The sequence below is a fragment of the Paenibacillus sp. FSL K6-1558 genome (assembly GCF_038002565.1).
GTDB classification, from domain to species: Bacteria; Bacillota; Bacilli; order Paenibacillales; family Paenibacillaceae; genus Paenibacillus; species Paenibacillus polysaccharolyticus.
This window is the reverse complement of the sequence record NZ_JBBOCV010000001.1, coordinates 2,710,561-2,768,231: the sequence shown is the minus strand read 5'-3', so window position 1 is coordinate 2,768,231 and position 57,671 is coordinate 2,710,561. Positions and strand designations below refer to the sequence as shown.

Annotated in this window: 61 protein-coding genes (1 of these 61 running past the window's edge); 49 read left to right on the top strand and 12 right to left on the bottom strand. The window is 46.3% G+C overall.

The features are described 5' to 3' along the window. Positions 1–85: 85 nt before the first annotated feature. From MHI38_RS12080 to MHI38_RS12070, 3 genes are all read left to right on the top strand, one after another. Positions 86–925, top strand: coding sequence for an AraC family transcriptional regulator (locus tag MHI38_RS12080; protein ID WP_090924328.1), 840 nt, complete (start codon positions 86–88; stop codon positions 923–925). Positions 926–1,057: 132 nt separating this feature from the next. After that, entirely contained in the window at positions 1,058–1,465 is a 408-nt protein-coding gene (locus tag MHI38_RS12075; RefSeq protein ID WP_090924327.1) for an RrF2 family transcriptional regulator, read from the top strand. Positions 1,466–1,643: 178 nt separating this feature from the next. After that, complete coding sequence (locus MHI38_RS12070) at positions 1,644–2,096, top strand: nuclear transport factor 2 family protein (RefSeq protein ID WP_090924326.1); 453 nt, start codon at positions 1,644–1,646, stop codon at positions 2,094–2,096. Between the two features lie 131 nt (positions 2,097–2,227). Here MHI38_RS12070 and MHI38_RS12065 read toward each other — a convergent pair whose 3' ends face one another. After that, positions 2,228–3,595 (bottom strand): MFS transporter, encoded by a 1,368-nt coding sequence (locus MHI38_RS12065; protein WP_090924325.1) that lies wholly within the window; start codon positions 3,593–3,595, stop codon positions 2,228–2,230. A 206-nt stretch (positions 3,596–3,801) separates the two neighbouring features. Between MHI38_RS12065 and MHI38_RS12060 the strand changes: the two genes are divergently transcribed. From MHI38_RS12060 to MHI38_RS12035, 6 genes are all read left to right on the top strand, one after another. After that, the gene (locus MHI38_RS12060; RefSeq protein WP_090924324.1) at positions 3,802–4,128 is read left to right on the top strand and encodes an ArsR/SmtB family transcription factor; all 327 of its coding nucleotides are present in this window, start codon (positions 3,802–3,804) and stop codon (positions 4,126–4,128) included. 152 nt (positions 4,129–4,280) lie between these two features. Continuing rightward, on the top strand, positions 4,281–4,475 hold the full coding sequence (locus tag MHI38_RS12055; RefSeq protein ID WP_090924323.1) for a hypothetical protein: 195 nt from the start codon (positions 4,281–4,283) through the stop codon (positions 4,473–4,475). Positions 4,476–4,612: 137 nt separating this feature from the next. Continuing rightward, positions 4,613–5,527 (top strand): helix-turn-helix transcriptional regulator, encoded by a 915-nt coding sequence (locus tag MHI38_RS12050; protein WP_261769637.1) that lies wholly within the window; start codon positions 4,613–4,615, stop codon positions 5,525–5,527. Then, a complete protein-coding gene (locus MHI38_RS12045) occupies positions 5,520–6,518 on the top strand; it encodes a hypothetical protein (RefSeq protein WP_341181278.1) in 999 nt (332 codons plus the stop codon). The genes MHI38_RS12050 and MHI38_RS12045 overlap by 8 nt, the downstream gene beginning before the upstream one ends. A 106-nt stretch (positions 6,519–6,624) precedes the next feature. After that, on the top strand, positions 6,625–7,620 hold the full coding sequence (locus MHI38_RS12040) for a hypothetical protein (protein ID WP_341181277.1): 996 nt from the start codon (positions 6,625–6,627) through the stop codon (positions 7,618–7,620). Positions 7,621–7,869: 249 nt separating this feature from the next. After that, the gene (locus MHI38_RS12035) at positions 7,870–8,058 is read left to right on the top strand and encodes an aspartyl-phosphate phosphatase Spo0E family protein (RefSeq protein WP_090924319.1); all 189 of its coding nucleotides are present in this window, start codon (positions 7,870–7,872) and stop codon (positions 8,056–8,058) included. Here the strand turns inward: MHI38_RS12035 and MHI38_RS12030 are convergent. Continuing rightward, complete coding sequence (locus MHI38_RS12030) at positions 8,030–8,308, bottom strand: hypothetical protein (RefSeq protein ID WP_090924318.1); 279 nt, start codon at positions 8,306–8,308, stop codon at positions 8,030–8,032. The genes MHI38_RS12035 and MHI38_RS12030 overlap by 29 nt on opposite strands. Before the next feature lie 482 nt (positions 8,309–8,790). Here MHI38_RS12030 and MHI38_RS12025 point away from each other — a divergent pair, with 482 nt between their 5' ends. From MHI38_RS12025 to MHI38_RS12000, 6 genes are all read left to right on the top strand, one after another. Beyond that, positions 8,791–10,458, top strand: a complete 1,668-nt coding sequence (locus tag MHI38_RS12025; RefSeq protein WP_341181276.1) for a DUF6138 family protein — start codon at positions 8,791–8,793, stop codon at positions 10,456–10,458. A gap of 89 nt (positions 10,459–10,547) precedes the next feature. Further along, positions 10,548–11,591 (top strand): hypothetical protein, encoded by a 1,044-nt coding sequence (locus tag MHI38_RS12020; protein WP_341181275.1) that lies wholly within the window; start codon positions 10,548–10,550, stop codon positions 11,589–11,591. Positions 11,592–11,832: 241 nt separating this feature from the next. Further along, positions 11,833–12,669, top strand: a complete 837-nt coding sequence (locus tag MHI38_RS12015; protein ID WP_336121841.1) for a hypothetical protein — start codon at positions 11,833–11,835, stop codon at positions 12,667–12,669. Between the two features lie 41 nt (positions 12,670–12,710). Beyond that, positions 12,711–13,673 (top strand): hypothetical protein, encoded by a 963-nt coding sequence (locus tag MHI38_RS12010; RefSeq protein ID WP_260511191.1) that lies wholly within the window; start codon positions 12,711–12,713, stop codon positions 13,671–13,673. Next, a complete protein-coding gene (locus tag MHI38_RS12005; RefSeq protein WP_260511190.1) occupies positions 13,674–14,399 on the top strand; it encodes a hypothetical protein in 726 nt (241 codons plus the stop codon). A 56-nt stretch (positions 14,400–14,455) separates the two neighbouring features. Continuing rightward, positions 14,456–14,725, top strand: coding sequence for a DUF4176 domain-containing protein (locus MHI38_RS12000; protein ID WP_260511189.1), 270 nt, complete (start codon positions 14,456–14,458; stop codon positions 14,723–14,725). A 66-nt stretch (positions 14,726–14,791) separates the two neighbouring features. Here MHI38_RS12000 and MHI38_RS11995 read toward each other — a convergent pair whose 3' ends face one another. Next, complete coding sequence (locus MHI38_RS11995; RefSeq protein WP_090924313.1) at positions 14,792–15,067, bottom strand: WXG100 family type VII secretion target; 276 nt, start codon at positions 15,065–15,067, stop codon at positions 14,792–14,794. A gap of 269 nt (positions 15,068–15,336) precedes the next feature. Then, positions 15,337–16,440: a stalk domain-containing protein gene (locus MHI38_RS11990; protein ID WP_341181274.1), complete on the bottom strand. Its 1,104-nt coding sequence runs from the start codon at positions 16,438–16,440 to the stop codon at positions 15,337–15,339. Between the two features lie 206 nt (positions 16,441–16,646). On the opposite strand from MHI38_RS11990, the gene MHI38_RS11985 reads away from it, so the two are divergent. Continuing rightward, positions 16,647–17,531 carry a phosphotransferase gene (locus MHI38_RS11985; protein ID WP_341181273.1) on the top strand — a complete coding sequence of 295 codons (885 nt, stop codon included), beginning with the start codon at positions 16,647–16,649 and terminating at the stop codon, positions 17,529–17,531. A gap of 17 nt (positions 17,532–17,548) precedes the next feature. Here the strand turns inward: MHI38_RS11985 and MHI38_RS11980 are convergent, their stop codons facing one another. Then, the gene (locus MHI38_RS11980) at positions 17,549–17,755 is read right to left on the bottom strand and encodes a hypothetical protein (protein WP_090924310.1); all 207 of its coding nucleotides are present in this window, start codon (positions 17,753–17,755) and stop codon (positions 17,549–17,551) included. A 406-nt stretch (positions 17,756–18,161) separates the two neighbouring features. On the opposite strand from MHI38_RS11980, the gene MHI38_RS11975 reads away from it, so the two are divergent. The 8 genes from MHI38_RS11975 to MHI38_RS11940 all read left to right on the top strand — a co-directional run bounded on the left by MHI38_RS11975 (position 18,162) and on the right by MHI38_RS11940 (position 24,225). After that, positions 18,162–19,802, top strand: a complete 1,641-nt coding sequence (locus MHI38_RS11975; protein ID WP_441342907.1) for a copper amine oxidase N-terminal domain-containing protein — start codon at positions 18,162–18,164, stop codon at positions 19,800–19,802. A 238-nt stretch (positions 19,803–20,040) separates the two neighbouring features. Beyond that, complete coding sequence (locus MHI38_RS11970) at positions 20,041–20,490, top strand: disulfide oxidoreductase (protein ID WP_154891811.1); 450 nt, start codon at positions 20,041–20,043, stop codon at positions 20,488–20,490. A gap of 5 nt (positions 20,491–20,495) precedes the next feature. Further along, a complete protein-coding gene (locus MHI38_RS11965; RefSeq protein ID WP_154891812.1) occupies positions 20,496–20,939 on the top strand; it encodes a FixH family protein in 444 nt (147 codons plus the stop codon). Positions 20,940–21,026: 87 nt separating this feature from the next. Further along, the gene (locus tag MHI38_RS11960) at positions 21,027–22,523 is read left to right on the top strand and encodes an alpha/beta hydrolase (protein WP_341181272.1); all 1,497 of its coding nucleotides are present in this window, start codon (positions 21,027–21,029) and stop codon (positions 22,521–22,523) included. Between the two features lie 33 nt (positions 22,524–22,556). Further along, positions 22,557–22,949, top strand: coding sequence for a MerR family transcriptional regulator (locus tag MHI38_RS11955; protein ID WP_341181921.1), 393 nt, complete (start codon positions 22,557–22,559; stop codon positions 22,947–22,949). Between the two features lie 171 nt (positions 22,950–23,120). Then, positions 23,121–23,270, top strand: coding sequence for a hypothetical protein (locus MHI38_RS11950; protein ID WP_186809842.1), 150 nt, complete (start codon positions 23,121–23,123; stop codon positions 23,268–23,270). Between the two features lie 58 nt (positions 23,271–23,328). Then, a complete protein-coding gene (locus tag MHI38_RS11945; RefSeq protein ID WP_154891815.1) occupies positions 23,329–23,658 on the top strand; it encodes a hypothetical protein in 330 nt (109 codons plus the stop codon). A 63-nt stretch (positions 23,659–23,721) separates the two neighbouring features. Next, positions 23,722–24,225, top strand: a complete 504-nt coding sequence (locus MHI38_RS11940) for an SMI1/KNR4 family protein (protein ID WP_154891760.1) — start codon at positions 23,722–23,724, stop codon at positions 24,223–24,225. Positions 24,226–24,351: 126 nt separating this feature from the next. Here MHI38_RS11940 and MHI38_RS11935 read toward each other — a convergent pair whose 3' ends face one another. From MHI38_RS11935 to MHI38_RS11920, 4 genes are all read right to left on the bottom strand, one after another. Then, the gene (locus MHI38_RS11935) at positions 24,352–25,029 is read right to left on the bottom strand and encodes a succinylglutamate desuccinylase/aspartoacylase domain-containing protein (RefSeq protein WP_154891759.1); all 678 of its coding nucleotides are present in this window, start codon (positions 25,027–25,029) and stop codon (positions 24,352–24,354) included. 106 nt (positions 25,030–25,135) lie between these two features. After that, complete coding sequence (locus MHI38_RS11930) at positions 25,136–26,104, bottom strand: ABC transporter ATP-binding protein (protein WP_154891775.1); 969 nt, start codon at positions 26,102–26,104, stop codon at positions 25,136–25,138. A 266-nt stretch (positions 26,105–26,370) separates the two neighbouring features. Further along, positions 26,371–27,171, bottom strand: a complete 801-nt coding sequence (locus MHI38_RS11925) for an ABC transporter permease (RefSeq protein ID WP_154891758.1) — start codon at positions 27,169–27,171, stop codon at positions 26,371–26,373. Continuing rightward, complete coding sequence (locus MHI38_RS11920) at positions 27,168–27,944, bottom strand: ABC transporter permease (RefSeq protein ID WP_090924301.1); 777 nt, start codon at positions 27,942–27,944, stop codon at positions 27,168–27,170. The genes MHI38_RS11925 and MHI38_RS11920 overlap by 4 nt, the downstream gene beginning before the upstream one ends. 268 nt (positions 27,945–28,212) lie before the next feature. On the opposite strand from MHI38_RS11920, the gene MHI38_RS11915 reads away from it, so the two are divergent. The 10 genes from MHI38_RS11915 (at position 28,213) to MHI38_RS11870 (ending at position 37,523) form a co-directional block, all read left to right on the top strand. After that, the gene (locus MHI38_RS11915) at positions 28,213–29,097 is read left to right on the top strand and encodes a DegV family protein (protein ID WP_308723205.1); all 885 of its coding nucleotides are present in this window, start codon (positions 28,213–28,215) and stop codon (positions 29,095–29,097) included. Between the two features lie 220 nt (positions 29,098–29,317). Continuing rightward, positions 29,318–30,034 carry a response regulator transcription factor gene (locus MHI38_RS11910; RefSeq protein WP_154891757.1) on the top strand — a complete coding sequence of 239 codons (717 nt, stop codon included), beginning with the start codon at positions 29,318–29,320 and terminating at the stop codon, positions 30,032–30,034. Then, complete coding sequence (locus MHI38_RS11905) at positions 30,031–30,969, top strand: sensor histidine kinase (protein ID WP_261769630.1); 939 nt, start codon at positions 30,031–30,033, stop codon at positions 30,967–30,969. Before MHI38_RS11910 ends, MHI38_RS11905 begins: the two co-directional genes overlap by 4 nt. A gap of 195 nt (positions 30,970–31,164) precedes the next feature. Beyond that, a complete protein-coding gene (locus MHI38_RS11900) occupies positions 31,165–32,088 on the top strand; it encodes an ABC transporter ATP-binding protein (RefSeq protein ID WP_154891756.1) in 924 nt (307 codons plus the stop codon). Continuing rightward, positions 32,081–32,788, top strand: coding sequence for an ABC transporter permease (locus tag MHI38_RS11895; protein ID WP_186809837.1), 708 nt, complete (start codon positions 32,081–32,083; stop codon positions 32,786–32,788). Before MHI38_RS11900 ends, MHI38_RS11895 begins: the two co-directional genes overlap by 8 nt. A 119-nt stretch (positions 32,789–32,907) precedes the next feature. Then, the gene (gene thiD / locus MHI38_RS11890) at positions 32,908–33,720 is read left to right on the top strand and encodes a bifunctional hydroxymethylpyrimidine kinase/phosphomethylpyrimidine kinase (RefSeq protein ID WP_090924296.1); all 813 of its coding nucleotides are present in this window, start codon (positions 32,908–32,910) and stop codon (positions 33,718–33,720) included. 294 nt (positions 33,721–34,014) lie between these two features. Further along, positions 34,015–34,695 carry a response regulator transcription factor gene (locus tag MHI38_RS11885; protein ID WP_090924295.1) on the top strand — a complete coding sequence of 227 codons (681 nt, stop codon included), beginning with the start codon at positions 34,015–34,017 and terminating at the stop codon, positions 34,693–34,695. Then, positions 34,692–36,455 (top strand): sensor histidine kinase, encoded by a 1,764-nt coding sequence (locus MHI38_RS11880; RefSeq protein WP_090924294.1) that lies wholly within the window; start codon positions 34,692–34,694, stop codon positions 36,453–36,455. The genes MHI38_RS11885 and MHI38_RS11880 overlap by 4 nt, the downstream gene beginning before the upstream one ends. 21 nt (positions 36,456–36,476) lie before the next feature. Next, positions 36,477–37,022 carry a CDP-diacylglycerol--serine O-phosphatidyltransferase gene (gene pssA / locus MHI38_RS11875; RefSeq protein WP_090924293.1) on the top strand — a complete coding sequence of 182 codons (546 nt, stop codon included), beginning with the start codon at positions 36,477–36,479 and terminating at the stop codon, positions 37,020–37,022. 15 nt (positions 37,023–37,037) lie between these two features. Next, a complete protein-coding gene (locus MHI38_RS11870; protein ID WP_090924292.1) occupies positions 37,038–37,523 on the top strand; it encodes a DedA family protein in 486 nt (161 codons plus the stop codon). Positions 37,524–38,469: 946 nt separating this feature from the next. Here the strand turns inward: MHI38_RS11870 and MHI38_RS11865 are convergent. Both MHI38_RS11865 and MHI38_RS11860 read right to left on the bottom strand, forming a co-directional pair. Next, entirely contained in the window at positions 38,470–39,132 is a 663-nt protein-coding gene (locus tag MHI38_RS11865; protein WP_154891753.1) for a transcriptional regulator, read from the bottom strand. Between the two features lie 380 nt (positions 39,133–39,512). Further along, positions 39,513–40,703 carry a cation:proton antiporter gene (locus MHI38_RS11860; protein ID WP_154891752.1) on the bottom strand — a complete coding sequence of 397 codons (1,191 nt, stop codon included), beginning with the start codon at positions 40,701–40,703 and terminating at the stop codon, positions 39,513–39,515. Between the two features lie 333 nt (positions 40,704–41,036). Here MHI38_RS11860 and MHI38_RS11855 point away from each other — a divergent pair, with 333 nt between their 5' ends. The 6 genes from MHI38_RS11855 to MHI38_RS11830 all read left to right on the top strand — a co-directional run bounded on the left by MHI38_RS11855 (position 41,037) and on the right by MHI38_RS11830 (position 45,026). Continuing rightward, on the top strand, positions 41,037–41,621 hold the full coding sequence (locus tag MHI38_RS11855; RefSeq protein WP_373323292.1) for a DUF420 domain-containing protein: 585 nt from the start codon (positions 41,037–41,039) through the stop codon (positions 41,619–41,621). A 103-nt stretch (positions 41,622–41,724) separates the two neighbouring features. After that, positions 41,725–42,468, top strand: a complete 744-nt coding sequence (gene gpmA, locus MHI38_RS11850; RefSeq protein WP_154891751.1) for a 2,3-diphosphoglycerate-dependent phosphoglycerate mutase — start codon at positions 41,725–41,727, stop codon at positions 42,466–42,468. Positions 42,469–42,818: 350 nt separating this feature from the next. Continuing rightward, entirely contained in the window at positions 42,819–42,998 is a 180-nt protein-coding gene (locus MHI38_RS11845) for a hypothetical protein (RefSeq protein WP_090924938.1), read from the top strand. A 298-nt stretch (positions 42,999–43,296) separates the two neighbouring features. Then, positions 43,297–44,205, top strand: coding sequence for an aldo/keto reductase (locus tag MHI38_RS11840; RefSeq protein WP_341181920.1), 909 nt, complete (start codon positions 43,297–43,299; stop codon positions 44,203–44,205). A gap of 107 nt (positions 44,206–44,312) precedes the next feature. Then, positions 44,313–44,639 carry a thioredoxin family protein gene (locus tag MHI38_RS11835; RefSeq protein ID WP_123065907.1) on the top strand — a complete coding sequence of 109 codons (327 nt, stop codon included), beginning with the start codon at positions 44,313–44,315 and terminating at the stop codon, positions 44,637–44,639. Between the two features lie 204 nt (positions 44,640–44,843). Then, positions 44,844–45,026 carry a hypothetical protein gene (locus MHI38_RS11830; protein ID WP_090924942.1) on the top strand — a complete coding sequence of 61 codons (183 nt, stop codon included), beginning with the start codon at positions 44,844–44,846 and terminating at the stop codon, positions 45,024–45,026. 175 nt (positions 45,027–45,201) lie between these two features. Here the strand turns inward: MHI38_RS11830 and MHI38_RS11825 are convergent, their stop codons facing one another. After that, positions 45,202–45,990 carry an undecaprenyl-diphosphate phosphatase gene (locus MHI38_RS11825; protein ID WP_240037061.1) on the bottom strand — a complete coding sequence of 263 codons (789 nt, stop codon included), beginning with the start codon at positions 45,988–45,990 and terminating at the stop codon, positions 45,202–45,204. A gap of 243 nt (positions 45,991–46,233) precedes the next feature. Here MHI38_RS11825 and MHI38_RS11820 point away from each other — a divergent pair, with 243 nt between their 5' ends. From MHI38_RS11820 to MHI38_RS11780, 9 genes are all read left to right on the top strand, one after another. Next, the gene (locus MHI38_RS11820; protein ID WP_154891750.1) at positions 46,234–46,866 is read left to right on the top strand and encodes a TetR/AcrR family transcriptional regulator; all 633 of its coding nucleotides are present in this window, start codon (positions 46,234–46,236) and stop codon (positions 46,864–46,866) included. 146 nt (positions 46,867–47,012) lie between these two features. Further along, positions 47,013–47,873: a transporter substrate-binding domain-containing protein gene (locus MHI38_RS11815; RefSeq protein ID WP_090924945.1), complete on the top strand. Its 861-nt coding sequence runs from the start codon at positions 47,013–47,015 to the stop codon at positions 47,871–47,873. Between the two features lie 31 nt (positions 47,874–47,904). Continuing rightward, a complete protein-coding gene (locus MHI38_RS11810) occupies positions 47,905–48,549 on the top strand; it encodes an amino acid ABC transporter permease (RefSeq protein WP_123065900.1) in 645 nt (214 codons plus the stop codon). Between the two features lie 16 nt (positions 48,550–48,565). Next, entirely contained in the window at positions 48,566–49,312 is a 747-nt protein-coding gene (locus MHI38_RS11805) for an amino acid ABC transporter ATP-binding protein (protein ID WP_145405987.1), read from the top strand. Positions 49,313–49,387: 75 nt separating this feature from the next. Then, a complete protein-coding gene (locus MHI38_RS11800) occupies positions 49,388–49,810 on the top strand; it encodes an OsmC family protein (protein WP_154891749.1) in 423 nt (140 codons plus the stop codon). A 290-nt stretch (positions 49,811–50,100) separates the two neighbouring features. Further along, entirely contained in the window at positions 50,101–51,891 is a 1,791-nt protein-coding gene (locus MHI38_RS11795; protein ID WP_154891770.1) for a cache domain-containing sensor histidine kinase, read from the top strand. Beyond that, a complete protein-coding gene (locus MHI38_RS11790) occupies positions 51,884–53,473 on the top strand; it encodes a response regulator transcription factor (protein ID WP_186809836.1) in 1,590 nt (529 codons plus the stop codon). Before MHI38_RS11795 ends, MHI38_RS11790 begins: the two co-directional genes overlap by 8 nt. Positions 53,474–53,622: 149 nt before the next feature. Beyond that, complete coding sequence (locus MHI38_RS11785; protein WP_186809835.1) at positions 53,623–56,619, top strand: sugar-binding domain-containing protein; 2,997 nt, start codon at positions 53,623–53,625, stop codon at positions 56,617–56,619. Positions 56,620–56,917: 298 nt separating this feature from the next. Further along, positions 56,918–57,671, top strand: the 5' portion of a protein-coding gene (locus MHI38_RS11780; protein ID WP_145334795.1) for an ABC transporter permease. The gene runs 230 nt beyond the window's last position; 754 of the gene's 984 nt are visible here — the first part of the coding sequence; its start codon is at positions 56,918–56,920; its stop codon lies off the right edge, out of view.

Genomic DNA, 57,671 nt, shown 5'->3' with positions numbered 1-57,671 from the left:
TGATTATAAAGAATAGATGAATGAATTAAAATGATAATATATTGAATTGAATTAACACAATATTGCTTAATGGGGTGAACCAACCATGATGAGACAAACCGTATTGCTGACCCTGCAGGATATCCCCTATTTCTGTTACCCGGAGTCCGTTGGACATTATACGGATCATACCCAGCACGCTGTATTACGTGAGGCAGGGGTGCTTAATAATTTCAACATTCACTATGTTGCGGCAGGTAAAGGATATGTGGAGGCCGATGGGATAGTGCACGAGCTTAGGGCAGGTCAAGCGGTGCTCTATTTTCCGCATCAACGGCAACATTACTATAGTAGCGAAGATGAGCCGTGGGACGTACGCTGGGTTCATTTTTACGGAGAACGGCTGCATGATTATATGCTGGAACGGGGATTGCACCGCAACCTTTTATGGACGCTGAGACAGCGTACTTCCTGGGAGGACGCTCATCTGGCGTTGCTTGAAGAGGTGGAACAGAACCGGATGCTTCGTCCAGCCCAGTTGTCCACGTTGACCTATGCTCTGCTGGCGGAATTTGTACAGCATGCGGTACCCCTCAAGAACACACGTACCACGAGCAAAACGGAGAGCCGAGTGCTGTCGTTATTGCCGCAGATGCAGCAGGAGGCTTGTGAGCCTTTTCTGTTACAAGACTGGGCAGATCGCGCAGGAGTGAGTACGTATTATTTTTGCAAAATGTTCAAGAATGCCGTAGAGATGACGCCAATGGAGTTTATCACACGTTCACGGCTACAGATGGCCAAGCAGTGGCTACTTGAACGCCCGTCGGCCAACATTGGGCAGATTGCCGAGGAAGCGGGATATCCTAATGCGAGTTATTTTAACCGTCAGTTTATGGCGCATGAGGGCATGACACCTACTGATTACCGTGGGCTTTACCATAAATAAAAAAGAAAAATGGATGAATCAAACCTTCAGCAAAGCCATCTACCTTGGGACTCTCATGTGGATTCGTTTGACAGGGCCTTCAATCAGGTCTATTATGGATAAATTAAATCCGTATATATGAGGTGTCCTCTCATGAAATATTCCAAAGCGACCAACTATGCGCTCCACACAATGTTATATCTGGTTAGCACTGCGCCTGAGCAACTGATTAGCGTGCATCAACTGGCTGAATTTCAAAAAGTCTCCCCAACGTACCTGTCCAAAATACTAACCAAACTGGTCAAAGCGGGCATGATCGAATCCACATCCGGTGCCAATGGCGGTTATCGACTTAGTCGCAAGAACCCTGATCCTTCTTTTCTGGAAATCATTCATGCCATCGAAGGCAAGGCTTCCTTGTTTGAATGCTCACAGAATCATAATGCAGCGTGTTTGATCCAGCAGGTTATGGTTCAGGCGGAGGAAGAGATGGAAAGTTTCCTGCAACATAAAAAAATGTCTGAGCTCGCATCCCAGATGAGGGAAGCTCATTCGCTGTAGCATTTATCGCTCTAGTGTGGCTCATGTATGTTTCTATTCCAGTAAGATTGGGTAATGTTTCTAGATTTCTCACTTGGTGCGGCGTTGTGCCTGACAGAAGGGCAATGCTACAATAAGGAAGAGGAAGATACTATAAATACATACTTAATCACATCTTACACCTCTGGAGGGAAAACACATGAGCCAAACGACGACGATGACGGAACTGGAGCAACTGCTTGCACTCGAAAATATTAGAAATACCAAGGCGCGTTATTGCCGCTATATTGATACAAAAGCATGGGATGAACTCGGTGACGTGTTTGCTCCCGATGCCGTTGCCGATTTCAGTACGGAAGGCAATCCGATTCCGGTTTTGACTGGACGTGACACGATTGTACAGGTATTCCGTGACCTTGTAGACCCGGCGGTGACTGTGCATCACGTACATAGTGCGGAGGTGGAGTTTGTATCTGCCACTGAAGCGAAGGTTATTTCTCCGATGGAGGACTGGGTAACGTTTCCTGAAGGTAACGAGAACAAATCTTTCCACGGATTCGGGCATTATCACGAAACATTTGTCAAGATCGATGGACAGTGGCGCATTAAGCACACCAGCTTGAAACGTCTGCGCCTGGATCTGTTTGAATAACGAAATGTAAATATAGTGAGATCGGAAAAGAACCTGAACAATTTCAGGTAAAACAAAGGAAGAAGCCGTTAATTTTATTGGCTTCTTCCTTTGTTTTATTGAAGTATTTTTAAATTAGTTAGAGGTTAATATTACGCCACCTTATCTTTCCGTGGTTGCATCCTCAGATAGATTTGCGAAAAGATAACCGATGCGAGGCCGACTGCAGTCATTCCCCAGAAGATAAAGCTATACGCTGAAGATAGTTGCATGTTCTGCATCGCGGTCAAAGCAACCCCGGTTACAGCTACGCTGAATGCACCGCTGAAAAATTGACTGAGTTGGAACAATCCCATGCCTGCGCCCACTTGATCCATGGACAGATTGCCCGACAATTCGTTGGATACGCTGGTCGTCAAGGAAGAGAAACCAACGCTGAGCAGCATGTACACAACCATGATGGCATAGATGCTTTGATCTGCAAACAGAGCAAACAGTCCAGCAGCCGCCAGGAGTAGCCAAGGTGCAAACTTCAGTAGCAATGTATTACCATGACGATCAATCATACGCCCGATGCGGTTGGACAGTAGCATGGACACAAGCGCACCCGGGAAAATCACCAGTCCTGATTGTGCGGGTGTCAGTCCATAGAGATGAGCCAGAACCTGTGGCAACAGGAACAGGGTGGCGAAGTTATTAATATACGATACAATTCCTAGTGAGCTGAGGATCATATATTTTTTGTCTTTGAACAATGCGGGTTGCACAAACGGATCAGTTGCACGGCGAATGCGGAACCAGAACAGCAACAGTGCGCTTACCCCGATAATAAGTGTAATGACCTGACGAGAAGTCAGGAATAATAGAATCCCGGTTGTACCGATGGCAAGCAAGACCGCACCGAGCATGTCGAAGGAACCCTTTTGCGGCGTTTCTCGCGGTAACAGTTTATAAAAAACAGGAATTAAAAATAGCGCTAAACCGGTAACGATAAACAGATCATGCCATCCCAAAAACTGTGTAATGCTACCGCCAAGTACCGGACCGAGTCCCAGACCTAGCGAACTGGCGGACATGATGACGGCCATCGATTTACCCCGGCGGTCATTCGGAATGTAGCGTGTAATTAGCACAATCGCTAGTCCCGGAACGGATGCTGCACCTGCAGCCTGAACCAGACGGGCAATGAGCAGAACAATGAAATGGTCACTGAAGAAACCCAGAACAGAGGCGGCTCCAAGTAGCGTAAGCCCGGTTGTAAACAAGGTGCGTATCGGTACAAAATCGGACAAACGTGAGAATGTAATCGAGGAAATCGCAAATACGATGGAATAACCCGTAACAATCCAGGATGAAGCGACAGAGGTCAGCTTGAATTCGGCTGCAATTTTGGGCAGAGCCAGATTAAACATCATTGTGTTCATTACGACGAGCACAACGGTGAATCCAAGCAACGCCACAATTAATCCTTCTTGTATGCTAGTCCGTTCCATCGGAGTTGCCGTAGCCGTGTTGTTCATAAAAACCTCCTATCATGATGTGTATTTCGCAACATTTCAGAAACGGTGTGTAACATTTGCAAAATGGTGTATAATGTCAGCCCCTGTGTTTCACAACAAGGGATGCATGCGAAATGATATAAGTTCGATTGGTATCGAACATTAGAAATATATCATGGATGTATGTTAGAATACAATGCATAGTCTTAAAAAAAGGAGACTGCCGTATGAAAATTTTACATCATCCACAAGTGGCGGATATTGTGCTTTCTTCCGTGCTTTATGCGCTCAGCGACCCGACACGGCTAGGAATAGTGGCCGAAGCCGCTAGAAGCGGGGAGCAACCGTGTAGTCATTTTCATGCTCGTGTTGTGAAATCAACGATGTCGCACCATATTCGCACCTTACGGGAATCGGGTGTCATTCGAGTCCGAGTACAGGGCACACAGCATTTTATTACACTACGGTCTGAGGATCTGGAAGAGCGGTTTCCAGGGTTGCTACAACCTCTTCTCCAAGCCGCCGCAGAGACAAGTGCAGAAACGGCTGAGTGAATGTCCTTTCTTCTTTATGAAGAAGGGGCATTTTTTATTTTTTTGAACTCGATAAAAGATTACTCCTGATACGACATTCTATGTCGTCCCAATGCCTCTATACTGATGGTGAACAAAACACATAAACCCTATTGAAAAGAGGTTCACAATCATTGGCTAAAACGAAAAGAGGTCGCGTTCTGTGGAGTCTTCCGTCCAGAGGACGGGGAACATGTCCAATATGCAAGAGTACACGAATCAAATTGTTGTATACGCAAACGAAAACAGATGGTACGAGTCTGAAAGTGTGTAAAAAATGCTCCAAAGCTGTGCAGTCCAGAGTAGATCTGGCAGAGGTAAATGTGTAGAGCTGAAAGACAAATCACGTAAGGAAATGTAGACGGATACCCTGTCATAGCCTGTTCTTCGGAACAGGCTACATCCTTTTGATATAATACAGGAATAAACGTTGGAATGATTCAGGGGGTGAAATCGCTTGAGTAGCATGCATCGGATTCATTGGTTTGATGAACAGATTCGAAGCGGGCGTTTTCCGAACAGCGGTGGTCTGGCACAACAATTCGAGATATCTCGGCGTCAGGCGCAGCGTGATATTGAATATATGCTAAATACTCTCAGAGCCCCATTGGTGTATGTAGCCAAGTATCGAGGGTACTGTTACGAGGATCAGACCTTTCGTTTGCCGCATTTATATATGACGGATGAGGAACAAGGCGTTCTCAAATATCTGGCTCATCGATATCGGCATTATGACTATGAGCGTGCGGATACGGTGAAACGGGTGGCACACTTATTGGAACGTTTTACGATGGAGGATCACCTGCCCAAAGAGCAGTATCCGGTGTTTGCAGCACCGCCCAGGCACCTTCAATGGTTTAAATTGTTGTCCCATGCGATAGAGGATGCACGAAAAGTGCATATCTATTACAAGGATCATGAGGGGGAGCACCAGATCACCTTTTGTCCAGTGAAGCTAACCGCTCAATTTAATGCAGACTATGTAGTCGGTTACGAGACTGACCCGCTGCAACAGACACCGATTCGGCTGGAAAGCATCGTGCAGCTGACGCTGCTGGAGGAACGCTTTGAATGCAACCAGGATACATGGATGAGCACCTGGGGAGATGCATTGCCTGTTCGAAAACCGTTTGTGGCCGAGATTCGTTTCCGTGAGATGCAGCAATCGGAGCTGTGGCGAGGGTACCGGATTCGGGAGCAAAAGGGGCAGGTCTGCTTGATTGAATTTCACGATGCGGACGTATTTTTGCAACATCTGTACGCCGCGGAGTGGGAGGAACTACTCTCCCCAGGATGGCTCAGAAGCAAGCTGATGAAGCAGGTAGAAGAAATGACAGAGCGGCTCAGCAGGGGACAGAAAGGGAGAGAACAGGATGGCTGAGAACATGCTGGAGCATCTGGTGATGACAAGGGAATCAAAGTCATTTGTGGACAGCCTACATGCGATTTTGCGGCATACAGGTCAATTCCAGGGTGAGAAGTATATGCTTGCAGGGTACACCGGCATGGCCTTTAAATTGTCCGTCCATAAGAGATTACTGCCGATGTCGGTAACGGCATATGGCCAGTGGGGAGTGTCTCATCAAGGCGGTATCGACAATCTTGGCCTATTTACCATATATGACGGGGGACGCAGTCGCCATCCGACATTTGCATATTATCAACAAGATGCTGTGAATTGGGTCAAGCGTAGCCTGGATGAGGGTAAAGGCGTCATCTACTGGATGCCCGAATTTGGTGTCATTTATGGATATGATGATGCAGATCGGGTCTTTTATGTGCAGGATGGCTGGAACAAAGAGCCGCATATTTTGCTGTATGATAATTTCGGATTGAATTTCACCGGTTTCTGGTACTGTCAGATCTTTGGTGATCAGGTGCAACGTACAGAGCAGGAGATGGTGCTGGAATCTTTACGCCTGGCAATGGAGGATTGGGATATTCCGTACCGTTTGTTACCTGATCAAAATATAGCTTCCGGCCGGCTGGCATATAATGTTTGGATTGAAGCACTTCGCTCTGGAGATTACGATGGTGCAGGAGCAGCTTACCTTCTGGATTCGTACTGCCAATCGCGTACCGAGATTCGAATGTATTTGCATGATGTTCGCGGCTTATGGACTGAACTGGAGCAAGCCTGGATGTGTTATAACCGGATTGCTGAACGGATCCAGCAGATGAGAGCACTTCTGGTACGGGAAAAACATGGGCTTGCGCTGCGGGAGGATGCCAATGAGCAACTTGCGCAGTTTCTTGGACAGGCGAAGTTACTCGAAGAGCAGGCGGTAGATTCTTTTCGTACCGTATCAGCGCAGTATGCCGATCGTAAACGATCTACGGTACCCCGCTGGGGCACACATTCCGCACGGTAGAACTGGGGATGCAGAGGTACGATGAACAAAAGGAAGGCAGAATGGATACAGGAACGGGGCTCAAAGAATGAAGAGAATGAGGTTATTGACTGATTTAGCTGATTTAATGCAACGACTACCTCAGACCAATGCGGGTACCACGAACACGGATACATGGCGATACGGAGCAGGCACCTATGCAGATGCGTTATATCCTATTTTATTATACAAAAAGTGGACACATCTTCCGCGATATATGATTGCAGGCATGACAGCAAGTCTTTTTCGTTTCGTGGTGGACCGTCGTCTGACGAAAGAATCCATCTCGGCATATAACTGGATGGCAGAAAACTTTGTTGCTGCCGATTTCATCGGAGTGACAGCGAGTCAAGCTGCCGGGTTTTCCTTTGAACCGACGTTTCCGCTCTATCAGAAGCATGCATTACTGAATATCAAAAATTCGATCGACCGGGGAACCGGGGCGGTGTTATGGCATGATCAATTTGTGGTGGCTGTCGGATACGATGATGACGAGGAAGTCCTATTTTTCTGCACAGGAGATGAGTCTGAGATTCGTCGTTTACCCTATACGTTAGTCGGCCGGAATAACTCGCCCTATTGGTATTATCAAGTGTTGGAAGCTCAACAGTCCATCGATATGTGGGAAGTGTGCAAGGAGTCGTTAATACAGGCTGTATACAAATGGGAAACGCACGACTATATGCTGCCAGCGCAAGATTACGCTTGCGGTTCTGCCGCATACACCGCGGTTGCGGATGTGCTGCAGTCCGGAAACTATGAGAGCAATCAGGCGGCAGCGGTGCTTCGCTATTATGCTTATACAAGAGGGGACATCGCCTCATATGTCAGAGCGCTTGAACATTTATCGCCGCATATGGATCAAGTCATTGTAAAATATACACAGCTCGCTGATCTCCATGCATCTATTGTTGAAGTACTGGATGATTCCGCGGCATGGGATGCAAGGGAACCGGAAAGTGTACAGCAAGTTATTGAACTGATTCGAAACGCAGGGGGTACGGAACAGGCTGCCATTGATGCAATTAAACATGCTTTTCCTGAAACGATCAACAATCGCTTCTCGGATATTGGGCTCAGATAACAATGCGACACTTTAACATCGAATAAGCTGTACATCTAGACATGTTAGACACCAGAAAGGCGATAAGCCAATCTGGTGTCTTTTTTGCATATCATTCGAGTTTCGAACTCAATAAGGATAAACGCTGCTTTTAGAAAAATAATATATAAAATTTGAAATAAAGGTAATCTGAATCCTGCTTCATTCCGAATATTATAATATATGGTCTTATTTGGATGATGAATTCAAGGAATGAATGGGGGCAGAACGATGGTACGGAACCCGGAAACCCTTCAGGAATGTATCGAAAACGCAAGGCAGAGACTTTACCAGATGGCAAACCAATATACGAGTCTGCAACATCCAGAAGTCATTCGTCAGTCGATGGTGCTGGATGAATTAATTAATGAATATAACGATGCTAAACGCTTCATTTCACATACGAACCATCGTAGCTAGGGTCAAGTGTACGAACGGCTGACTGAACCTCCGAAACAAGTCGTTCGCGTTCTTCGTAAAGCGGGTACTCTTCTTTGTCAAACTGAAAGTGAATCGTTCGGACATCGCCTTCAGAGAATGTTATTTTTTGTGACTCTAATTCAATGAAAAATGAGTCATCAAACCTAAATCCGTCTCGATCCCGGTAGCAGTACATATAGTCAATATCCTTTTCTTCAAGCACTAACACACCTTGTTCTGTCAACTTCATCATTGTATCCTCCTTCATAAGTGTGGTATGCAATATCTATTTACATTATATAGTGTCTGTTAAAATTTGGGGATATCTATATCATACATGACCTGAATATTTTATAACCTAAATGATTTCTGTTTTGCTCAGTTGTAGGAGTTTAGTCTTCAAGTAATCGTACGAAAGTCCGATGAGGATATAGGCAATTTCATAAATACACTGAAATAGGACAGATGATGTCTACATTCAGTGTTTTTTTTGTGCTTCCTCCGAAGTTTCACGCCGGAGAAGAGACTTGCTACTTCAGCATTGATAGGGAACAACCGTGCGTAAGACTTATTGTTGCGAGTATAGTTGAACGTGTAAAATATAGGTGGATTGCGAACGGAAATACGTATTTAACATTGAATAGACAGGTTGCCGGTCTGGTTGATATAGAATCATTAGGGTTGCAGAACAAGAGTACATACAACATGTTTTACGGAAAGGCAGGAGATAGAATGACAGCAGCAGTGGAACAAGCTTTGGAAGAGATGATTCAGGCTATTCATGAATGGTTTGATGAGCAAACGGCACGTAAGGATTTAGAGCAGACGATCCAAAGAACGAAACTGCAGATGGGCATATTTGATGATATCTTTGTTTTGTACAAGCCGGGAAGAACGATTGTAGATAGCCTGGACATGGGTTGGGATGAAGGCTCATTATCCACGCAGACGATCCGGTTTACAGAAGAACTGGTACGCACCGAGATACAGCCGCGGCTGGTCGAGGTGGTTCAGGAGAAGTTAGCCGAATGGGCAGATACACCGCTGATTGATTACCGGTTTACGTTTAGAGGAAAGTTTCCTACAAGCAACGGGATGCTGAAGCTGACGTTGCTGGAATACATCAATGAAGAGAAAAGACAGAAGCTGCTCGAACGGATTCGGACGTATACGGATCAAAAACTGGAGAATGGTGTATACCCGACCAAGCCGCTCGAAACGACTTTTTTGGCAAAACATCTGCTCGATCCCGTGTTGTTTCCATCGATGGATGCAACATGGATCATTAGACAATATGAACAGATTCAAACGTTAAATCGGGAGCGAAAGGATGCTCTCGCCGAGCACCGTCATACGATCATTTATGCCTTGACGCTATGGGCGGAGAAGCAGTTTTTACCACAGTATTTCGACGTACAGATTTCAGAATATTGTGAAAATGAATACTCGTTGAAGCCAGATCAGAAGCTGGACGGGCAGGTTAAGAGTTCACACTCTATAGATCTGCTACTCTATGCAGCGGTGATGATTTTGCGTTTCGAACCTAGCTACAGCAAGCCAAGAGGGCTTAGGTTTCTGGAACTGGCCAAGCAGCTCGGTAGTGAGCAGGCAGATCGGATGTTGACTGAGGGCAGCGGTACATATAAGCCGGAAGATACTTATGTTAAGACGGAGCAGGTGGAATGCCAGGCCAATGATGTTTTTGCGAGGATAGCGATTCAAATACATCAGGAAGAACCGGGAGCATATCAACAGGCGATAGCCTTTATTATTCGTTTGCTGGAGCAGGGGTTCCCCAAGAGTTATCACATCAAACTGAAATCCAAAGTAAAACAGTACCTGCCGGTCAAAGGACTTGCCAAATCGGATACACACCGATTCTTTGCGAATGCTCTAGAATATCCTGAGCTGCGTTCACTTCTGGAACAATACGCACGAGCAGCCATCCAGGAATTTGAGTTTTATGCAGATACAGAAGGGGAGAAGAGTGGGATGCCGGGAAGTTATGCCGCCTTTGGGCTTGGACTTACGAGCGAGCAGTATTTTCCTCTGATTTACGAATATATGGCGCAGGTCGATGACGAACATCAGATGATTCAGGACAAATTTATTGCTGCCTTTGCCGATAAGTATGGTGTGACAGCAGACTCAGTATCGGTTCTCGTTCAGAGTTTGCGCCGTTCAACGGACGGATTGAAACTCAAATTGTTGCCGGAGTTCGAGCAGGACGAGAAGCTTGAGTGGTTGCTGGAACAGGTTCAGGAGTTGGAATCATATGAAGTTCAGCGAGTGCTCTACCCGATTTTTGGCAAGGTAGAGAAACTGGCTGCACTGGTCCGTAAGGCGGAGGGCAAACGAAAAGAATTGTTACTGAGGCTGTCGCATGCCGCAGGCAAATAAACGAGCTGTCACCAATTGAAATAAACGGGTCTGGTGACTCATTAACTAAAGTATTAGACGCCAAAAGTTGCAGTGAGAGGTGGATGGAGATGGAAGCTTTAACGAAAAGCGTCTGGCAGGGGCTGTCTGAACAGGACAAGCAGGAATGGATGCAACGTGTTGCGCTTCAGTTGCCTGAAGGGATGCAGTATGAGGGATTGCAGACGTTTGAACGATATGGACAGCGGACTCAGACCGGAGTGTTTACACAGGATGAACAGCGATTCGTATTTGTTCCAGGTGATCAGGTAACATTAGGCTGGGAAAAGTGGCATCACGGGATGGATGAGGAAACGACTGCTGATCTGCACGAAACTGCAAGCAGTTACGGGATTGAGGACGTACAATCCTTTCTGGCAGGCCGGATGTCACCTGTGAGAGAGGTCAATATTGGCCCGATGCTTGTGGAGTGTGAGACCATCTCCCTGGGGTGGATTGAGGTAACCGAGGAAGAAGCATTTGCCCAGGAACATGCTGATTTTCCTAAAGCCTTAGCCGAATTCAAGGAATCGGGGCTGAATGAATATGAACTTCATCTGGAATTCAAACTGATTCAAGACCAAGGAGAGGTTCGAATTCTCTGGTTTAATGAAGGAATCGAACTGGAGGACATTGTAACGGAAGAAACAACGGCGGGATTCAGTTTGTTGACGGAAGACGAGTGGGAGTATATCTATGGTGGAGGTTGTCGCACGTTATTTCCTTGGGGAGACAGCTTTGATTATACGATGAGATTAAGACATCTGGGGAAGCCGGAGAGTCCGGTTCAGTCTGAGCAGGCGTCGGCTGATACAGAAACAGATGGAGAACATCATCACCCTTATGATCTGGAGTTGCCGAACTTCTTCGGTGTACAGTTTGCCGGAGATCCATATAAGTACGAGCTTACACTGGGTGCAGATGGAGAAGTGATGCCAAAAGGTGGAGATGGCGGGGCTCTGATCTGTGGAGGAACCGGGCCATTACTTAGCTTCCTTCCTTCTGCTTCAGTATTTTTCCGGGACGTGAATGTGGATGAGCTGGATTGGGAGGAATTGATGGATGCGTTGTATTACAGAAGAGTGATCCGAGTAACAGATATGAAGATGAACTAAGGCAAAAAAATAGGGGGACAGCATATTTGCTGTGCCTTTTATATTTATAATTGGGTATATATAATCAGGCCTGACTGCTTAACTTCAGGAATGGGGGCACATTGAGCAGCGCCCGCGTTCCTTTTACAATAAAAGAATGAGTGCTTTTTAAGGGTATTCATTTTTGAAAAGGGGAATACACGTGTCATTTTATACATCCTTTCAGTGTAACGGTTCGGAGACGCTCTTTCTATTTGATATCTTGAATATACCAGAGGCAAAACAGCTTCGGGCAGAATTGCATGCTGCTGCAGGCCGGGGAGAGGCTGCACCTTCGTACACGCAGATTCTCAAAGGCTTGGTACAGGATCATGTAATAAACATTAGCGATCAGGAAATTACGTTAGAACCTCAGGTACATACGCTGCTTACGGCTTGCAAACTGAGCAGTGCGGTAACTCGTCTGGAGTTATTCAACACGGATCAGGGCAGATCCGTAACGTATGGTTTTTTATCAAGTAATCTGTTGGTCGAATGGATCTGGAAGCCTATGCATCACCAGTCCGTATTCACTTCATATCCCTCCTTACAGGATATGTTTCAAGTTCTCGGTAACCGACTGGATATGAATGATACTCCGCCAGAAGCTGTTCCTGATCTGGGACAAGAGAGTATGCGCACGTCCATCGGGGCCGACACATTGCGCCGCTTGTTTGAATTGGAGATAAGTCCAGCGGGACATGGTGATGAACAAGCGGGGATAAGCGAAAGAACCGAAGATGCTAAAGAAACCGAAGCAACCGATAAAATGCAGGTCATATTGGAAGAAGATAAACATCTGGATCAGGGCTGGGTGCAGCCCTTGTGCTGCAGTTTTGCTGCTCTAGAGCAGCAGAGCCGATTTGAAGTATATACCCGGGGTGCAGATGAGAGATCACAAGTCATTTATTTTATCGGCAGTACGAGTGGAAACTGGCTCTTTCTTGAAGGGGAGACAGAGGATGTGTTTACTGCATTCATCGTAACGGAGGAAGAGCTGGTACAGAGTCTCTTTCTGCTGACAACACGTTCCATATCCGTTCTTCCCTATGTGCGCTGAACGGGAGGGACATTACGTCCGAAAAGTTAGGGGGATTGAACATGACAAAGATTGTTATGAAAGCAGAATATCTGAATGCTCTTGCCCAGCAGATTGAACAAGTCACTGCACAGCTACAGCAGGTTGATGGTATGTTGCAGCATGCGATCCAAGGAGCCGCATGGCAATCGGGTAACCGGCAGACGATTATTGGGCTGTATCAGGCGCATCAGCAACGTTTCCAAAGTGCAGGGCAAAGCATGCAGCAGCTGGCCGCTTATGTGAAAACAACCCGGCAGACGATGGAGCAGAAGGATAACTCTGGTGGCCAATTTGGAGTGACGGGCATTAATCTGCTTGCTCCGTTTGATGGGCTGGGCAGCACGGTCGGTACATTAACTGCAGCTATGGCGGTTGCCCGTTTGGGATATCGAGTGAAGAACGGTTACATGGTGAAAGCTCAGCTGGATCGAAATACACCTCGGGTTCTGGTTCGTGAGAGTCATGATGCAGTCAAAGGAAATAAGGCTCCAAATGGGCGGCCAAGAGACTATAAAATCCATTATGTACGTGACATTGAGGCCAAAATTGCCAACGGAACGGCCACCCCGCAGATGAAAGAAGTTGCCGCCATGATCAAACCAGGTTATGCCGTCAAATCAGCGTTGACGGACAAGCTGGGTTGGGCCAGTGTGGGTATAGATGTATTCAACGATACGAAAGAGAATATTAGTCAGAATGCAGGTACCGACAAGATCGCGGGTGACATTATCGGGAATGTTGTCGTAGGAGGAGCCACCACTGTAGGAGCGACTCTTCTAACTGCGGCCGTTCTGCCAGCAGCAGCACCTGTACTGGCAGTAGGTGCCGTTGGCCTGGGGGTTTCGGTCGGTCTAACCTATCTTGCGGAAGGGATAAAGCTGGATATGGACCTGGACGGTGACGGAAAGGATGATTCGGTGAAGGATGTTGTCAAGCATGGCGCGAAGAAGGCCTGGTCTACCGTGGCGGGGTGGTTTAAGTAGATGGCGAATAAACAGCGTTCAAAACCTTCAGTGCATAAGGGAAATACGGCTGCTGGTCCCGTGATGTATGAAGGGACATCGTATCCCAAGGAAACGTTCGAGAATTATCTGGTCATCTATGCGCTGGATGGTATTCGGCTCAGCGCAGGCACACTGGTTCTGTTTTTTCTCAATGTATTTCTTGTGATACCTATATTCAGTGTTCCGTTTCAAGCTCTGTATGCCTATCTGCTACTTCCGCCGCTAGCTGTTATGAATCTATGGGCCATTGCCCTGATTGCATTCCCGCGCAGGCTACAGCTCAATTATGTCTTGTTTCGAGGCGTATTCGGACTGGTGTGTTCAGCTTCATTTATGGTAGTTATACAGAAATTCGCCTATGAAGCACTGGGACTGACTACGCCATGGTATGCGATTGGATCTTTTGCAGTATACTTCTTTGCCTTATCTCAGTATGTAAGGTTTCGTTTACAAAAATTAAAGCAGCCGTCCCAGCGTAAAAAGGGGGAGAAAAGTAATGGTATGCCCATTGCTACCTTAACCGCAATTACAGGAGGGGCATACTTGCTGGCCAACATTTCATTGGCCTTCGTAACACAGCAGACAGTGGCTGTTGTTCTGATATGTGTATACATCCTGCTGGCTTTTGTTGTCTTTCATTTTGTTATGGATCTGCATCGATATTACTGGCTTCGCCGAGTCATGAACAGACCAAAATCGGTTTAATTCAGCGAAAAGCAGACCTAATTACAAGGTCACTAGATATGAGGAGGATGAAAAGTTTGGAAAATAATATACCTGCACTGTTGCCCAACGGGTCTGTAATTCGTTTGAAAGAGGGTACAAAAAAACTCGTCATCTATGGAAGGAAACAAATGTTAATGACCGAACCTCCGCGGCAGTTTGACTATATTGGCTGCCCGTACCCGGAAGGTTACATTAATCCAGATTACACTTATGTATTTAATCACGGAGACATTGATGAAGTTATTTTCAAGGGGTATAGTGATGAAGAAGAAGAGGTTTTTGCGGCAGAGCTTGAGCAGGCGTGACAATACATTACGCCAATTCTGATGTTGGCCGCGGCTGCTGGTATTCTTGATACAAACGGATCAGTACTAACGTGACTGATCCGTTTCACGGAAACGTTCTGCAGTCTGCTGCAGCTGCGTGCCTGTCTCCATTAAACCTCGTAAATAACTGCTCACCGTGGTCATACTGTTATTCATACGCTCAAGGAAATCACGCTGCCGATTGCCTTCCCATTGACCTTCGGATTGATCAATCATCGTTTTGAGTTGGTTAACGATGTCTTGTCCATTCTGCGAAGCTTTGTTGAATTGGACGGCAAGCTGCTGCAGCTCCTCTGGCGACAGATCAATGCGCTGATTCATAGTACACTCATTCCTTTCTGTTTGTATTTTGCAAAAATCGGGATAACTTTATTTATTATAACCCTTTCCGCATCAAAATGAAGCCGGACAAAAGCCGCGTTTTGCGAGCAGCATAAACGGCCTATAACCAAGACAAAACACACACTATACGGCTCCCAAGTCTGAAGAACGGAAGAGCCGATATCGTATGTGTTTTGTTATTTTATTTATGATGTTATGGGTTTATGATCAGATGATGCTTTATGAGCGTTACGCAGAATAGGATTGCATTATTTTACTTTTTGCACAGCTACGGCCATCTGTTCCAGTTGGGTATTCGTCAATTGGTTATTTGACGAGCTGAGTGTGACATAACGATCATCCAGCTTGAATGTAAGCATGTCAGTTTTATCCGGTGTGTACCATTTGGCAGATACGCCGTTAGGCAATTTTACTGTTTTGCCATCATAGCTGAACGAGTAGTCTCTAGGAGACACCGTTACATTCATGCGGTTGAAGACAAAGTTCACGCCATCACCGCCTGCACCAACACTTTTGAAAGCATCTCCCGCAACCATATGTTGTGGAGCATAAGCAGTGGTGAAACCATCAAATTGAGCAAATGATTTACGGATCTGTTCCAGCTGCTGTTTGGAGTAACTTACATTTTCAAAAGCCGTAATACCTTGATCATTGCCGCCTTTTACTTTTTGTACAGAGACAGCGACTTGTTGCAACTGTGCTTGGGACAGCTTATGATCTGGCGAGCTGAGTGTGACATACCGATCATCCAGTTCGAAGGTTAACATGCCGATATCGCTTGGTGTATACCATTTTGCACTAACACCATTGGACAGTTTAACCTCTTTGCTCGTGTAACCGTCCGAATAATCTCTTGGAGAAACATCAACCTTCATGTGATTGAAAATGAAGCTTACACCGTCGCCAACGGCTACGCTTTTGAATGTATCACCTGCAGTCATTTGCTGTGGAGCATATGCTGTCTCAAAGCCATCGAATTGAGCAAATGCTTTCTGGATCGCTTCTTTTTGCGCTACGGTATAGGTTACATTGGTTAGTGCAGTTGGATTGCTGTTCGCTTCACCAATAATAACTTGTTTATTGGCACCATCATACGTTACAGGCACATGCAGTGCATCAGCCAGTGCGCGAACCGGTAGATAAGTCGAGTTATTGTACGTGATTGGAGCCAGTTTTTTACCGTTCCCGTCAGTCGGCGAGTATGCTGCACCGTCTACATTAAAGCTGATTCCATGATTGAGGTAAGCCGAGATTTTCTCCAATTGTGTTCCGGCGTATACACCGGCTGCTCCGGTTAAGGTCATACCCAGCACCATCATTGTAGCTACGGATTTTTTCATGTTTTTCTTCATCATATATCTCTCCTTTAAGTTGGGTTATTTGTTGTCTTGCTGTTCCTTATGGCTTTATATTACCCCCCGAACTTATCCAGAATAATTCTGAATTATCTCCAACTTGTAAACATGTGTAACGATCTTTGCATCATGATGGGTAGTTGCGATGTAAAGGTTATAAGGGGAGCATCTTGTTTGGGTTTCATAATTAAGGAGGGGAGCAGATGGATCATCGCGTTATGAAAGAGTTTATTGAAGAGTTTTATGATATTGGTCGGATACAGCGCGTGGAAGTGATGAAACAGGGGACGAGCTCTGAAGCAAAATGCATCGATTCTTCAGCAGGTAGATTCGTGTTGCGTAAACTTAGAGATGAGCGGCAGGCTGTAAACGAAGAGAGGCTTCATCACGTTCTGTCATTGCAAAACATCTCTCCAGCAATGGTCATTGCGCGGAATGGGTTGTCCTATGTGCATTTGAATGATGAAATTTATAATTTGCAGTACTATGTGGAAGAAACGGTACCGTACGATCAGGAAACCATGCATTTTGTTGAATTTGGGAACATGCTTGCTCGCTTCCACCATGCTGCTCACAAGCTTGAAATCATGGATCAGCAGGATCGTTTTGCGTTATCTCTATTATGGTCACAAGTCCGTGATGAAGTCAGGGGATCTTCGTCAGCTATTATCGGTTCACTTGAGGGGCATGTAGAGCAATGTACGGAGTACATCGTGAGAAATGATAGCTTGATTCATGGTGATCTGGGTGTGTGGAATATGTTATTTATGAAGCAAAAGACGCTTTTGATCGATTTTGGAGAGGTGAGAAGAGGTGATCCGCATTTTGATGTGGCTGCCGCGCTTACCTCGATGATTCCTGCAACCGCAAGAGCGAATGAGTCTATATCGACTATAGAAGAAGTAATGGAAGGGTACGCTGAGGCCGGGGGACTGCTCACAAGAGAACAGTTGTATGAACAAATTCACCTATGGATGCTGCGCGGCTGGCTGGCGTGGATCAGGGAGAGGGGAGTAACCTCCCCGATGGTGCAACACATGGAGCGAGGCGTGCGGAGAGTTGCCGTATTCAAAGAGATGTTACTTTAGCATTCAGTGGATGACGATCAGTTGTACAAATACAGGACAAATCCGCCTATGCCCAGTACGATGGCACCGACGTATACATATGTAAGTTTACTCAGATTTTGCCGTGTACGGCGATCATATTCGGGGTTACTGATGCGATTGGCTTTCGAATTCCCGATGATAAGTGTAGCAATCCCGCCAAATAAGGCAATACCGATAACCAATGCATAAGGTAGCCAAGTCATGAGTTGACCTCCTTTTCCATTCGATGGAGAGCGTTTGCCTCTATTGTATCTCAGGTTTACTCGCAATGTAAGCTATTATTGAGAAATATAGGAAATTTGCATGATATGAATTTGAAGGATGTACACGCACTTGTGGATCGACGAGTGAATTAAATCTATATGGTATATTACAGATGAGTTGTGCATTTTAGACTCAGATCAGACTCAGATCACTAGAATTTTAATTTTTTTTTAGATAAAAAAACACTGGTGTATCAAGCATTTGCGGCTTTCTTTATCGAAAGCTGTAATTTTTTTTGCCTGCGGAGTGATCCAGAATGGAGAACCGTGCGTTACACCCTATGAAGACAACGACAAAGAAACAAAGGAACCAAAAACATACTTAAGGAGTGACTCACCAATGAAGATGAAAATGAAAACATTTATTGCACCAGTACTTAGCTTGTCGCTGTTAATGCCAGGAATCGCGGGAGCTGCTGCTGCACCCCAGTCTTCCACTTCCATGACCATGATGAAAGCATCCGTGAACACCCCTGCGGCTGACCTGAGAGCGAATCTGGATCATCTGTTGTCTGAGCACTTTGCTCTGGCGGTAACAGCCATGGCGAAAGCTTATGATGGAGCCAAAGATGCAGATGCAGCCTACAAAGCACTTGATCAAAATGCACTGGATATGCAACCGGCGATTGCCTCGCTTTACGGTGAAGCTGGTGCCAAAGAATTCGAACGCATCTTCCGCGCACATAACAAATACACCGATGATCTGGTGAAAGCAACCAAGATGGGTAACCAGACTGGTATCAAGCAAGCTCAGGATAACATCAACGGATTCGTAGATGAATTCTCCACATTCCTGAGCACAGCGACAGAAGGCAAACTGCCGAAAGACGCAGCAAAACAAGCATTGAAAGTGCATGAAGATCTCGTGCAGAAAGTATTCGACGAGTACGTAGCTGGAGATTACACCGATGCATACAAGGCATATCGTGAAGGCTTCAAGGAGATGTTTGACGTAAGTAAAGCACTTTCGACTGCGATTACAACACAGATGCCTGAGAAGTTTAACAACACCAAAGCGGATACCAAAGCAGCTGACCTGAGATCGGCACTTAACCACTTGGCTTCGGAGCACTTTGCGCTTTCCGCTCTGCAAATGCAAGAGCAATATGATGGACGCACAGCGGCATCGAATGCCCTCGTAACCGCAGAAGCTGGAAATACAGCGGACTTCAAAGCTGCAATTGCTTCTATTTATGGAAATGAAGGAGCGAATGCATTCGAAAAAATCTGGGTGACTAACCATGTTAACGCTCAAAGTGATTATGTTAAAGCCGTAAAAGACAATGATGCTACCGCACGTGCAGCCGTGCAAAAACGGATCGACGGCTTCACAACGGAATTCGCTACATTCCTGGATTCCGCAACAGCAGGCAACCTGCCTAAATCTGCAGCACAACAAGCGCTGACAACACATGAAAACCAGGTGCAAAAAGTGCTGGATCAATATGCGGCAGGCAACTATGATGCTTCTTACACCACGAATCGTGAAGGCTTCAAAGTGATGTTCGGGGTAGGTCAAGCGCTGGGTAATGCCATTGTGACTCAATTCAATGACAAGTTCCAAGAGGCAGCACCTACAACGCCTGCGCCAACACCAGCGCCAGATATGACAACGGTTTGGATGAAGCTGAACAGCAAAATGCTGAGAATTAACGATAAAACAACGAACATGGACACCACACCTGTGCTTTGGAAAAATACAACATACATCCCGCTGCGTTTCCTGAGTGAGGGAATCGGCGCAACGGTGAAATGGGACAAAAAAGCACAGCAAGTTACCGTTATGGCTGGTGATGATACACTCGTATTCTGGGTGAACAACACGGTCATGGAAGTCAACGGTATGAAGAAAAACGTAGGTTCTACCGTGTTTGTTAACAAAGACGGACGTACACAAGTACCGCTGCGTTTCATTGCTGAATTGTTACAATGGAATGTGAAATGGGCTCAAAAAGATGGATCTATTACACTGACTAAAGCAATGTAAGGCAAGCTTAATGCAACAATCAACACTGTGATCCCATACGGTCTTATGTTGATATAATTAATCTCACATTCAAACCGAAAAGGCTGCCCCTGTGGCAGCTTTTTTGTATTCGCCTGAAAGAGCAAATATTTGGTATAATTAATCGCGTAATCAATTACATAAGCATGCAGTGAACTCAGAGAATACAAAGGAATGATAAAATCATTCAAAACGAACAATGGAAGAGGAGGACAGAGGTATGAGTGCAACATCCAATTCAGAGAAGCCTGCACGGAGTGTAGATACCCGATTATTTATTGCCTGGGCTGTATCTGTCATTGCAACCTTGGGAAGTCTTTATTTAAGTGAGATCAAGCAGTTTCTGCCATGTGATCTGTGCTGGTTTCAGCGCATCTTTATGTATCCGTTAACGATTCTGCTAGGAATTGCGTATTTCAAGGATGATGTGGGGATTGCCAAGTACGTGCTTCCGCTCAGCTTTATCGGGGGCGGCATTTCTTTGTATCACGTAACAATTCAGCGGATCTTCTCGGCTACCGGCAACGCTGTGGCGTGTGGTAAGGTTCCATGCTATACCGATTATTTGAACTGGTTTGGTTTTATCACGATTCCATTGCTGGCTCTGATCGCATTTATCATCATTATTGTGATGTTGTGGGGAATCGGTAAAACACTCAGAAAGGACTAACGGTGATGAAGGGACAAGCTCGCTGGTTTACGCCTCTGCTTATACTGGTGCTGATCATGTCCGGCTGCTCTTATACGGAACAGTCGGCCTCTGGCGAGATGCCGGAGATGATTCGAGTGAAACTGATGATGCCAGATCAGGCGAAGGTGAACGAAGAAGTCGCTTTACAGATCAAACTAACCCAGGGAGAGAAGCCTGTAGATGATGCTGATCAGGTACAATTCCAAATCTGGGACGAACAGAACGAACCTGCGGCACCTTCCATTGAAGAAGGAATGATGAATGCCGATGAGCTTGAGGCACGTGGGGCAGTGAAGGCTAGTTCTGTAGGTGATGGCATATATGAAGTGAAGTATACATTTCAGGAGCCGGGAGTATATGTTGTCCAGGCACATGTAACTTCGGGTGCAATGCATACCATGCCGCGTACGAAGGTGACTGTCGAATAATTTAATGATTTTTCATTTCAATCCTTGACCTTGAAGTATACTTCAAGGTTTATTGTTGTTGTATCAACAACGTTTGGAGGAAAAATCATGAAGATATTCGAATGGATTTTCGTACTAGTGACGATAGCAGGGGCGCTGGGTTTACCGTTTTATGCGAAAAGGCGAAGGCTTTCGATTGGCATGCTCAGTGCCTTGGTGATTGCTTTTCTGCTACATGCGATCATGGACTCAGTACGGGTGATGTTACTGCCGTCTTATATTGTCGCGCTCATTCTATTTATCCTGTTAATGATTCAAGTGATGAAATGGACTCGCAGTGTTGGAAGCGTAGCACCAGAAATACATAAGAAGAAGTCAAAAGGACGTGCCTGGATGCGCGGTCTCTTCATCCTTCTTCTTGCCGCTTTCTCGGGAATTGGATCAGGAATGTTTACAAGGTATTTCCCAGAATTTACAATGCCTGAGCCAACGGGGCGATTTGCCATCGGTACCTTTTCACAACATATCGTAGATGAATCTCGTGAGGAGACTCTTTCGCCTGAGGCCGGGGACAAGCGGGAACTGATGATTAATGTGTGGTATCCAGTAGACCCGGAAGTTGCAAAAGGTATTAAACCGGAGTCATATCCTGCTGAATTGGGGGAAGCGATCAGTCTGGTGTTTGGCATCCCATCTCAAGTATTCAGTTATCTGGATACGATATCGACCCATGTGGTAAAAGGCGCAACGATGTCTAATGCAAGTAGCTCGTATCCTGTTATACTGTTCTCTCCCGGTGTCCGGTCTGCCCGTTTTCAAAGTATGACTGCGGTGGAGGAACTCGTCAGCCATGGCTATATCGTCGTAGGGATGGATCATCCGTATACGTCTGCTCGGGTAACCTTTCCGGATGGACATAAGGTTTCTTATGATGCCGGGCCAGAATTTGCAACATCAGAAGAGTTGTATCAATATAATGTACAGGGAGTCGGCATTCGTGCGGCCGATGCACGTTTTGTACTCGACACGCTTGAACAGTGGAATGTGAGTGATCCGAATCAGGTGCTGGAGGGCAGACTTGACCTGAGCCACACGGGTATTATGGGACATTCGTATGGCGGGGCAACAACAGCCGAAGCACTCGCACAAGATGAACGTTTTCATGCAGGACTCAGCCTGGAAGGTGGATTTTGGGGCAGTGTTTCCAAGTCGTCGCTGAAACAGCCGTTTATGTACATCATGTCTGGCAAGACAGCTAAAAGCCTGGGACCCAATCCTACCGAGCATGAAAAATTATTCTATCCCGAATTTGAACCTGATCTGAAACATGTTATGAATAATAGTCTGAATGATACTTATTATCTGACCGTGGATGGATTTTTCCATCAGAGCTTCACGGATATTGCGTTAATTTCACCGCGTTTGTTTGCCAAGAATATGTCTGCGGAGCATAATATCGATATTACGAGAAGTTATGCACTTGCCTTTTTTGACCGTTATCTGAAAGGTGAAGCACAACCTCTACTGCAAGGAAGTTCAGTGAAATTTCCCGAGGCATCTTATGATCATGAGTATACGCAGATACGTAACAAACAAGCGCAATGAGTCAGTTGGAAAGGGGAGAGCGTTGTGCAGACCATGACAAGAGGTCAATTGGCTAAAGAGACGGGAGTAAGTATGGCAACTCTTCGTTATTATGAGGACAGCGGCATACTGCCTGCTCCGCATCGATCCTCCAACGGATATCGCGTATATACCGAGGATTATCTGGTCAAAGTCAAGTTCATCAAGGATGCACAGACACTTGGTTATTCGCTGAAAGCAATAAAGGAAACGCTGGAGCTGCTAAGCAATGACGATATGGAAAAAGAGACGTTGAAAACACTTGTACGTGAACGGATCACCGATATTCAACAGCACATTGAACATCTGGAGCAGATGCAAAAACAGCTGGCCGGATTGTTGCTTGTACCTGAGGACGAAATCGATAGTTATATCCAGTCCTTTAGAGTGGAGAAAAAAGAGCCGTAGAGTCGTGATCACGGCTCTTTTTCTATTTTTTAAGAGCAAACAGGTCGTATGTAATGAGCAGGAAACGGGGGGAGAGAAACGAATATAACGAATACAACGTTTGAATTTTCCATTTGAGGTTGGTTAGCGTCATGTACCTATTCGAATCGGAGAAACAGAGCTTTATTTCGGTTGGCAAGAGGATACGGCGTTGGATCAGCCGATCGTGTGGACGAGTATCTGGATGCGATCTATAAGTTTTTTACGAAAAAAGATCTGTATCCGCTCACGTTACTGGAGCCTGTTGGCAAGCACATATTGGAATCCGTGATGCAAAAATAAATATCCCCGTTTGAAGTCGTGCTTTGCTTATTCCTATATATTAAAGGAGGGATTCGGCATGCTTGATGATCTAGAAATAGTCATAAAAGAGAGGATACAAGAGAGGTACGATATTCTGGCAGAACTTTATTCCATATGGTTTACAACAAGTGAGTCTGCCGTTGTCCCTAAAAGCGCATTTTACCAAACAGAACATATAGAAAAACATAGGGCGATAACTTATTTATTAGATCGAAAATATATTGTAGCTGACTCGGTAGAAAATGATGTTGAAATGGTGGCAATTACAATAACCCCCGATGGCATTGATTTTTACGAACAGGGATACCTGAGCGGAAAAGCTAAAGGTTTTCAGGTTGTTTCTGATGTAAAAAACATGGAGCAATAAAGCATAGAATGGTTGCTTCAAAATCGATTTCACAAGTCAGTTTACTAATAAGGAGCCGTAAGAATGGGGTTATTCAAAGCGTTTAAAGAATGGTCTGACCAAAATGATGGCCAGATTGAAATATTTACTTCTGCGGGGAAAATGACAGCTATAAACAGGTTGAAACCTGGAGCAACGCAGGAGAAGATTGAGGATGTTTCGAATTTCTTTTCTGTCTCATTACCTCCTGACTACATAGGCTTTCTACAAATATGTAACGGGGCCTCATTGTTCGAGCATCCTGAATATGGTGGAGAGGTTGTGTTGTACTCTGCACAAGATGTCATGCATTATAACGAACCGACAGATCGTAAGATTGCCGTGGCAAACATTGTTGGTGATCGAATCTTGATTGATCTGGATCGGTGGCACTCAGGCGAGGTAGAATACTTATTACTATGTGAAAGTATGAATTCCGTAGAGTTTTCAGGTCACTTCAATACTAATTTCGAAACATGGCTGGAGCGATTTATTATCTCTCAGGGAGAGAAGTTTTGGTATTGGAAAACAGATCGGCATACCTTCTAAACAGGGTTCTGTAAACATACTGGAATCCGTGATGCAGAATTGATGATACAAAAAATCACCACCTCCATTGCTTCCCACGATTTCATTCATCGGGTTATGCAATGGAGGTGGTTTTTGTTTTTTCCCTCAAGTCATACCTGCTTCTCGTAGAAAATGATGAACAATTTCCGTCTGGTACTTGATCCGTACAGCGCGTTTCAGGCTCCAGCACGTTTCCACGGTGACAGACTTCGCATGTAGCAACCTTGAAGCCGCTGTCCGAGCGGAGCCGGGCAACTCATGCCGCTTCAGATTAAAATGATGCTTGCCCACCGGTATAGAGCGGTTCATGCGCTCAATCACCCTGCGGCAGATCGGCACGCTGGAGCTACCGGGATTGGTGATCAGCGTTTGTCCAAGCACGCGTGGAGTGAGCTGTGACAGACCATTTGCCTCATGCAGATCGAGCCACCAGTCAGGCTGATGCTCGCGTGCAAGCTTGAACACGGCGGCTGCCAGTGGATGCTTCGATTTTCCTGACTTGCGGCGAGGAAAGGTGCGGTTCAGGTCAGGTTTGCCTCTGATTTTTTTCGCATAAGCCTGCTGGTTGACTCTCGGCACAATAATCAAGGTTCCGCGATGAATCACACGCCGCCCCGAGGCAAAATCATCGGCAAGCTTCTGTGCAGCAGCCATGCTCGCGGTTTCATTGCCATGAACTCCGGATGTAATCATCATGACGGGTCCGGGATTCGTTCCGCGCACGATGTAATAAGGCGTAGCATAGGGACTGGGTGCAGCAAGAACATGTCTGGTCACAAGCAAGACCCTCACCTCCGTTACTACAGTACGTCATGTCCCTCTCTCCTGTAACGGCGTTTGAACAGCCCTATAACCCGTTTCACTATAAGATAGGCCAACCTTAGATTAATTAATATACTTTGTGTATAACATCCTCGAAGTCGGGTTCCTTCATCTCAATATCGTCAATCTCTCCCCACTGCTCCAGCTCTTTCAAAATATCCATCGTACGCCATTCCTTCCGGTTCACCAGTGCCGTCAGCACCTGATTGTCCATACTTGTAACCTGAATGGCGGAAGGTAATGCATCTGGCAGTTGAACCCTTCCGCGGAAGGTGACACGGATCAATGTAGGCAAACCAATCGTATCTCGAAGAGAGGCGATGGTTCCGTCATAGGTCAGTTGCCCGTGGTTAATAACCATGACGCGATTGCATAGCTGTTCGATATCATCCATGTCGTGGGTAGTGAGCAGAATGGTTTTGCCAAACTCTTCATTTAATGTGCGCAGGAACTGGCGAATATTTCGCTTCGCATTCACGTCCAGTCCGATGGTGGGTTCATCGAGAAAGAGCAGCTCTGGATCATGCAGCATGGATGCCGCCAGATCGGCCCGCATGCGCTGTCCAAGAGAGAGCTTGCGAACCGGAGTGGCCCAGAATGATTCGAGGTCCAGCAGTTCGGCGAACTGGGACAACCGTTTCCTTTTGACATCCGAACTCACGCCGTACATCTCTGCCAAAATGTCATAGGAATCCTTCACGGGTAAGTCCCACCAGAGCTGACTTCGCTGTCCAAACACAACGCCGAGCTTGCGCACTGTCTTGCGCCTTTCCTCATGTGGATTCATCCCGCCAAGCATCACCTCACCCGCAGTCGGGTGAAGAATGCCTGTCAGCATTTTGATCGTAGTGGATTTACCAGCCCCGTTGGGGCCGATGTAGCCAACAAACTCTCCTTGCCTGACATCAAAACTGATATCACGTACCGCTTCTTTGGTTACATACTGGCGTGAAAACAAGGTACGTACGCCTGAGAAGCGGCCTTCCCGCACGACAGGAGTTTTGAATTGTTTTTGCAGGTTGCGTGCTGTAATCATATTCATGTGTATTACGCCTCCTCCGTTAATTCATATAAATTGAAAAAATGATTTTACACAGACACTCCGATGACAGAATAACCTTCCAATCGCTGTTATCCCCAGATTTTTTGAATTCTTTTAATAAAGGTTAAAATCCGGTGATAAGCGAAGGCTCCCGAAGTAGCTTTCTTTCAGAAAGCTTTCAGGCGAGCGCTTCGCTTTTCCAGGTTTTTTCTGTCCTCTCCGTTAATGTGTAAATATATCGTTCAACGTATATAACTTCTCTAACTACCCGTACTTTGATATTTAGTCATGCCGAACGCCCAGAAACGTAAGCTGGCAACTAAACATATCACCGCTACCGCAGCAATGACGGCCAACACCCAAGCGCCGCCTTCGCCGCGAAGCAAGTAGAGGGATGGAATGTAGTTTACAAATCCGACGGGAATGGCGGTTAGCAGAATACTGGACATCCATTTGGGATAGAGGGTGAGCGGATATTGAGCCGCGGTACGGGCCGCATCCTCTGTGATGACTTGCAACTCTTCAATACGTGTCGTCCAGAAACCAAGTGTGGCTGTAGCGAGTCCGATGGAAAAAAGAATGATAGCTCCAGTCACAATGACAAACAGGGAGAGCGGAACAACCGTCCAGCCGATCTGCCCGCTGTGCATCATGCCCGCAAGCGACCAGCATAGAATGAATCCACCTTGCAGTACTTCACCGATCATGATGCGGAAGTTCTGCGGCATCAGCGCGAGCAGGACAGGCATCGGTCGTGTCAGCAGTTGATCCAGCTCACCGCCCACCAAATATTTTTCCAAATGGTGCACTTCGTTGCCGAATGTGCGATATAGCGTTTTGGATAATGTCATAATCGCAAAAAGATAACCGATCTCATGTAGCGACCAGCCCTTGATCGCACCGAATTTGTGCAGTACTAACGCGACCATCAGAAATTCGGAGATTTGAATCAGAGCGGCCAAGATGGCTCCCAGCACGAAGTTAAACTTGTACTGCATGCGGCTGCGGATGCTGGTTTGAATGAGTATTTTATATAAGTGGAACCACGAGATAGGTTTCATCCCCCTTGCACCTCCACTTTACGACGTAACACTTTAGTGACGGCAAGGCAGAGCAGGGTCATGAAAACACACCAAAGCAAGGTTCCCCATAGGAAGGAGCCGTCTTCAAAACCAAGGTAAATTCGGGTAGGTACATAGAGTAAAAAGGGATAGGGCGACAGCCAGGCCAGTTGTTCCAGCCAGTTCGGCAACCATTCCAGCGGGATGAAGAAACCAGCCATCAGGTTCATCAAGGCATGATTGGCCCAGTGTAGCCAGGATGATTCCGTAGTCCACATGGATGTGACACCGATAATATAGTTCATGCAGATGGACAAGTATGCTGCGCCAGCAAGTGCAAGTGCGGCATAGCCCAGAGTCCAGGCCTCTGAAGGCCATTTTAGGGAAAAAACGATGGAGTAGAGAAGGTAGATGGGAAGGCTTTTGTACACGAACTGGTAGGCGATCTGCCCCCATTCCCGTGCCATCAGGTGAGTAAACAGATGTACCGGACGCATGAGATCCAGTGCGATCTGCCCTGTCCTGACACTGAGCGGAATACCGAGTCCGTTCGTCAGGAAACCTGAAATCCAGAGTGATGATTGCGTAAATGCAATGTAACTGATCATCCCCTGCACCCCATATTCTCCGAGCTGGTGGTCGGCCCCGATGCCGATCCAGAGACAAGCATACATGTAACCAAACATGGCGCTTGCCAGGTTATGTACCATGTGTGCCCCGCGATATTGCAGGTTTCGGGCGTAGGCTTTGGAAGCCAACGTAAAATAAAGCATATGACACCTCCGATAAGTGGATTGAACGGCGGACCCGTTCACTTCAGTCAAGGCGAAAAAGAGAGAAGGACAACAGCATACCAATATATTCCTTCACAGGCAAGACATTTTTTTAGCGAATACTGGAACATGAGGGATTGTTCATGAATGCGCCACAAGACAGGCAGGGGAGAATTCCTTTATAATGAAGAGGTAAGACCGCAAGCGTTTACAATTGTGTTTATTCAAATTTAAAATAACGGCCGGGCATGTGCCTGACGACGGGTAGATGATTACCAGCACGAACAATCCGGCAAGAGAGAAGGATGTCATGAAGAAAATTGCATGGGTCACCGATAGCACCAGTACACTGGATTCCGCTTTTGCGGAGCAAAATCATATCTACATTGTGCCGCTGCGCATTGTATTTGGCGAGGAATGTTACCGGGAAACCGAAGAAATCTCGTCCGATACCTTTTATGAGAAATTGGCAACTTCATCGCGCGCGAGCAGTTCACAACCGCCGATTGGTGAGTTTATCGAACTGTATGAATCCATTAAGGATCAGTATGATGAGATTATAACGATTCATTGCTCCACGGCACTTAGCGGAACGCTCCACACCTCGATGCAGGCAGCGGAGATGGCAGGCGTGACGGTTACCGCAATTGATTCAAGGGCAGGCGCTTATCCTCTTCGCGAGATGATTATGCAAGGTCTGGAATGGCAGAAGCAGGGATGTTCCGCTGCCGAGATTAAACATCATATCGAACAGATGATTGATAACATGTCTTTTTATCTGATTCCTGCGAGTCTTCAAAATCTTCATCGCAGCGGTCGTGTGACCGGGACACAACTGATTATCAGCCAACTGCTCAAGATACACTTGTTGCTTCGGTTCGAAGAGGGCAAAGTCGTAGTGAATGAGAAGATTCGTACGTTCAAACGTACAAAAGAGCGCATGCTCGAGATGCTGAAAAAAGACATGGAGAAGGTGAAACATGTGTGCATTATGCATGCAAACAATCACGATGAAGCCCATAGCATCAAACAGCAGATCGCAGAGTTGCTTCCACGTTTGAGAACAGAAATCATGCCATTTATTCCAGTGGTGAGCATTCATGCCGGGGCCGGTACAATTGGATTGTGCTGGATTCGGGGAGAACATGCATAGCTGCAAGATAACTGTTGATCCACATCGTATCGTTTAGTGAACGAACGCAATCATAAATAACGTCATTAATAAACCTGATGGAGCACACTTCAACCCGAAGTGCCTGCTTGGTCAGGTTTTTTTGATCTGTCATTGCCAATTTCATCAAACTGTGAGGTAATAAAGAAAACGGTCTTATAGAATAGCTTCATAGAAAATGTTTTATGCCGGAGGGGAGTTTATGTCAAGTCATCGCTTGTTGCTTGTGGAAGATGATCGTTCGATTAGTGAGATGGTTGGTCCCTATTTGGAAAAAGAGGGCTTTGACCTTACATATGCCTATGATGGTCTGGAGGCAGAACGGCTGTTCAACGAGGCGAAGCCTGGTTTTGACCTGATTATTCTTGATCTCATGCTTCCGCATCGCAGCGGGATGGAAGTCCTGCAAACGATTCGCGCGAGAAGTCTGGTGCCCGTACTCATTCTATCTGCCAAAGATGGGGACGTAGACAAAGCGCTGGGTCTTGGCTTCGGGGCTGACGATTACTTGAGCAAACCGTTCTCGCTGATTGAGCTGACAGCTCGCATCAAAGCGGCCATCCGCCGTGCCAATTACACTGCTCAGCCTGCGGAAGAAGAAGCCCACGACCACAGAATAATTCTCGGCGGACTTGTGGTGGACATGGAAACGTATGAGGTAGAGCGCGAGGGAGAGCCGATCAAATTAACGTCCAAGGAGTTTGGCATTTTAAAATTATTGGTCACCCATCCCGGTAAAGTGTTCACCAAGGCTCAGATTTACGCGTCCGTCTGGAATGATCACTATTATGGCGATGAAAATATTATCAACGTACATATGCGCCGCTTGCGAGAAAAGCTGGAAGTTGATCCTTCTGCTCCACGTTACATTAAAACGTTATGGGGCATTGGATATAAGCTGGAGGCGGAGCCGGTATGATGATGTTGCTTGCGGTATCAACGATCCTGCTTGCGTGTGCTGTTATTGTGCTTGGACTACGCCTTCATATACGAAGTAAGCATCTAACGTATATTCACAATAAAGTGTCGGGTATTCTCGAACAGGGCACGTTTGAACGTCTGCTTGTATTTGATAGTGATGCACAGGTAAGCCGGCTGTTGAACGACATGAACCGGTTGCTTGAACACGCCCATCTGGCTAAGGCTGACTATGCCAACCAGGAGAAGGAGATACGTCATATGCTCTCCAACATTTCGCATGATTTGAAGACCCCGCTTACGGTTGTACTCGGGTACAGTGAAACGTTGCTGCACAGTTCATCTCTGACCGATGCGGAGCGGAGGGTAATGACGGAGAAAATACAGGATAAAGCACAGGAAGTGCTGCGCCTGATGCATTCTTTTTTTGATCTCGCCAAGCTTGAATCGGGAGACCGTCAGCTGGAGCTTAGCCGGGTGAATATCAGTGAGTTGTGCCGGGTAAAAATGTTATCGTTTTACGAATTGCTTGCAAAGCTCGGGTTACAAGTGGAACTGAGCATTCCAGAGCAGGATGTGTTCGTTCGCGCCAACGAAGAGGCACTGGATCGCGTGCTGGACAACCTGATTACCAATGCGATGAAATACGGAGCGGACGGCCAGGAGCTCGGAATAGCTATACTGAACACAGAAGGAGAGCCCGTTACTGTGCAAGTATGGGACCGAGGAAAAGGTATCCCGGAACATGAACACAGTCGTGTCTTTGAACGAATGTACACGTTGGAAGATTCCCGTAATCGGATGTATCAGGGCAGCGGTCTCGGCCTAACCATCACGAAGCGACTCGTTGAACGGATGGGTGGACGTATTGATGTTCATAGCGTGCCACATCAGCGGACGGTGTTTTCTTTTACGTTGGAGGAATGCAGGACGTGAACGGTCGAACTATATGAGTTGAACTATTGTTTTACATGTCATCGGAGTGGACTGTGTAAAATCTTTAGTTCAACTGATATAGCACAGGTTCCAACTTAAGGTTTTTGTAAGATTTGATTAATAAAAAAGCAGACTTTTTTCTTTACAATACAGTTATAAGCACCCCAGGAGGGGGACGTAAAGGAGAATGACCAGATGAGTTATATTGCACGGACCATAAATCTTACCAAGGTGTACGAAGGAACAGAGGTCGTATCCGGTGTTAACATGAATATTAAGCAAGGCGAAATCTATGGGTTTTTAGGGCCGAACGGAGCAGGGAAAACAACATTAATGAAGATGTTAACCAACCTTGTTAAACCTACTGCGGGTGAGATCGAACTCTTTGGCGAAAAGCTCAACCCGGACTCTTACGAGTTATTGAAACGAATGGGCAGTATCATCGAGTATCCCTTTTTCTATGACAAACTGTCTGCATGGGAAAATCTTGATCTGCACTGTGAGTATATGGGATTCACGAGCAAACAGATGATTGGAAAACATATGGAAATGGTCGGTTTGAAGGATGCGGGCAGGAAACCTGTGAAGGACTTTTCTCTCGGTATGAAGCAACGTCTTGGTCTGGCTCGTGCGCTGATTACAACACCCGAGTTGTTAATTCTGGATGAACCGATCAATGGACTTGACCCGGTGGGCATTAAAGAGATGCGTGATCTCTTCAAACGATTGAGCACAGAATATCGCATCACGATGCTGATCTCCAGTCACATTCTGGGCGAAGTGGAGCAGGTTGCGGACACGATTGGCATCATTCGCGAGGGAAGGCTTGTCGAAGAAGTATCCATGGAGAGTATCCGTGGCAGTCACACCGATTATATTGAAGTACAGGCTGCAGATCCTAAGAAAGCTGCATACGTCGTAGAACATTTGTTGCATCTGAGCAATTATAAGTTGTTCGATGAGCAGACGTTACGTGTCTATGACCCAGATATAACGGCTTCCGATCTTAACAGCAAATTGGTTCAGCACGGGGTTGAGGTGGAGTCGATCTCTAAACGTTCGCATTCCTTGGAAGAGCACTTCATGGGTCTGATGAAAGGGGCTGATGACGTTGCTTAAACTCATTCGTCTGGAATGGCGCAAGCATCGCTTTGCCCGGAATTTTGTGGGTGCAGGCATCGCCATTGTCAGCATTCTTCTATTTATGATTATGATTGGTGTTACAGATTTCGGGGCTGAAGATTATGCCTTTGCCGATTACCAGGGTGCCTTTATGCTAATTGATACATTTTCCAGAGCAGTGTTTATTATATTTGCTGGTTCCTTGATATCCAAATTGATCATTAGCGAGTATAGGGACAAAACGATGAATGTGATGTTTACCTATCCGATCAAGCGGCATAAAATTATCGCTGCGAAGTTAATATTAGTTTTTATTTTTACGTTTACGATGATCATGTTTACGGACATTCTAATGGGTGTGCTCCTGCTGGCGGCCAATCAGTACTATGGTTTTATTACCGAGCCTGTAGAATCTGTTGCTTTGGGGCAGATCGTACTGAAATATACGATAAGTTCGCTCTCTGCTGCCGCCATGTCTCTGATTCCTCTATTCTTCGGTATGCGAAAGCACTCGGTGACGGCTACAATGGTTGCTTCGATTTTCCTTGTTCTCATCGTGTGCGGGGGGGTCAGCAGTTCCAATGGACCTACAATGTCGGTCAATAACATCATCGTAATTCCGTTGACCTTGGGTGCAATTGGCTTATGGATCGCTACACGTTCCATGACAAGGTTGGAAACCAAAGATCTGAATTAAGATATGATCTCTTTTGTGTTGAAAAAGCATGGCTGCATACAGCCTCACATGCCATTGACATCCGCTCGTACAAGGGATAGGATAGTGTCAACTGAAACACGAAGGAGAATAGAACGACCATGACGATTCCAAAAACATTAACTATCGCTGGCTCGGATACGAGCGGTGGCGCAGGCATTCAAGCCGATTTGAAAACATTCCAGGAGCTGGGCGTATACGGCATGACCGTATTAACAACGGTTGTTTCCATGGAACCTGAGACATGGGATCACCAGGTCTTTCCTGTAGAATTAAATGTAGTCGAGGCTCAGCTTCGCACCGTCCTGGATGGGATTGGTTTTGACGCGATGAAAACGGGCATGCTCGGTTCAGTGGATATCATTGAGCTTGTTGCCAAACATATTCGCCGTAGCGGTCTGCCGCAAATCGTTATTGACCCAGTTATGGTGTGCAAAGGTACGGATGAGGTGCTGCAGCCAGAAAACACCGAAGCGATGATCGAATTTTTGCTCCCGGGTGCGGATCTTGTAACACCTAATCTCTTCGAAGCCTCCCAACTGGCGAAGAGCGGTCCGATTCGTTCCAAAGAGCAGATGGAAGCTGCGGCAGCGACCATTCACGCGCATGGTGCCAAACATGTTCTGATTAAAGATCGCGGTGTAATTAACCCGGGTAAAGCCATGGACTTGCTCTATGACGGAACCAATTATGATTGGTTCGAAGCTGATGTTGTAGGTTCCGGTTATACCCATGGTGCAGGTTGCACAACATCTGCAGCCGTTACTGCCGGGCTCGCTCGCGGACTTTCCGTGAAAGAGGCTGTACGTGAAGGGAAAGCTTTTGTAACCAAAGCGATTGCTGGCGGGTTCCCGTTGAACCGCTTCGTTGGACCTACACTGCATGTGGCACATCGTTTGGAGCACCAACGTTAATCAGCGTTTGGAATGCACTTGTCCAGAACAGGACGGGCCGCATCAGAGCGCATAATTTGAATAAAGCATATCCCAAATTTCATATCAGGAGCGGTCAACGAACAGTGTAATACTAGTTGGCTGCTTCTTTTTTGCGTATTTTTGATAAAAAATAGTAACTTTTGGTATATATTAATCGTATATATGGTGGAGTCGATTACTCGGTATAACTGGATTGATCTGGATGAATCAGGACACACGAACGACACATTGAGCAGGTATGTTATCTATAGAAATAAAGAAGGAGAGTCGGTCATGATCAGAACCGTGCTTCTGGTAGAAGACGAAAGCCGCATTCGTGAGATTGTGGCCGATTATTTTATAAAAGAACAATGGAATGTTATTGAAGCGGAAGATGGAGTCCAAGCGCTGGAACAGCTGGCTTTGCATCAGGTAGACCTGGTCATTCTGGATGTACTGATGCCTGAAATGGACGGATGGACATTATGTGGTCATATTCGCTCTACTTCTGCCGTACCTATTATCATGCTAACCGCAAGGTCGGAAGACGATGACAAAATCCATGGATTTCAGTTAGGTGTAGACGATTATGTTACCAAGCCGTTCAGTCCCCGGGTTCTGGTTGCACGGGCTGAGACGCTGATGAAACGAGTGGAAGGTGCGATGGGGCGGGAGCAGGGGGTTATTCGTTTTGGCGATGTTATTCTCGATCCATGGGGTAGACGTTTGGAGAGAAATGGGATTGAAGTTGAGCTTGCACCGAAGGAATATGATCTGCTACTCTATCTGGCTCGGAATGCTGGCATTGTCTTATCCCGTGAAGCCATATTAAATCGGGTGTGGGGATTTGATTTTGAAGGGGATTCTCGTGTGGTAGATACGCATATCAAAAAGCTTCGCAGTAAACTGGGCGATGAAGCAAAGTGCATTCGTACTGTGATTGGTACGGGGTACCGTTTTGAGGCAGAAGAATGAGAAGAAATGGTGTAACGATGAAGCTGTTTCTGGTCATGGCCGGATTTGTGGTCCTGCTGTATGGGACAACGGTGCTTGCCCAACTGATCTGGTTCCCCGATTTTTACCAGCATCAGAAGATTAGCAGTATGAAAAAGAAGCTGTCCAAGTTTGAACAGCAATTCTCTGCCAGTCACTGGAGTGATATGCAACTCGCAAAGGAAATGGGCAGATTCATGCGGCAAAATCAGTCTCATCTCATTATTTTAACGAACACAGGCAAGCTGGTGGATGATCCCTTTCATATCACGCTTCTTCAGGAAGATGGCAAACGTGTGAAGGTATCTCTGTCGTTGTTCATTAATGGTGAAAACGCAGGCTGGATCAGGTCACATCTCAAATTTGGACAAAAACTGACCGTAAAGGGATCTTCCAGCGATCAGGGTAAAGCTGAGCCTACGGTATATCCCTTCAAAATTCAAGATGCAGCTTCTGCTGCATGGGGCACAGAAACTTTTCAAGAATCGTTGCTACCTGTGCAGGAATGGACGGGAGTTCTGACGGAGGTTGTGTTACCGGATCTTGCTACCTGGAGTCAGAGACAAGGCCTGCTCGTGCAGGCTCTGGACAGTCGGTTCCCGTTGTCGTCAGAAGATCAGCAAAAGCTGTCTAATGGCAAAATGATTAATGAAGAATGGAAGGAAAGCTGGAGCGGAGTGCGTAACGTCGTTACCATTGCTCCTGTGCAACGTGTCGGCGCGGAACAACAGTTGATTTTCTCGCTCACCTCCCTGCAGGAGGTTCGGGAAGCGAATGAGGCTACTCGTTTATTCTATGCATACTTCGGTATGGGCGCGTTTGTGCTGATTCTGTTGCTCGCCCTGTTATTGTCCAAAATCATAACGAAGCCGCTGCTCGCTTTGAATCATGTGGCGAAAAAGATGTCCACGCTGGATTTCACGGTGAGATCATCGATCCGGCGCAAGGACGAGATTGGTAGCCTTTCTGATAGTCTGAATGCTCTATCAGGCACATTGGGTCAGACGCTGGAAGAGCTTAAACAGGCGAATGAACAGATGCGTACCGATATGGAATTGAAACAGCAGATTGAACAGCGTCAGCGTAAGTTTTTTGCCGATGCTTCTCATGAACTCAAAACACCGATCAGTATTATCAAAGGATATTCTGAAGGGCTGAAAGACGGTGTGAGTGAAAACAAACGGGAGCGCTACATTGAAGTCATTGTAGATGAAGCCATTAAGATGGAAACGATGGTTGAAGAAATGCTGGATCTGGTCCGACTGGAATCTGCTGCGATTCAACTGAATACCGGAGCGATTGCTTTGGCTGACATGATTGAAGATATTGCTGGGCGCCTCGGGCCTCAGCTGAAAGATAAAGGGCTCGAAGTGGTGCTTATATCCACGACGGAGCAGACGGTCGAAGGGGATCGAAGCAAGCTAGAGCAAGTATTTTACAATATTATGATGAATGCTATACGTCACGCGGTTCCGCAAACCGATATAATGATTGAGATTAACAGGCATGAAGGTTGTGTTCACGTCACGATTGAGAATAAAGGTGAACACATTGCGGAAGAGGAACGGCAATATATATGGGAGAGGTTCTACCGTGTAGAGCGCTCGCGCAATCGCAAAATGGGAGGGACCGGGCTAGGCCTGGCCATTTCAAAACAGATTCTCGATCTGCACGGATGTGGTTATGGAGTGGAGAATACACCGGATGGCGTACGTTTTTATATTACATTTCCTAAAGCCTAGTATGAAAGGAAGTTAAATTTTATGAAGTCTTTACCATCCATTTTAACCTTGGGGAATTTAAGTTCGGGGATGCTCGCGGTCATTATGGCGATTCATGGGGAATTTGCCTTGGCTGTGACAATGATATGGGTAGCGATGTTCTTTGATTTATTTGATGGATATGCGGCACGCAAGCTTAATTGTGAAGGGGAATTTGGTAAAGCACTTGATTCACTCGCTGATGTCGTTTCCTTCGGGACAGCACCTGTGCTAATTCTGTACCTTAATTCGATGACTGAAGTTGGTATGCTGGGCATGGCATTGACAGCACTGTTCCCGGTGTGCGGAGCGCTTCGTCTTGCAAGATATAACTGCCAGAAAACACCAGTTAGTGGTTTTGTCGGAATGCCGATTACATTTGCAGGTGGACTGATGTCCTTCTTCGCTCTATGGAGTCCTTATTTTAATCATGCTGTAGCATATCTTGTTATTGTGGTATTATCCGGTCTCATGGTTAGTCAAATCCGTTTCCCTTCATTGAAGCAAATACTGCCCTCTCATGAGAAGGATATTGTGGAACCGAAATAAGGAGCGAGTTAAGTTATGGAATTTGCTAAAGAAATTATTAGTCAATATGGGTATTTCGCAATATATGGTTTACTCGCTCTTGGTGTTATTGGGCTACCGATTCCGGATGAGGTGTTGATGACCTTTGTGGGTTATCTCGCCTCGATCTCCGTTCTGGATTATTCCGTATCCATCGCTGTCTGTTTTGGCGGGGCGTTTACGGGAGGCATACTGAGTTATACGATTGGCCGAAAAGCCGGCAGGCCCCTATTTGATAAGTATGGTAAATGGATTGGGGTAAATGCCAAGCGATTTAGCAGGGTAGAAACGTGGTTTCTCAAATATGGGTCCTGGTCCGTTATTCTGGGTTACTTCATCCCAGGCGTGCGTAATCTAATGTGCTGTTTTTCTGGCATGAGCCGCATGAGGATGGGGAGATATGCTGTTATTTCTGGAATCGGTGCATTTGTTTGGTGCGTTCTGTTTATCTCGATTGGTTTCTATGTAGGTGTGTTAACTTAGGCTGGACAAGTCTAATAGCAGACGGAGATACTGTTGCATGAATGAGTTCTGATAGTTAGTGAAATCCTCTGCAAAGTGAACGTACAAGTAGCAACAAACGGGTAAGAAGCGACTCAGAAAATTGACAAATACAACTTAGGATGAAAGACCTCTTCGTGTGTAAGGTGGTCTTTTTTTGTTTTTGTTTTCCATTCGAGACAACCTAACCCAACCCTCTTATCTGTGCCAACCAGGGAGCCGATCTGATTTGCACATTGCAAACATCTGAGGACATCACTACCATACAGATGGAAACTCAGAAACAAAACAAAACGTAATACACAGAAAGTACAAATCTCCATTAGAAGTCTCCACAAACCTGCTAGAGTAAAGCCAATGAAATATAAAACTCCTCCTGAAAATTCTAACGATCACAGATGAGCTTATTTGCACGATCCTGAGCTCTCTGAAATTCTAACGCTCACCAGGGAGCTTATTTCAGCAAAACCCATGAATTAGGTCTGTTTTCGCACTAAATTATCGAAATAAGCTTCCCTGAGACCGTTAGAATATAAAAAGGTGTGATATACGCCGAATAGCGTCTCTGGTGATCGTTAGAATTGCGGAGATAAGCTCACACATAAGGAAATACTTCCAACGTGACATAGCGTAGCCTCATTCACTCATAAATCAGCCACGAGCAAGTAATCATTAACATAAACATAAATACTGCCATGCTACATCCACCTTGCCACGACTACGCGATCAAGCACACCCAACTACTACGTTGTGGGACAACTTCCTCCAAGCACGTCCAACCAATTTGCCGTGGGACAACGTTCTCCAAGAGCATCCAACTACTACACTACGGAACTACATTCGCTAGGTTTGTAACAAGTGCTACACTGTACTGAGCAAATTCGATTGTCTGACGTAGCCACATCCGAGCCACCCGCACTCCACCCGTTTACGTTCGTAGAGCATAAGTTCGATACCGCTGAATGCCGCTCGCAACATATATAATTTCTTGATCCAACAGGCTGCGGAGGACTCTTCTCGTATGTGCGTCAGAGATTCGCAGATGTGTTGCCAATTCCAAAGGTGTAAACGGCCGGATTATACGTCTCGCATACCGCACGGCCTCAGCATCCAACCAGTTGAGGGCTGCGGGCGCATCTGAAGCCATAAATTTTCCCATAAATGCTAGCACCAGTTGCTGACACTGTTTTGGTTCATCTTTAATGGAGAGGTAGGCAATCGGCAGGAAAAGCCAGTCTTCCAATGTTAGGAGACATTGTCGCCAGCATAGATCTTTGAAACGTCTCACATCAAGATCACGAGCATGAGGCCCATAACCCTGAATCTCAATACCGCCTTTCACACCGTTCCCTGGTAAGTAGGCAAGATCCAGATAACGATAACCGTTGTGGAAATCTCGAACTTCCCACTCGGGGTGCAAATGGTTGAAATTTTTCATGACGGGAAACCAGACGGAGCGCAAAAATTCCAATGTACCATGTTCAAGCCCATGTTCAATCCGTGATCGAACGCGGGGGTTGGTTTCTTTTGCAAGTAGCGCTTTAGTCCATTCCTCATATGCCTCATCAAAGTTTTGGCTTTTTGTGCTCATGGCATGAAAACCTCCTAGAAAAGTTAGCGGGAAAATGTAAAAAGCCGCTTTACCCAATCTTTCCTGCCTCCATAATTGGAAGGTGGGAAAAATGGACAAAGCGGCGTGTGCTTCACGACCGATTAATTAATATCTATTTACTAACATCTATAGTTGCTTTTTCTACAATAATTCCAAGTATAACCTAGACCCGGTATTGATGCTACTCCCGCTTACCTCCAGCGCCTAGTTAAGAGTGAGTTCATTATGGTAAGGATGTCTTGGGCTTAACACAGAAGTACCACTTTTACTATGAGTAAGTTTATGTCGGATTGGATGAACAACCAAGTCGTTTAACCGTATCTGCTAAAAGAGAGCAACGCTTCAACGTACCATTTACCTCACCCGTTCAGATAAGATTCCTCAATACCCCGTTCTACACGTTTTTCACCTTTTTTACGAGCAAACGTGATTTTGAGCAACGGTGGAGTGACAAGTGTAGTGACAATGACCATGATCACTACGCTGGTAAAGTATTCAGGATCAAGTAATCCGGAAGCCAGACCTGTTGAAGCTATGATTAAGGCAACTTCCCCTCTGGAGATCATGCCTGCTCCGATAGCAATGGAAGAAGAACGATCAAAACCGGTTAAACGAGCACCGGCACCTCCACCAAGCAATTTGGTAATAATAGCTATTATACTGATGACCACAATGAGCCAAATTTGAGAGCCAACACCTTCGAAAGTCACATTAAGCCCAATGCTAACGAAGAACACAGGTACGAAAATACTGTAAGCAATAGGTTCAACCTTATGCTCAACTTCGTGTTTAAAGTCCGTTTGAGAAATTGCAATACCTGCTGCGAATGCACCAATAATGCCTGCAACGCCCATCCACTCTGCAAAGTAAGAGAAACCAAAACAGATGATCAAACCCGCCGTTATGACGGTCTCCGTTACTCGGAGAGGAGCCATCCATTTCATAATGCGTGGCACCAGCAACCAGCCGGCCGCAATGATAATGACAAAGAACAACAGTTTTTTACCAATTAACAAGCCGATGGAGACATCTCCGCCACCTGTTCCAAGCACACTCATCATGACAGCGAGCAAAACGACTACAAGTACGTCATCCACAACAGCAGCTCCTAAAATCGTTGTACCCTCGCGGGAACTAAGCTGGTCCATATCCTTCAAAGTTTGTACGGAAATACTTACTGACGTTGCGCAGAACAATAATCCAAAGAACAATGCATGAGTTGTTGACATGCCGAAAGCAATAGCTGATCCATATCCGCCGATAAAAGGTAAAATAATACCCCCGACTGCCACAGCAAAGGCTGCCTTCCAGTTTTTCTTCAATTGTTCCAGGTCAGTTTCGAGACCCGCAATGAACATAAGTAATAGTACCCCGATTTCAGCCATGTAATGAACGAAATCCGTTTGCTGAACCCAACCAAGCAATGCAGGCCCAAGAACAACACCCACAATAAGTTTTCCGAGTACGGAGGGCTGGCCTAATCTGACGGACAGATCACCAGCAAGTTTGGTAAAGATCAAAATAAGTGCAAGAACTAACATGAATTCCATAGCAGACTCCTCCCCAACTGTGCGTTTCGTGTAGGTTTTCCTAGCCAAGAGCCCCTTATCCTAAGGGGTGAAAACAAAAAAAGGCATAAAAGGGCAACGAAAATCGTGCCGTTCCAAGCCTTAAAAAAGACAAAGGAGGGCCCTTGGTGACAGGCTCCTCCAGTTTCAAACGCGTATGTGATTAATTATATTAATTATAACACAAATTAGAGGTATCGTAAACATGTGGTTACCGAGCAGCTTTTGTTCAGAGTGTTGTCACTTAACAGCCCTGATTTGCCGCGATATAATGATATAGAACACAGAAAGTTAGGATATGAGGAGGATTTTGCATTGGCTAACAAGGAAAGAGGGAATCTGAATGCTTCATCGAATCAGACAACCCCGACCAGTAATAAAAATTTCGCAGGTATCATTATTACCATCTCCATTCTTGCTAACGTTATCATCTTGTTATTGTTTTTCGCACCATCGATCGGGTACAAAGGTGAGGTTACGTTCGACATCACCGTGTTGCCACGCTTCAATGCCGTGTTTAACAGCTTTACCTTTATCTTTTTGCTGGCTGCGCTGATTGCGATTATCAAACGTAACGTCAAGCTGCATAAACGCTTTATTTTGGCGGCATTTTCAACCACGTTGCTGTTCCTGGTGACGTATCTGACGTTCCATTATCTGTCTCCGGAAACGTCCAAGTTTGGTGGCGAAGGTATTGTTCGTTCGATCTACTTCTTCATTTTGATCACACACAGCATTCTGGCTGCCCTGATTGTGCCACTTGCGCTCTTTACGCTCGTATGGGGATGGACAAACCAGTTGCAGAAGCACCGCAAAATTGCTCGTTGGACCATGCCGATTTGGCTGTATGTCAGTTCTACAGGTGTAGTCGTTTACTTGATGATGGCACCGTATTATTGATTTCTTTATGTCATTAACGATATCCACCAATTACGCGCAGGGCTAATGATGTATAAGTTCGCTAGTTCTGCGGGTAATGTATCCAAGGAAGGAGGGGCACGTGATGTACAGAATAGTGTTGATTCGCCATGGACAGAGCATGTGGAACGTGGAAAACCGCTTTACGGGTTGGACGGACGTGGATCTGACCGAGGATGGGTATGGTGAAGCGCGCAAGGCCGGGAAAATTCTGAAAGAGCAGGGGTTTGATTTTGACTGTGCCTACGCTTCGGTATTGAAACGTTCCATTCGTACACTCGACATTGCGCTGGATGAAATGGACTTGATGTGGATTCCGATTGAGAAGACGTGGAAGCTGAACGAGCGCCACTATGGTGCGCTGCAAGGACTGAACAAGCAGCAGACGGCTTTGAAATACGGGGAGGATCAGGTTCACGAATGGCGTCGTTCCATTAACATTTCCCCACCACCTCTGGATGAGAATGACGACAGATATGTGCAGGATCTGGACAAGTACAAGCGCCTTGGCTGCACCATCCCGCATACGGAGAATTTGATGGATACGTCCAAGCGGGTGTTGGAGTACTGGGATGCAGAGATTAAACCGATGGTTTCTTCGGGAAAAAGAGTGCTAATCTCCGCGCATGGCAATACGCTCCGTTCACTTGTCATGCATCTGGACCAATTGTCCGAAGCAGACGTGATGGCGCTCAACATCCCGACAGGCATTCCGCTGGTCTATGAGTTGAACGAAGAGTTGCACCCGACCGGTCATTTTTATCTGACCGCCGATGGCTCGACCTACAAGCATGAAGAGATGAGCCAAGTAGCCCGACCATCCGACTGATGACGCGGGGTTAGGGCAACAGAACTCAATAAAGCATATGAAACCACTACATGTTTCCTTATAAGCTCCTAACCTAATGGCTCACATATGGATTCAAAATAAAGTCCTGTATGGCTCATATAGGCTCACGTTACGGAGCATAATAACCGAGCAAAAGATGATTACCGAACCATTCTTCATTTCGGTGATCATCTTTTTTTGTACTGCTCAATCGTATAACTGGGTGTGCCAGTTGGAGAAATATTTTATTTTTTACAGGCAGGCAAGCTTGGATATCGTTTCGTTTGTGCTAGATCGGGTAAAACTCAAACAAGACACGATGTACATGAATCCAGAAGGAGGAGAGTTACATGTCGAAACGCAAATTGCTCATGACGGCGATTGGAGCTGGCGTGACGTATCTGATGAGGAATAAACAGGCCAGGGACAAAGTCATTAGCACCGTATCTAATATGGTGAAAAAGAACGGATCATCATCTCGTACCGCAAGACCGCGGGTAGAGGTTAGCAACCAAGAGTGGAGAAATTGAGTAATCCAGGAGTCTTACATGACGGCTAACCAATAGCGTGGGCAGTGTAAGGAAGCCCTGTTATCTGTTCGATACACGTAAAAGTAAATAAACGTACTTGCTTGCTACTAGCAGGCGCATATGGTGAGCAACATCAAAGAGACCTGGGACGATCGTTCCGGGTTTTTCTTATGTGCGTCTGAGCATCACTGGAGATTGCACACTATGCGATTTTTTCCATGAAGAATGATACAATGAATACTTGCAGAACGTATGGAGAGGAGATGCACTTGTGGATAAAGGTCAAATGGGCAATTCTATGAAGAAAAATCGTTTGGGTACTTCGGAATTGATGGTGGGGGAGATCGGACTGGGCTGTATGTCGCTCGGAACGGAACTGAAACCTGCAGTGGAGCTGATTCACGAAGCATTGGATCTCGGGGTTAATCTGCTGGACACAGCTGATCTGTATGATGCCGGACGGAACGAAGAGATTGTGGGACAAGCGATCAAAGGGCGCCGGGATCAAGTCATTCTGGCAACCAAAGTGGGGAACCGCCGTATTCCTGGCAAAGAGGGCTGGTCATGGGACCCGTCCAAAGCTTATATTAAACAGGCCGTGCATGAAAGCCTCAAACGACTGCAGACCGATTACATTGATCTGTATCAGCTTCATGGTGGCACGCTGGATGATCCAATCGCTGAGACCATTGAAGCGTTTGAGGAGTTGAAGAAGGAAGGACTTATCCGATACTACGGCATCTCTTCCATTCGTCCGAACGTGATTCGGGAGTATGTAGAGAAATCATCCATTGTCAGCGTGATGAATCAATACAGTGTAGTGGATCGCCGGGCGGAAGAGGAAGTATTACCTTTACTTGAGCAAAAAGAAATCAGCGTCATCGCTCGCGGCCCGGTTGCCAGTGGTGTACTGGCAGCATCGGGAACGGCGAAGGCGGATAAAGGGTATCTGGATTATACGCCAGAGCAGTTGCATCACATCCGTCAAGGCCTGGCTGGACTGGTCACAGACGATCGCAGCATGGCACAGACGGCAATCCGTTATGCGCTTGCGCAACCTGCCGTTGCTGCTGTCGTTCCAGGAGCCAGTTCCAGAACACAATTGTTGCATAACGTTGCGGCTGCTTCATCTGCCCCGCTCACCCCTGCCGAGATTCAGGTCATACGGGAGCAGAGTCCTGCTAACCGTTACACGCAGCATCGTTAATGGGTGGGTTACCTGTTTTCAAGTGTAACTATTTGAGGTACAATAAGAGCACCATCTCTACACAAAGTACAACTATTAACTAGAACGACATAAGGAGAGAATAGATAATGGAAAGAATTCAAAGTGAACAGCAATATCGCGACCTGATTAACTCCGACGGTATGACGGTCATTAAATTTGATACAACGTGGTGTCCGGACTGCAAAAACCTGGATCGGTTCATCGGTGACGTTATTGATCAGCATACGGATAAAACCTTCTATGCACTGGATGCAGAAGAATTCCAGCCGTTTGCTGAAGAGAACGGTGTACGTGGCATTCCAAGCCTGCTGGTATTCCAGAACGGCAAAAAGCTTGCACATCTTCACAGCAAATGGGCAAAAACCCCTGCACAAATCTCGGAGTATCTGGAGACACTTGAGTCCAAAGTCTAAGCGGAATAGCCTTATATGTGACAATTGATATTGATATGGCTCGATGGAATTTTGTATTGTTTCGGAGCGTAACCTCATCCCCTACGTGTTCCCAGACATTTAGGGGATTCTTTAGTTCTGCTATAGCACCTTGTTTAGAATTTGTTCAGTATCGTTCGTTATACTTAATAGAACAAACTGAATATTGGAGTGAACAAGAGCCACATGAACAGAGAAATATTGGATGAGATGCACCAATTAAGCCATAATGATGATCGTAGGTATCACTTACTTATGGCTGGTGTCAAGCAAATGTTACATGAACAGAAGCTGAACAGATATCGTTGGTTAGGAAGACTGAAGGAGCGGAAGAGACAGCGAAACATACAGGCTGACCGATGGGAGTAACGATCTAACTTCCTGAACATGCCATAGAAATATCATGATGGTACATTTACATATGAAGTGATAGCAAAATAGCGTCCCTGCTTCCGTGAGGAAGACAGGGACGCTATTTTCCAATTAAAATCAACGGATCTGTTTGATGTTTGATATGAATTGAACTGTGTTTACACAGATTCCATTACATCATCAGGATCACAAAGAATACAGCTGCCAGTACAAAGCGGTACACAGCGAAGACAGTCAGGCTCAATCTTTTCAAAATAGACAGGAATGTCTTAATCGCCAGCATGGCAACGATGAACGCTGCGATAAATCCGATCGCAAAGATCAGAAAATCATCGCTGTTCAGATGATCGATGCTTTTGTACATATCATATCCAGTGGCACCAATCATAATTGGAACGGACACGAGGAAGGTGAACTCTGCCGCAGCTACCCGGCTGATTCCGGCAAACAAGCCGCCCGAGATCGTAGAGCCTGAACGGGAGAAGCCTGGCCACAACGCCAAAATCTGAAACATCCCCACAGCAAATGCCTGTTTGTAGGTAATATCGTCTACATCATGTGTGGTAATCCGTGAGCTCTTATGGCTCCAGCGTTCAGCTACGATCATCAATATACCACCGATCACAAGGCTGTACAGTACGGTTTGCGGACCAAACAAGTGAGCCTTGATCCAGTCCCGGAACACAAGTCCGATGACAACAGCAGGAACCATCGCCAGAATGATATGTCCCAGATTAAGGCGTCGGGAATACGGCCTTTTGCCCCCGGTGAAGCGAAACATATCAATGAATTTGTTCCAGTACAGTACAACAACAGCCAGTACAGCACCAAGCTGGACAACCACCTCAAACGTTTTGACTGACTCGTTGTCCTCTGATAAACCCAGCAAGTGAGCTGTCAGAATCATGTGTCCTGTTGAGGACACGGGCAAAAACTCAGTCAAACCTTCGATGATGCCCATAATTATGGATGATATAAAGTCCAATTCTCTTCCTCCTTGAAATGCAGATGACAGCCATAAGGCCTGTCCTGCTATAACGATGTCTGTCCTCTCGAACAAGACTATCCTCTATTATGCTCAGAATTGCCTCCCACTTCAACTCTATGCTTGTAACCCGTTGTTTAAAACTATATTGACAAAAACCTAGTTATCCAATAGGATATACATTAACTGACTGACTGATCAATCGGGAGGGTAAAAAGCATGGCCAAAGTTAACGGTTTGGGACCCGGAGAAGAACGAAGGGACCAAATTATTCGCATAGCGATGGAACGATTCGCAACTCAAGGGTACCATCAGACGAAAATCTCTGATATTGTTCGCGAAGCTGGAGTCGCTCAAGGCACCTTTTACTGGCACTTCAAGAGCAAGGAAGCCATTGCTTCCGAGATTTTGTTAACGGGCAGAGAACAACTACTTGAAGCAATCGGGCAGGGGTACCGGAAGGATGCCGGGTCGGTTGAAGATATGGTGAAGGCCTCGGAGAAGTTGTTTACCAATTTGTTCACCTTTGCTGCGCAGAACCGATATTTCATGGAGTTGTTGCTTAAGGGAATCGTGACCGAGGAATCCGTCCAGAGGCTAGTTGAAGAGACTCGTAATGCCGTGGAGACAGCATTCCGTCACAATATGGAGCGTGCCATTGAACTGGGGATGTTGCCAGCAGATATGAATGTACCCTTACGTGCGGCATTGCTTGTAAGCATGATCGAGGGCATGATCTCGCGCTGGTTATTCGGCTCAGACGCACTGCACAGCCGTTTCACGGAGATGAGTGCTACAGCGTTAGCAGCTGAAGCGGCGAGTTTTGAGTTTTACGGCCTGCTCGGTACATAATGTCGGCAAGGGCCGGGGCTTTATTTTTCAGGCAAAAGAGGCAGGAAGGATTCACATTTAACACACTTCTTCACATGATTAAGCCAGTCACAGGGAATAATGGAATCACCAAGAGAACATAAGATGAATGAGAGGAAGTTAACGTCATGAATAACACATATGGAACTAAAATTCGCAAAGGGTGGTCTATCACCGCGATTCTGCTCATGGTTGTGCTCGTACTGAGTGCTTGCGGTAGCAAACCCGCGGCGGAGAATGGCAATACAAACAATGCAGCACAGTCTGGTGGCAACGAACTGGAACAGATCAAATCAGCAGGTGTCATGAAAGTCGGCATGATGGGTACGTATCGTCCATACAACTTCCTGAATGACAAGAAAGAAATGGACGGATTTGATGCGGATATCGCACGTGAAGTAGCGAAGCGTCTCGGCGTTAAGGTTGAGTTTGTATCTCAGGAGTTCTCCGGTCTGACTCCAAGTCTGCAAGCGAAAAAGCTGGATGCGATTATCAGCCAAATGACGATTACGGATGATCGTAAAAAAGTGCTGGATTTCAGTGATCCGTACATCACCAACCAGGTCAAAATTATTGTCAAAGAAGACAACAACGATATTACGAAACTGGAAGATTTCAAAGGCAAAACAATCGGTGTAGGTTTGGGCACAAACGATGAAACGTACCTGCGCAACGAAGTGTTGCCCAAAGTCGGAGATTTTACAATCAAAACGTATGATGATGTGATCTCATCTCTGAAAGACCTGAACGCAGGACGGATCGATGCAACGATCAACAACCTGTATGCGTTGAAACCTATCGTAGATGCGAATGGATTCAAAATTAAAGCTGTTGGCGAAGCAATCAAGAGTGACCAGGCAGGTATCGCGGTGCGTAAGGACAACCCTGAACTTGTAGCGGCACTGAACGATGCACTGAAAGGCATGAAGGATGACGGCACGTACAATACCATTTTCAAAAAATGGTTTGGTGAAGAGCCTGCGCAATAATGAACCTGCAAGGCGAAGGGAAGTTTGATCCATGGAACTGATATTCGAAAATATCCCCTTCTTTTTGAAGGGGGCTTATTATACGCTTTATGTTACGGTGATCTCTATGTTTTTTGCCTTTATTATCGGGGTGCTTGTAGCCATTGCCAGGCTTAAAGGACCGATGTGGCTAAGATTGATCGCCAGATTTTATGTATCCATCATGCGGGGAACCCCGCTGCTGGTGCAATTATTCGTTATCTATTACGGGCTTGTGGACTACGGCGTAACTCTCGGGTCACTAACGGCCGCTTGTCTTGGTCTCAGTCTGAACGCGGGGGCTTTCCTGTCAGAAACGTTCCGCGGTGCGATTCAAGCTGTACCGAAAGGGCAAACGGAAGCGGCATACGCTACCGGTATGACTCCAGCACAGGCGATGAGACGGATCATTTTCCCGCAGGCTGTGCGCATTGCCATTCCACCGATGGGGAATACCTTTATCGGAATGCTCAAGGAAACATCGCTTGTTGCTGCAATTGGCGTTACCGAGCTGTTGCGGTCTGCGCAGCTTCTGGTTTCGCAGTATGCGCTCAACATGCCATTTTATCTGGCAATCGGCGTGATTTATTGGATTATGAGCATCGGTTTCTCGGCCATTCTGGAACAAGTGGAGCGCCGGCTGGCCCGGGCTTACTAAAGGGGGAGAGAACCGGGTGATTACTACAACTGGATTAACCAAACGTTTTCAAAATCATGAAGTGCTCACCAATATCGATATGCATGTAGATGCCAAGGATATTGTTGTCCTGCTGGGTCCCAGTGGCTCAGGCAAAAGTACACTGCTACGCTGTCTCAATGGACTGGAACAGTTGTCCGGCGGACAGATCGAAGTGAACGGCATTGTGGTAAACAGCGCAGATCCGCTGCGTGTGCAACGTGCCCGGGTGCTGGAGATTCGTCGCCAGACGGGTATGGTGTTCCAGCAGTTTAACCTGTATCCGCACAAGACGGTGCTTGGTAATGTTATGGAAGGTCTTGTGACGGTGAAAAAAATAAAGCGGGACGAAGCCGCCGAGCGCGGCCGGCTTTTGCTGGATCGTGTAGGGCTGTCGGATAAGCAGGATGCTTATCCTTCCCGTTTATCCGGTGGACAACAGCAACGCGTAGCCATTGCACGGGCACTGGCGATGGAGCCGGAAGTGATGCTGTTTGACGAACCGACCTCGGCCCTCGACCCCGAACTGGTTGGAGAGGTGCTGTCGGTGATGAAAGAGCTGGCGCAGGAAGGCATGACGATGCTGGTCGTGACACACGAGTTGAAATTTGCCCGGAACGTGGCGAACAAAATTGTCTTTATGGCAGACGGCTCCATTGTGGAGACAGCTAGCCCTGAAGCCTTTTTCGAACATCCGGAGCAAGAGCGTACACGCCAGTTCCTGCGGCAGATTACCGAATTTTAAACCACCCAGCGATGGGAAGGTTATTCTGTCATCGGAGTGTATGTGTAAACTAATTGTAGAAAGAAGGAAGACATCATGAACGTAACAACAGTATGGAAGGGAAAACGCGCGTTTACCTCCGAAGGACCGTCTGGGTATGCTGTAGGCATGGATGCCACAGCGGCATATGGCGGTGATAACCAAGGCGCTACGCCGATGGAATTGTTACTCGCTGGACTTGGTGGTTGTATGGGAATCGACATCACGATGATTCTGGATGCTTTTCTGGACAAGATCGATTCGATTGAGATTGAAGCACAAGGCACACGGAGCGAGGATATGCCCAAAGGTTTTACGTCCATTGACCTGATCTTCAAAGTGGACGGAGATATCCCGGATTACCGGATCTGGAAAGCCATCCAGATGGCTGAAGAGAAATACTGCGCCGTTTCCGCATCACTGAGCGCAGATATCCATCCGAAGCTGATCCTCAATGGCGTGAGCACACCTCGTCCATAAAAAGCTTTACTTTCACTTTAACTTAAGGTCAAGAACAACTTCAGATCTAATGATAAATCTAATGTTAGTTTGAATGAAAAGGCACTTCCAATCGCGGAAGTGTCTTTTTAGCATAGTCATATTTTATTGAATCCCATCGATGTATCCATAACAACTCAAGTCCATATCTCCACTTTAATGTCAAATCGAAGGCTGCAGTTATGTGGTATGATGGATGCGCAGGTGAGAGTGACCTGCTTCGGATGATCGCAAGTTGTAAGCGCTTATACAAGATGACGGAAGGTGCGGATATGTTAAAACGGCTGATTCGTATTACAAATGATCTCAAATTAAAGCATAAATTGCTCATTTCCTACGTGCTTGTTGTCATGGTTCCCGTCCTGATTATTGGTCTCGCAGTGACCAGTTATTTTCGTCAGCAAGCACTGGATAATGCCATTGGGCAAACGATCATCAATGTGGATAAAATTAAAAGCCAGACGGCAACGATGCTGCGCGTACCTACAGACATATCCAACTTGCTCATGTTTAACACCGATCTCAAGGAGATCGTGAATCGACAGTATACAAGTGTGGTGGAGCTGACCTCGGCTTACCTCGCATATAAAGATTTTCAAGAATACAGGCGGTTATATCGGGAAATTGCAGGTATACGTTTTTATTCGACGAACCCGACGTTGATCAACAATCTGGAATTTATTCCGGTCAATGAGCGAACCAAGCAGAGTTACTGGTACAAGGAAGCGCTGAAAACAACGAGCATCGGCTGGTTTTATATCCCTGGCAACGAAGACAATCCGGTTCACCGGCTCAGTCTGGTACGGAAGGTTCCTTTTGCCGAATATAAGACCGAAGGTGTGCTGATGATCGTAATCAATCAGGAAGAACTTAACGGTTTGTTGCGCCAAGAGCAGTTTGAGACATTGATTACCGATGAGCAGGGTTACGTTGTTGCAGCGAAAAATACCGACCTGGTCGGGAAAACGCTGGGTCAGCTTGATTTTGGCGTAGACCTCCAGAGTCAACCTAAGGGTACCATTGAAGCTGATTTTCAGGGGGAGCCCTCGAATATTGTCATTGATGAATTGGGGCCAGGATCAAGCTTTAACAAACTGAAGGTTATCTCGGTGTTTGCGACCAAAAATATCGTGAAAGATGCCAACCAGATTAGCCAGATCGGCATGATTTTTATTACCATGGTGCTGGTGATTGCGCTGTTGCTAGTGTACATTATTTCATTCCTCACTTCGAACCGGCTACTACGCCTCAGTAAACATCTGAACAAGCTGGCTCTTGGAGACTTGAACGTCACTTCGCGTATTGACGGGAACGATGAGATCGGGCAATTATCACGTCAGTTCAACTACATGGTGAAAAGTATTAACGAACTGATGACTCAGGTGGTCGAGACAACAGAGCAGAACAACCAATTGGAAATCGCCCAAAAAGAGATTAAACTGAAAATGATGGCCAGCCAGATTAATCCTCATTTTTTGTTTAACGCACTTGAATCGATTCGCATGAAGGCTCACATCAAGGGAGAAGCAGAGATTGCGAATATTGTCAGGTTGCTTGGCAAGCTGATGCGGAAAAGCCTGGAGATTGGCAGCGGCAAAACAACGTTTCGGGCAGAACTGGAAATGGTGCGTTCCTATCTGGAGATTCAAAAGTTTCGGTATGGGGACAGGTTAGCCTTTGAGATTCATCTGGACCCTGAGGTGGAGAGGATGTATATCCCGCCTTTGATTATTCAGCCGATTGTAGAAAACGCTATTGTGCATGGACTAGAGAACAAAGAAGGAACCGTGCGGGTGCATATTCTGATTTGTATGGTGGATCGTATGGTCACAGTACAAGTGAAAGATGATGGAGCGGGCATCACGCCGGAACGACTTGCAGAAGTGATGCAGTTTGTCAGCGGTCCTGAAGAAGAGGAGAAGAGCCGGATTGGCATGCGAAATGTGCATCAGCGTTTGACTTTGACGTATGGGGAAAATGCCGGGTTACAGATTAACAGTGTGTACGGGGAAGGAACAGAGGTTTCTTTCACCTTGCCAGCAGGAGGGAACCAGCATGTATAAAGTATTGTTGGTAGACGATGAACCAAGCATTCGCGAGGGATTGACCACGATTATCGATTGGGAAAAATACAGCTTCCAGGTCATGGCTACAGCCGGAAGCGGGCGCGAGGCCATCGCCTGTTTCAACGAAATCAAGCCGGACCTGACCATTATTGATATACGGATGCCAGGCATGACTGGCCTGGAAGTCATCGAAGAGATCCGCCAGCATGAACCTGACGCACATTTTTTGATTTTGAGCGGTTATGCTGACTTTGATTATGCCAAGAAAGCAATCAGCTTCGGCGTGGATGGTTATCTGCTGAAGCCTGTTGACGAAGAAGAGATCATCGCTGAACTGGAACGAATTGCGGAACAGCTTCATCAGGAACAGGAAACGCAGGCCCGCTACGCTGGCGAAGATACGGCATACAGAGAACATCAGATTGAAGCATTGTTATATGACTCTTTACAAGGTAAGGGGAGCAAGGAAGAGGACAGTCTTGGACTGCACTGGCCACAGTATCAAGTGATTTTGCTGGAGATTCATGCAACGCTAGACCTGCAACGGGGCAATGAGATGAAACGCAAACTGATTGAAGCATTCGACCAGAAGGATAAAGGTATCGTATTTTCATATCATTCCGGCTTGGGGTTATTGATCAAAGAAGCGGTTACTCAGAATACCTCATCACAGAATCTATATGATGAATTGCAAACATTACTCGCAGAGTGGAACATTCACATGTACGCTACCGCTGGAGAACCGGTACAGTCTACTACCGAGATTGCCAGATCATACACACAGGCGAGTAGCCTTATGGCAGAACGGTTCCTGTTCACAGAGCAACGGATCAAACGCTGGGATGAAGGGCGACTGTCTCCTTCAAGTGCGGAGAGTAACGGTATGGGAGCCCAGGCAGACGGCATTCAAGAGCCTGATGAAGTTGAGCTGGCGGACAAGCTGTATTATGCCTTGGACATTCGCAGCAGTGAATCTGTTATGCGTGTGCTTGGAGAGATGGAGGAGCGACTGATTCCGTATCATTGGACGGAGCAAGCAATCAAAACGGCATTTTCGCAGGTGTTCTCGCTCGCGTTCAATAAACTTGCTGCAGCGAATCAGCACATGCAAACCATTATGCAGGATCACTCTGTGCTGATTAATGAGGTATATCATCAGTTCACGATGGCTGATCTTAAAGCGATGGCAGCGGAACATTTGCATCGTCTGATTCAGCGTATGGGCGGAGGCAGTACAGATACCGTGATGAAACAGATGATTGAGTTCATTCAGCGTAATCCCGGTGAGAATCTGAAGCTGGAGGTTCTGGCCGAGGTGTTTAACTACAACAGCAGTTATCTGGGGAAATTGTTCAAGAACCACACGGGCGAATCTTTTAACGCCTTTCTGGATAAAGTTCGAATCGAGAAAGCGAAAGCCTTGCTTGACGAAGGATTAAAGGTGCATCAGGTGGCTTCAAGAGTCGGTTATGCCAATGTGGACTATTTTCACGGTAAATTCAAAAAATACGTAGGAGAATCTCCTTCGGCGTATAAACAATCCAGATCCCAATCACACGAGAGAAACGAATCACCATGACAATGAAGATGAATAACCGGCGGTGGTGCGGGAGTTCTTCATAATATAGTCCATGTACTTCCCCGAATAAGCAATGGTATGTCCAAGCTGTACACCGTAGACTGATTGTACAAAGTACAAGAGTCCAGATGAAGGGATGGCTGCAGGATATGAATCGTACTGATTTAACAACTGTACGTCACACGATCAATTTGAACGGAACATGGCATTTTCAATTAACTGAACTGAGTGGAGAACGAAGAGAGGGAGAGAATGCTGGGACATGCATTCCCCCGCACCGGGATGATGTCTTATGGAATACGATTCAAGTTCCGGGGTCATGGGAAGAGCAAGGATACGGGGAAGCGCCGGAGTACACCAGAATCGACACGTGGACAAAAATCCGAGAGTATGAGGGGGCAGCATGGTATGCGCAGGACATCTATATTCCCTCTGATCCACAGAACGGACACTATGTATTCAGACTGAAAGGTGTACGTTGGACATCAAGGCTGTGGTTTAATGGGAACGAAGCGGGAGAAAGGGATAGTCTGCTGACGGATCAGACGTGGGATGTGACCCCTTGGGTGAAGCCTGGCGAGATGAACCGTGTAGAGATTTGGGTGGATAACACGATGAAGCTTCCACTGGCAGGCAGCCATATTCATTCTTTGCATACCGCTACGGCTTGGGGAGGTATTACAGGAGGAGCCTATTTGGAGAGGCAACCCATGCAGCGGGTACATACGGTGCGTATTGAACCTGATCCTGCTAACGGAAAGATAGCAGTTCGGTACACGGTTATTAATCCAGCTGCAGACTCAGTCGCACCGTTGCAGCTTCTAATCGATATCCAGCATCCGGATGGCTCATGGCTAAAGCGCGAGTGTTTGGATATCAATTGTACTGGGAACAGTGCAAACACTGGAAGTGATGATGATTCCTTGAATAGCAGTGTTGAGAAGGGCTGGGTTACGGGGGTATGCCAGATTGCATTGGACTCCGAGAATGCGATTGCCATGTGGAGCGATGAGAATCCCCTCTTATATCGGGCGGTAGTTCAATTGCAGGCAGACGAACAGAAGCTTGACCAGGTGGAGCAGCGGTTTGGCATGCGTTCTTTTGCATCCAGTGGAAAACAACTTGTCCTGAACGGAACACCAGTGTTTTTGCGCGGGTATGTGGACTGTTGTATCTTTCCACTTATGGGATATCCCGTTTGGGATGCACAGTACTATGTGAAACAATTTCGCATAGCCAAGTCATATGGCTTCAACCATGTTCGTTTACACGGGTGGAGTCCACCGGAACCATTCTGGGAAGCTGCCGATGAAGAGGGCATGCTTGTACAGGCAGAGCTTCCCCATTGGTCACGTTTTTTTGAACAACGGGATATGCCTGCTCCAGTTGAAATACGGACGTATCTGACACAGGAGCTGGATCGGTTGCTGGAAGCATTGCATCGTCATCCTTCGTTTGTCCTGTTCTCGCTCGGCAATGAGTTAATTGGCGCTAACGGGCATCCAGAACTGAATGCGCTTATTTCAAGAGCGAGAGATACAGATCCGTCGAGGCTATATACAGATAACACAGGCTTTGGACACCTTCCAGCTCAAGGTAGAGAGACCGATTATTTCATTCAATCATTCAACTGGCATCCCCCGCTGGAATCTGTATTGGCGGCGGTACCCGATACTACGCTGGATTATCATGCGGTTACACGGCTTGCATCACATCCGGTGATCGGGCATGAACATGCGCAATTTACGATGTATGTACGTCCGCAGGAACGAGAGAAGTATACAGGTGTCCTTCGTCCTACATGGTTAGAACCTGTCGAAGAGTCGCTTACACGTAAAGGCATGATGGCAAAGCTGGAACAATACCAGCAGGCAACGGGTATACATCTGATGCGATCTCTTAAAGAAGCAATGGAGCGAGTAAGACGTACGCCAGATGCTGCGGGCATCCAGCTGCTGGATATCCGTGATTTCCCGGGACAGGGACACGCCACCACGGGTTTTCTGGATGTCTTTTGGGAAGATAAAGGGATAACCACACCGAAAGAAGTAAAACAATTCAATGCTGAGGTAGTCATCCTTCTTGGCTCCAGAGAGCGGACATACTATGCTGGAGAACCGATTGAAATCGAAGTGCGTGTATCCCACTTTGGCAAAAGGGTGTTAAAAAATGCTTCCATTCACTGGAGAATGGTTACGGTTACGGACGAACGGATGCTGGCTGAAGGAGAATGGAGCTGCGGAGATATGCCGTGCGGTGTAGTAACATCTCTCGGGAGTATAATGGTTAACTCTCAGGCCGAAGGTGTAGTTGCGTTTCGAGTGGAGGCTGAGCTACGTTGCGACCATGTGAATGATCCGCTGCAATCCACCGTGTACTCTTCCCATCGTTTAGCAACCGTTACGATAGCCCGGAATCAGTGGCATGGTTGGTCTTTCCCACAGATGAAGATGCAAAACGAACGTTATGGAGAGATGAAACGCATCTGGAATACGGTAAAAGAACTACAGCCCCTACTCGCTGATTCTTATCATGATGCTGTAGATCATGTGAATGGCTTCCGATGGTTAAAGGAAAATCAGCATGACCTGTTGATCGTGAAGTCCTTAACCTCCAATGTACTGGATCTTCTCTTGAATGGTGGAAGAGTTTGGCTTATGCCGGGTGCAACGGATCTGTATGATCCAGTGGAAACGAAGTACCTGCCGGTGTTCTGGAATTATCTCATGTTTGCCACCCAGCCGGGGGCTACGATGGGTATGTATATGGAGAAAGAAACAGCTCTTCTCGGAGCTTTTCCGCAGGATGGAGCTTCGGACTGGCATTGGTATCATCTTGTGAATGATACGCCGGCCATATGCCTGGATACCATGCAGGGGGCTACACCGCTGATCGAGGTGGTAGATCATTTTCACCGGGCGAAACGGCTCGCTTATGCTTTTGAGGCTAGAGCAGGGAAGGGGCGTATCCTGGTATCCTCTTTTCCTTTTACCGACAGCGCCTTGATGAAGCGTCCGGAAGCTGCGTTTCTTTTTCAAGAGATGTTGTCTTATGCCCGCGGAGAGCAGTTTCATCCGGAAAGCTCCGTTACAGCCGCCGAGTTGCTAGGAGTATTCAAACTTCAACCTATTCAATTCACATTGTGATAAGACACGAATCAAGACACTAAAGGGACCTAACCAGGTCTCTTTTTTGATGTATAAAATGTAAAGTAAACGATTTCCGAAAAACGTTTTCGTATTTTAGTTAAAAAAGTTATTTTTTACTTCATATAGATTTTGTGACACTAATAAGTATTTAATATCTCTAATTTTAACGGATAAATGTCTGATTCTAGAGGGGGATATCTAATTTTTATATGATTTTCTCTAAAATCCAGATGGTATTTTGAAAACGCTCTATCGATTATGATTATTTTATAAAAACAGAGGAGGGGGAACGGAGATGGAAACGCTAACAAAGAAATCCGCTTCCGCGAAAAGAGGCAGTGACTCCCAGCCGCCATTGAAGCCAAGGCGTAACGGAGTTTGGGACAGAATGAAACAGCAGAAGTATCTTTATCTTATGTCATTGCCATTCGTCGCTTGGGTATTTGTATTTAACTATCTTCCGCTGTGGGGATGGACGATGGCTTTTCAAAACTATAAACCAGCCAGGTCGTTTGGTGAACAGGACTGGGTTGGTTTTAAACACTTTGTAGAATTGTTCAGTGATGACAGGTTCTATCTGGTGCTTCGAAATACACTTGCGATGAGTTTGATGGGACTGGTTGTCGGTTTTATCGTGCCGATTTTCTTCGCGATCCTCCTGAACGAAATGAAAGGCATGTTCTTCAAACGGGCTGTACAGACCGTATCGTACCTGCCTCACTTTGTATCCTGGGTCGTTGTTGCGGGGATTATTACCAAGATGCTGTCCACGGATGGAGGCATTATCAATGACCTGCTCATCGGTCTCAATATTATTGATCAGCCGATTCAGTTTATGGCCAAGGGAAATCTGTTCTGGTACATTGTAACCGCTTCAGATATGTGGAAGGAAACGGGCTGGAATGCGATCATCTATCTGGCGGCCATCACTGGTATTGACCAAGAACTGTATGAAGCATCCCGTGTAGACGGTGCAAACCGTTTTAGACAGATGTGGCATATCACACTGCCAGGTATCCGGACGACGATTTCTGTATTGTTCATCATGT

What these genes read in the sequence shown, in the direction of transcription:
- MHI38_RS12080 (WP_090924328.1), top strand. Translation starts at nt 86, where the DNA reads ATGATGAGACAAACCGTATTGCTGACCCTGCAGGATATCCCCTATTTC.
- MHI38_RS12075 (WP_090924327.1), top strand. Translation starts at nt 1,058, where the DNA reads ATGAAATATTCCAAAGCGACCAACTATGCGCTCCACACAATGTTATAT.
- MHI38_RS12070 (WP_090924326.1), top strand. Translation starts at nt 1,644, where the DNA reads ATGAGCCAAACGACGACGATGACGGAACTGGAGCAACTGCTTGCACTC.
- MHI38_RS12065 (WP_090924325.1), bottom strand. Translation starts at nt 3,595, where the DNA reads ATGAACAACACGGCTACGGCAACTCCGATGGAACGGACTAGCATACAA.
- MHI38_RS12060 (WP_090924324.1), top strand. Translation starts at nt 3,802, where the DNA reads ATGAAAATTTTACATCATCCACAAGTGGCGGATATTGTGCTTTCTTCC.
- MHI38_RS12050 (WP_261769637.1), top strand. Translation starts at nt 4,613, where the DNA reads ATGCATCGGATTCATTGGTTTGATGAACAGATTCGAAGCGGGCGTTTT.
- MHI38_RS12045 (WP_341181278.1), top strand. Translation starts at nt 5,520, where the DNA reads ATGGCTGAGAACATGCTGGAGCATCTGGTGATGACAAGGGAATCAAAG.
- MHI38_RS12040 (WP_341181277.1), top strand. Translation starts at nt 6,625, where the DNA reads ATGCAACGACTACCTCAGACCAATGCGGGTACCACGAACACGGATACA.
- MHI38_RS12035 (WP_090924319.1), top strand. Translation starts at nt 7,870, where the DNA reads ATGGTACGGAACCCGGAAACCCTTCAGGAATGTATCGAAAACGCAAGG.
- MHI38_RS12030 (WP_090924318.1), bottom strand. Translation starts at nt 8,308, where the DNA reads ATGAAGTTGACAGAACAAGGTGTGTTAGTGCTTGAAGAAAAGGATATT.
- MHI38_RS12025 (WP_341181276.1), top strand. Translation starts at nt 8,791, where the DNA reads ATGACAGCAGCAGTGGAACAAGCTTTGGAAGAGATGATTCAGGCTATT.
- MHI38_RS12020 (WP_341181275.1), top strand. Translation starts at nt 10,548, where the DNA reads ATGGAAGCTTTAACGAAAAGCGTCTGGCAGGGGCTGTCTGAACAGGAC.
- MHI38_RS12010 (WP_260511191.1), top strand. Translation starts at nt 12,711, where the DNA reads ATGACAAAGATTGTTATGAAAGCAGAATATCTGAATGCTCTTGCCCAG.
- MHI38_RS12005 (WP_260511190.1), top strand. Translation starts at nt 13,674, where the DNA reads ATGGCGAATAAACAGCGTTCAAAACCTTCAGTGCATAAGGGAAATACG.
- MHI38_RS11995 (WP_090924313.1), bottom strand. Translation starts at nt 15,067, where the DNA reads ATGAATCAGCGCATTGATCTGTCGCCAGAGGAGCTGCAGCAGCTTGCC.
- MHI38_RS11990 (WP_341181274.1), bottom strand. Translation starts at nt 16,440, where the DNA reads ATGAAGAAAAACATGAAAAAATCCGTAGCTACAATGATGGTGCTGGGT.
- MHI38_RS11985 (WP_341181273.1), top strand. Translation starts at nt 16,647, where the DNA reads ATGGATCATCGCGTTATGAAAGAGTTTATTGAAGAGTTTTATGATATT.
- MHI38_RS11980 (WP_090924310.1), bottom strand. Translation starts at nt 17,755, where the DNA reads ATGACTTGGCTACCTTATGCATTGGTTATCGGTATTGCCTTATTTGGC.
- MHI38_RS11975 (WP_441342907.1), top strand. Translation starts at nt 18,162, where the DNA reads ATGAAAATGAAAACATTTATTGCACCAGTACTTAGCTTGTCGCTGTTA.
- MHI38_RS11970 (WP_154891811.1), top strand. Translation starts at nt 20,041, where the DNA reads ATGAGTGCAACATCCAATTCAGAGAAGCCTGCACGGAGTGTAGATACC.
- MHI38_RS11965 (WP_154891812.1), top strand. Translation starts at nt 20,496, where the DNA reads ATGAAGGGACAAGCTCGCTGGTTTACGCCTCTGCTTATACTGGTGCTG.
- MHI38_RS11960 (WP_341181272.1), top strand. Translation starts at nt 21,027, where the DNA reads ATGAAGATATTCGAATGGATTTTCGTACTAGTGACGATAGCAGGGGCG.
- MHI38_RS11955 (WP_341181921.1), top strand. Translation starts at nt 22,557, where the DNA reads ATGACAAGAGGTCAATTGGCTAAAGAGACGGGAGTAAGTATGGCAACT.
- MHI38_RS11945 (WP_154891815.1), top strand. Translation starts at nt 23,329, where the DNA reads ATGCTTGATGATCTAGAAATAGTCATAAAAGAGAGGATACAAGAGAGG.
- MHI38_RS11940 (WP_154891760.1), top strand. Translation starts at nt 23,722, where the DNA reads ATGGGGTTATTCAAAGCGTTTAAAGAATGGTCTGACCAAAATGATGGC.
- MHI38_RS11930 (WP_154891775.1), bottom strand. Translation starts at nt 26,104, where the DNA reads ATGATTACAGCACGCAACCTGCAAAAACAATTCAAAACTCCTGTCGTG.
- MHI38_RS11925 (WP_154891758.1), bottom strand. Translation starts at nt 27,171, where the DNA reads ATGAAACCTATCTCGTGGTTCCACTTATATAAAATACTCATTCAAACC.
- MHI38_RS11920 (WP_090924301.1), bottom strand. Translation starts at nt 27,944, where the DNA reads ATGCTTTATTTTACGTTGGCTTCCAAAGCCTACGCCCGAAACCTGCAA.
- MHI38_RS11915 (WP_308723205.1), top strand. Translation starts at nt 28,213, where the DNA reads ATGATTACCAGCACGAACAATCCGGCAAGAGAGAAGGATGTCATGAAG.
- MHI38_RS11910 (WP_154891757.1), top strand. Translation starts at nt 29,318, where the DNA reads ATGTCAAGTCATCGCTTGTTGCTTGTGGAAGATGATCGTTCGATTAGT.
- MHI38_RS11905 (WP_261769630.1), top strand. Translation starts at nt 30,031, where the DNA reads ATGATGATGTTGCTTGCGGTATCAACGATCCTGCTTGCGTGTGCTGTT.
- MHI38_RS11900 (WP_154891756.1), top strand. Translation starts at nt 31,165, where the DNA reads ATGAGTTATATTGCACGGACCATAAATCTTACCAAGGTGTACGAAGGA.
- thiD (WP_090924296.1), top strand. Translation starts at nt 32,908, where the DNA reads ATGACGATTCCAAAAACATTAACTATCGCTGGCTCGGATACGAGCGGT.
- MHI38_RS11885 (WP_090924295.1), top strand. Translation starts at nt 34,015, where the DNA reads ATGATCAGAACCGTGCTTCTGGTAGAAGACGAAAGCCGCATTCGTGAG.
- MHI38_RS11880 (WP_090924294.1), top strand. Translation starts at nt 34,692, where the DNA reads ATGAGAAGAAATGGTGTAACGATGAAGCTGTTTCTGGTCATGGCCGGA.
- pssA (WP_090924293.1), top strand. Translation starts at nt 36,477, where the DNA reads ATGAAGTCTTTACCATCCATTTTAACCTTGGGGAATTTAAGTTCGGGG.
- MHI38_RS11870 (WP_090924292.1), top strand. Translation starts at nt 37,038, where the DNA reads ATGGAATTTGCTAAAGAAATTATTAGTCAATATGGGTATTTCGCAATA.
- MHI38_RS11865 (WP_154891753.1), bottom strand. Translation starts at nt 39,132, where the DNA reads ATGAGCACAAAAAGCCAAAACTTTGATGAGGCATATGAGGAATGGACT.
- MHI38_RS11860 (WP_154891752.1), bottom strand. Translation starts at nt 40,703, where the DNA reads ATGGAATTCATGTTAGTTCTTGCACTTATTTTGATCTTTACCAAACTT.
- gpmA (WP_154891751.1), top strand. Translation starts at nt 41,725, where the DNA reads ATGTACAGAATAGTGTTGATTCGCCATGGACAGAGCATGTGGAACGTG.
- MHI38_RS11845 (WP_090924938.1), top strand. Translation starts at nt 42,819, where the DNA reads ATGTCGAAACGCAAATTGCTCATGACGGCGATTGGAGCTGGCGTGACG.
- MHI38_RS11840 (WP_341181920.1), top strand. Translation starts at nt 43,297, where the DNA reads ATGAAGAAAAATCGTTTGGGTACTTCGGAATTGATGGTGGGGGAGATC.
- MHI38_RS11835 (WP_123065907.1), top strand. Translation starts at nt 44,313, where the DNA reads ATGGAAAGAATTCAAAGTGAACAGCAATATCGCGACCTGATTAACTCC.
- MHI38_RS11830 (WP_090924942.1), top strand. Translation starts at nt 44,844, where the DNA reads ATGAACAGAGAAATATTGGATGAGATGCACCAATTAAGCCATAATGAT.
- MHI38_RS11825 (WP_240037061.1), bottom strand. Translation starts at nt 45,990, where the DNA reads ATGGGCATCATCGAAGGTTTGACTGAGTTTTTGCCCGTGTCCTCAACA.
- MHI38_RS11820 (WP_154891750.1), top strand. Translation starts at nt 46,234, where the DNA reads ATGGCCAAAGTTAACGGTTTGGGACCCGGAGAAGAACGAAGGGACCAA.
- MHI38_RS11815 (WP_090924945.1), top strand. Translation starts at nt 47,013, where the DNA reads ATGAATAACACATATGGAACTAAAATTCGCAAAGGGTGGTCTATCACC.
- MHI38_RS11810 (WP_123065900.1), top strand. Translation starts at nt 47,905, where the DNA reads ATGGAACTGATATTCGAAAATATCCCCTTCTTTTTGAAGGGGGCTTAT.
- MHI38_RS11800 (WP_154891749.1), top strand. Translation starts at nt 49,388, where the DNA reads ATGAACGTAACAACAGTATGGAAGGGAAAACGCGCGTTTACCTCCGAA.
- MHI38_RS11795 (WP_154891770.1), top strand. Translation starts at nt 50,101, where the DNA reads ATGTTAAAACGGCTGATTCGTATTACAAATGATCTCAAATTAAAGCAT.
- MHI38_RS11790 (WP_186809836.1), top strand. Translation starts at nt 51,884, where the DNA reads ATGTATAAAGTATTGTTGGTAGACGATGAACCAAGCATTCGCGAGGGA.
- MHI38_RS11785 (WP_186809835.1), top strand. Translation starts at nt 53,623, where the DNA reads ATGAATCGTACTGATTTAACAACTGTACGTCACACGATCAATTTGAAC.